The sequence below is a fragment of the Candidatus Merdisoma sp. JLR.KK006 genome, from assembly GCF_036941035.1.
Lineage (GTDB): Bacteria > Bacillota > Clostridia > Lachnospirales > Lachnospiraceae > Laedolimicola.
Genome location: NZ_JAYMNS010000031.1, coordinates 1 through 52734, shown reverse-complemented (window position 1 = coordinate 52734; position 52734 = coordinate 1). Strand labels below are relative to the sequence as shown.

Below are 52734 nucleotides of genomic sequence, written 5' to 3'. Positions count from 1 at the left end.
GAGAAGTATGGGGACATCAAAAGGCTATATTCCACCAAAAAATGAACAATGGCGTCAGGCTAAAGGGGCGGTTACTAGGATGATGAAGGGCTCAAGAAGTAGTGTTGGAATTAGCAAGGCAATTTCAAAATATGCAGATGCATATATGTCCACACATTTAAGTAAAAGTAATGTTTCGGTAGTAGCAGGCGGGCTTATGAATTTCATAAGTGCAGCCAATAAATATGGAGCAGAAAGTGTAGCTAAGAACATAGGTTTAGATTCATTGTTGGATAAAAAAGGCAATGAGTTGTATAAAGGACTTATTGATTATTTCACTAGAGATTTTTCTACGACAGATATGCAGATCATACGTGAAAGCTTGTCAGAAACATGGAAACGGCTTGAAATAGAAACTTTTAAAGATTTTGAACAAATCAATAGCGAGGAATTTTTAATAGAATTTATTATTCAATTCGCCATTAAAAATTTTGAAACTTGTTTTGCAGAAAAAATATTTACAAATTCAGAGTTATCTAAAGACTATGATAGGGTTATGGATGATGTGGGTTCGGCAATTGAAAATAGAATCGTGGCGGATATACAGTTAGAGAAAAAACTTGATTTAGATTATACAAGTAAGGAGGGGCAGGAATATATTTCCTCTGTATGTAAGGATTGCTATGCAGATTTAAAGAGAATGGAGGGACTGTATGAAAGTATGGATTAATAAGGCAGCAGAGGAAACTCCGAATAATGATTTTGAAGATGCAATTAGATTTGATATGTTGGATGAAGGCCCTAAGTCAAATTTAAAAGTAAATTTTGAAGAAATTTGGAGAAGATTTAATAGAGAGAATTTAGAAAATATTTACGAGGATTTGATAACAGTAGCAGCTAGCGTTTATGCAGCGGACAAAAGGGTACCGCGTGTTGGCGTATGGGCAGGAGAAGTAGAGGATAATTGGACAAGAGAAATACATATTTCGATTCCTGTTTTGGAACTTAAGAAATGGAGTGAAGTCAAAACTAAGTTAGAAGATATATTAAACTTTTTGAGTGGTGACATATGGACAGTAAATTTCAGAAAAACAAATCTGAAATTTAGAAATTATGTCACTAAAAAGAAGTATGATATCATAGCAGGAGAATTTGATGCTGTTTCGTTATTTTCTGGTGGTTTAGATTCTTATTCAGGAGCAATAAATTTATTGCGAAATGAAAAGAATATTTGTTTTGTTGGGTGTAGGGAATACAATGCATTGGGAAAAAGAATTTCTGAGTTATATAGAATCCTTAAGGAGAATTATATTGGTTGTAATGTGGATATAGTGCTTTTTAATACTGATCCACGTATTCCTTATAACATAGATGAAGATTTAAAAACAAAGTATATTGAAAATACAAGTAGAAGTAGATCATTTTTATTTCTTTCAGTTGCACTGGCAGTTGCATCACAAATAGGAGGAAAAGTTCCAGTTTATATTCCAGAGAATGGATTTATTGGATTAAATCTTCCATTGACTCCAAGCAGGAGAGGGAGTTGCAGTACAAGAACCACACATGTATATTTTATAAATGAATTGAACAATCTTTTGCAGATGCTGCAAATATCGCATAGGGTTGAAAATTTTTTTGCATATAAGACAAAAGGTGAAATAGTCCAAAGTGTCAAAATGACAAAAGCATTTAAACTAGGTGCAGGGAAAACAATATCTTGTTCACATCCTATGCGTGCGGATAAAGGAATTAAGGGACGGCCGAGAAATTGTGGCTATTGCTATCCGTGCTTAATTCGTAGAGCATCGCTGAATGGTATTGATATTTCAGAAGAATATCTGGAGGATTTTAAAGAAGATTATAAAATTGGCATGACATTTGTAAGAAATGAAAAATTTTCAAATCCTGATACGGGAAAAACAACGGATTTAAAGGCTGTGTTATTAGCAGTTCATAATTACCTAAAGCATGGCAGCAAGGGCTATTATACTGAAAAATTGATTTCGCTTGGGGGTATGGACATGCAGGAGATAGAAAAATTTGTGGATGTATATATGAAATCTATGGGAGAATTATATAATTTTATAAAAGAACAGGCACGATTTAATGGAAATGAATTACTTCAATTTATAGAGGGGGGAATTGATGAGTAAACTTATAGACATGCATTTTCATCTTGATTTTTATGCGAACCATCGGCAAGTGTATAACCGAATCAATCAGATGGAGCAACATACGCTTTGTGTTACGAATCAACCTGAAATTTTTGAATCATGTATAGAATTGTATAAACCAACGAAGTATGTTCAATTTGGAGTAGGTTTCCATCCGCAAAATGCAGGAAAAGTGAGTTTTGGGAAAGCATCATTCTTAAGAGGTTTATCATGTACAAAGTATGTTGGAGAAGTTGGATTAGATTTTTCTAAGGAATATCTGTGTTACAAGGACAGACAGATGGAAATTTTTAATTATATATGCCAAGTTTCTAGAGATAAAATCATGTCAATTCACTGCCGTATGGCAGAAGGAGATATATATAGGATTCTTAAAGAAAATAATAATAAAAAGGTAGTTATGCACTGGTATTCTGGAGATGAAAAGTGGATGGAGAAGTTTATTGAATTAGGATGCTTTTTTTCGATTAATTCAAATATGATAAGAAGTAATACTGGAAAACAAATTATAAACCAAATTCCAATAAATAGAATTTTTGTGGAAAGCGATGGTCCATTTACAAAAGTGTTAGGAAGAAAATATACAGTAGGAAAATTAAGTGCAATTTATGAAGAATTAGCTTGTGTGAAAAAAATTTATGAAGTAGATGTTTTAAAAAGGCAAGTTACACATAATTACTTAACCTTAATAAAGGAAGATTATTAAACTTTATAAAGAGATAATTTTTTATGACAAAATAGTCCTTATTTGAGTATAAAAGGCTTATTTTTTTATTTGTAATTCAGAGTGATTAATGGACTACTAAATTTGTTAAGAAAGAGTACAATACTTGATGTGGACTGGTACATAGTAGTAGATACGAGTGATATAGAAGATGAATTAGATAATAAAAGTGCAACGGGCGTTGCACAATTTAGAAGTGAGGTGTATGTGTGAATAACCGAGAAAATATGGAACAGAAATCGAACATCATCATTTATACAACAGAAGATGGTTTAACAAAAATCGAAACGACTTTTGATGAAGATACCGTATGGTTATCCATTGACCAGATGGCTGAATTATTCCAAAGAGACAAATCAACGATATCAAGGCATATAAAAAACGTCTTTTCTGAAGGAGAGCTAGTGAGAGAATCAGTTGTTGCAAATTTTGCAACAACTGCGGCAGATGGAAAAACATATCAGGTTGATTATTATAATTTGGACGTCATTATTTCTGTGGGTTATCGTGTGAAATCCAAGCGTGGTACGCAGTTCAGAATTTGGGCGCTCAATGTATTGAAAGAATATATGCGAAAAGGTTTTGCACTGGATGATGAACGGTTGAAAAATCTGGGGGGCGGTGGCTATTTTAAAGAATTACTTGAACGAATCAGAGACATACGTGCTTCTGAAAAAGTATTTTATAGACAAGTTTTGGAAATTTACGCTACCAGTATTGATTATGACCCAAAAGCAGAAATATCTATTTTATTCTTTAAAAAAGTGCAGAACAAAATTCATTATGCCATTCATGGACAAACGGTAGCTGAGGTTATTTATACACGGGCAGATGCTGAAAAAGATTTCATGGGGATTACAACATTTGTGGGAAATCAACCAACTTTGAAAGAAGCTGTTATAGCCAAGAATTATTTGAGTGAAAAGGAACTTCGGGCAATGGGGCAGCTTGTGTCTGGGTATTTGGATTTTGCAGAACGTCAGGCAGAACGTGAACAGGTAATGACTATGAGGGATTGGGCAGAACATCTGGACCGTATACTTATAATGAGTGGAGAACAGTTGTTACAGGGAAATGGAAATATTTCTCATAAGCAAGCTGTTGATAAGGCGACAGATGAATATAAAAAATATAAAGCAAGAACCATCAGTGATGTAGAAGAAGATTATTTGAACTCTATAAAACTATTGGAACAAAAGACAGATAAGAAATAAAAAGGTATGTGATTTGGTTTGGACAACGATAATCATGTTGAATGCTGTTGCCTTTTAAAAAAGGAGAATTAAGAGAAGCCACAGTTGTTCGATATTTCCGGATAACTGCTAAGATAATGTAGTCTAAGGTTTTATGAAGAATCTAAAGAGAAGTCCTGACACTGTAGATAATTGAGGAGGTGCGGCTTATCATCTATTTAAGCAGTTTTTTATTTTCGCAGGAAACAGTTAGCAGTCCCCATATTTATCCATATAACGTATTTTCTCGAAAGAGTGAGGGATTGCTCATATTTCAGCCAATCACCATTTTGTATGGAAATAATGCTTCGGGAAAATCCACAATGTTAAACATTTTAGCAAATAAGCTACAGTTAGAAGGGCAGGAATATGCTACCAATAATAAGTATGGAAATTAGAAGGGACTGAAATATGCAGATAGAAGATATTAAACGTATGGCTCGTACTATTCTTGAACAAAATCGTATTGAAACAGATTATATTGAATATAAGAAGTCTGTAAATTTCAAGGCCGGAATATTAAAAACAGCTTGCGCTTATGCGAATAATTACATGAATCGAGAATTAGGATTGATTTATATTGGAGTGGAGGAAGTAGATGATAAAAAGACTGGTGAAAAAGCAATACCAGTAAGGCCAATTAGTGGCTTAAAAGAATCCTTGATTGAAACAATAGAAAATACATTAAAAAACCTTTTAGCTAATATTCATCCCACAATTCGGTATCATTTAATTACGGATGAGATTGATGAGAGACGTTATATTGTAGTAGCTGTTGAACCAGGAAATGCCGGGCCGTATCAAACCAGTAATAAAGCTGAGCGAGATAAGACATTCGTTCTATGTCAAAATTGGATATGGCGAAGAGTATGGGACTGATTAGTGAAAGTGAATATGGCGGTTATCGTGCAAAAAACTTCGCTGTGTTGATGTTTTCTGATAGGCCTGAGGAATATATTTCAAATGCGCATGTAGAGGTAATTCGTGAAGTGAGTGGAACTGATCGAATGGAGGCGAAGGTGTTTGACGTACCAATCTGGATACAGGCTAGGCTTGTCAGCAAATACTTTGAGGAAACAATTCAGGCATCTTATACAATTCAGGACGCAGATAAAATAGAACATCGTATTGTATATAACTGGCCACTGGCAGCTTTTGAAGAGTTGGCCACGAATTGTATTTTGCATAAACGGTATGAGTCACCTAATTATATTGGAATCTATGTGTATAGTGATAGAATCACTTTTGTGAATCATAATCGTCCAATGCCACCGGTTACTATTGAATCAATGAATCGTCAAAGTAGTTTTGATGATAGGAAATACTTGAATCCTGAATTGAAAGATATGTTTTTTGCATTGAATTTAATTGAGTCATATGGTTCTGGAATTCGAAGAGCAAAAGATGCACTGAAGGTAAATGGGTCACCCAAATTGGAGTTTTTACCAAATAATGATTATGACGATTATACAATGGCAGTAATTTATATAAATGAGGAGTTTGCAAAAATAGCAAAAGAAGAAAAAGGGGTTGGAAAAGCCGATAAAAGCCGAGAGGTTCATTTCAAAGGTTCATTTCAAAGAAAAAATTAGTTGACACTGTCTGCCAGTTGTGCTAGAATATTTTAACGACAGCAAGTAGAGTATCCACTCTCACCTTAGCGCAGACAGGCGACTTGGGTTCATATCTGATAGAAAAAGGCGTTATTATGTCTTGGAATCTGATATTTTAAGTGGATAGTTTGACTATCCACTTTTTTGAGCTGGATATTTCTTTCTTTAAGGAGGGTATTACTATTAGCGATTTAATGATTAACGAACAGATCCGAGACAAGGAGGTCCGCTTGATCGGATCAAATGGAGAACAGCTGGGGATCATGTCCGCGAGGGATGCTATGAAGATTGCCAGAGAAGCAGAGCTTGATCTGGTAAAGGTTGCGCCGACTGCCAAGCCGCCGGTATGTAAGATTATCGACTATGGCAAGTACAAGTACGAGATGGCGCGCAAGGAGAAGGAAGCAAAAAAGAGGCAGAAGATTATTGAGATCAAAGAGGTTCGCCTGTCACCGAACATTGACGATAATGATCTCAATACAAAAATCAGTGCAGCACGGAAGTTTATTCAGAAGGGTGACAAGGTTAAGGTATCCCTTCGGTTCAGAGGAAGAGAGATGGCTCATATTCAGCATGGCCGTCACATTTTGGACGTGTTTGCAGAGAAGATGTCTGATATTGCAGTGGTTGAAAAGGCTCCCAAGTTAGAGGGCCGTCAAATGTTGATGTTTTTAGCGGAAAAACGTCAGTAAGATTTGGGAATCACCTGGAAGCAGGAATGATTTTATAGAGTTTAACAAAGAAACTATGACAGGAGGAGTATATAAAATGCCAAAAATGAAGACAAGCAGAGCGGCTGCAAAGCGTTTCCAAAAGACAGGAACCGGCAAGTTAAAGAGAATGAAAGCGTATAAGAGCCATATCTTAACCAAGAAATCTCAGAAGAGAAAGAGAAACCTGAGGAAGTCAACTATTACGGATGCAACCAATGTTAAGAACATGAAGAAGATCTTACCGTATCTGTAAGCAGGAAAATTTCAAGGAGGAGAGAAAAAATGGCAAGAATTAAAGGCGGCTTAGGCGCTAAGAAAAGACATAACAGAGTATTAAAGCTGGCAAAGGGCTATAGAGGAGCCAGAAGCAAGCAGTACAGAGTAGCAAAGCAGTCTGTCATGAGAGCACTTACCAGTTCTTATGCAGGAAGAAAGCAGAGGAAGCGTCAGTTCAGACAGCTTTGGATCGCACGTATCAATGCGGCGGCCAGAATGAACGGCTTATCCTACAGCAAGTTCATGCACGGCTTAAAGCTGGCAGAGGTTCAGTTGGATCGTAAGATTCTGGCTGACATGGCAGTAAATGATGCGGCAGGCTTTGCAACCTTAGTAGAGTTGGCAAAAGGTAAGCTGGCATAAAAGGGAAATCAAAAGAGAAAGAGCCATTGCAAAACGGAAGAGAGCTCCCGGTGTGCAGTGGCCTTTTTATTTGACAAATAGAAGGATCGTGCTATAATTAGCAGTGTGTTAATGAGAGTGCTAATTATAAAGAGGCATAGATCCGGATAATAGAGACAGCAATATTCTGACAGTGTGAAAACAAGCTATGACACAAGCTTTTGCAACTTAGAATTGCTTTGATCAATGTATGGTGGAAGAAATATTGCGGAACTTAGTTAAGGAGGAATAAACCATGACAGAGATTACCATTATTTCCGGTTTTTTGGGAGCCGGAAAGACAACCCTTATCAAGAAGCTTCTTGAGGAAGCCTTTCAGGGGGAAAAGATTGTTTTGATTGAAAATGAATTCGGCGAGATTGGCATTGACGGCGGCTTTTTAAAGGATGCCGGAATCCAGGTAAATGAGATGAACTCCGGCTGCATCTGCTGCTCTCTGGTAGGAGATTTCGGCACAGCCTTGAAAGAGGTTCTGGATACCTATGGACCGGATCGGATCCTCATTGAGCCCTCCGGCGTGGGCAAGCTTTCCGATGTGGTAAAGGCTGTGGAAAATGTGGCAGGCTCCATGGATGTTCACATTGACAGCTCCATTGTTGTAGTTGATGGAAAAAAATGCAAGATGTATATGAAGAATTTTGGTGAATTCTTCAATAATCAGGTGGAGCATGCGGGAACAATTGTTTTAAGCAGAACCCAGAGCATAACGGATGAGAAGCTGGAGGAGTGTGCAGCCCTTCTCCGGGAGCATAACGGACATGCGACTATGATTACCACACCATGGGATGAACTGGACGGCAAGCAGATTTTGGCCGCCATGCATCATGCGGAGCTGGAGATGGAGGAGCACAAACATCACCATGGAGAAGCATGTGAACATGGGCATCATCATGGAGAAGCGTGTGAACACGAGCACCATCATGGAGAGGCATGTGAACATGAGCATCATCATGGAGAAGCATGTGAGCACGAACATCACCATGGAGAAGCGTGTGAGCATAAGCATCATCACCATGGAGAAGAATGCGGCCATAAGCATCACCATCACGGAGAAGAATGTGGTCATGAACATCACCATGAGCATGATGAGCACTGCACCTGCGGCTGCCATGATCATCACCATCACCACCATGATCACGAGGGTCATCATCATGCGGACGAGGTTTTCACAAGCTGGGGTGTAGAGACAGCTCACAAATACACGGCAGAAGAGCTGCAGCAGATTCTGGAGGAACTGGGCGGCTCCGAAAAATATGGTGTTATACTCCGTGCCAAGGGAATAATCCCCGGAACAGAGGGCGGCTGGATGCAGTTCGACTTTGTTCCGGAGGAATACGAGGTTCGAGGCGGAAGTCCTGATTATACGGGACGTCTCTGTGTAATTGGTTCTGAGCTTAATGAAGAGGCATTAAAGGAACTCTTTCATGTCGTATAAAGATAAAGGAAGATTAGCAGGAGACAGTTAACATATTGTTAGTATTCTGCGGACATTAGTCCTGCGGAACCGGAATAGGAGCAGCCATGAGTTTTTTAAATAAAGTACCTGTTTATGTAGTAAACGGATTTCTGGAAAGCGGCAAGACCTCCTTTATCCAGGAGACACTTTCCGATCCCTATTTTTCCGATGGCGGCAAGACACTTCTGATTGCCTGTGAGGAAGGGGAAGAAGAGTACGACGATCATATTCTGGAATCCTATGATACGGTAATGATTGTTGTGGAGGGAAAAGCGGAATTTACTCCCGAATTTTTGGAGACATGCCGGAAAGAATATAAGCCTACACAGGTTATGATTGAATACAATGGTATGTGGGGCATGCAGATGCTTCGGGAAATGCAGCTTCCCAGAGGCTGGTTTTTGGCTCAGGGTATCACTTTGGTAGATGCCGCAACCTTTGACTTGTACATGCAGAATATGAAGTCTCTTTTCATGGATATGGTACAGGATTCCGATCTGGTGATCTTCAATCGCTGTAAGGAGGGCACCAAAGCCGCCTCCTATAAGCGGAATATCCGGGCAGCCAATCCCAGAGCCCAGGTGGAATTTGAGCAGGAGGGCGGAGAGCTTTTTGAATATGAAGAAGAACTTCCCTTTGATCTGAATGCGGACATTATTGATATCGGAGACATTGACTATGGCATCTGGTATCTGGATGCCATGGATCATCCCGAACATTACGACGGCAAGACAATCCGCTTCAAGGCCATGGTGATGCGCCCGAAGGAACTGGAGGCAGGCTATTTTGTACCCGGACGCCGGGCTATGACCTGCTGTGCGGACGATACCGTATTTTTAGGCTTCCTGTGCAAGTCTCAGAATATAGATAAGCTCCGCAACCGCCAGTGGCTTACCGTTACTGCCAAGGTAAAGGTGGAGACCCGGAAGGAGTATTCCGGGGAGGAAGGCCCGGTTCTCTATACAAAGGCTTTGAAGTCCGTGGAGAAGCCGGAGGAAGAAATGGTATATTTTTAAACGCTTTGTCTGCAGAGGATATGGAAAAAGGGCCTCTCATTTTGAAAAGGGATTATGGTACATTTACTAGGAGGCAGAAATGACAAGACTTTTGCAGGTATGGCTGGGATTTCGTTTATATGTAATGTGCAATCGATTATATGATACGGTAAGTCATGCGATGAACCGGCAGATTTTCTGGAAATCACCTTTAAGCATAAGCCTGTTTATTGCGATTGCCATAGATATAATCGGAATGGCTGTTCTCTTTGAAAAGCATAAAAAAGCAGGCTTTTATATGATGTGTGCAGCAAACATATGGGGATTTATTCTTGCATTCTGCACAGGAGTTCCCTCAGTGGATGTTCTATGGCCGATAGCAATCACATATTTGCTGATGGCAAAAAGATGGAATGAATTTTCCTAATCATCAAACCTCCGGTCTCCGATACTGCAGCAGCAGATTTTTTAAATGAAGCATAGAATCCGTAAGAATCTTATCCTTATGGTAAACCAGATTAAAGGTGCGGTTCCAGGCATGCTCCGGATGGGGCAGCATGTGGATCGTGCCTTTTTGCAATTCTTCTTCAATAAGGCGCACGGAAATCACAGCCATACAATGATTGTAAACAATGGCATGCTTCATAGCCTCCGGAAACGGAGCTTCTATCCGGCAGCGAATGTGAATATGGTTGGCGTGCAGGTACTCTTCAAACAGCGCCCTTGTACCGCTGCCCTTCTCACGCATAACAAAATCCAAACCCTCCAAATCCGAGGGCTGAAAGGAGGTAAGCGCAGCAAAGGGATGGTCTTTGCTGCAGGCCAGAACCAGAAAATCCTCCACCATGGGAATGCTGATCAGATCCGGACTTTTGATCACGCCCTCCACGATTCCCACATCCAGCTCCGACTTTAAAAGCTTGTCTTCAATCACAGCCGTATTTCCAATAAAAGAAAAGGTATCCACTAACGGCCTGCCCTGCCGGAAATTCTCCAGAAGCGTAGGGAGAAGGCAGGAGCCAACCGTGACCGTGGCACCGATTCGAAAATGCTCCGTTCGGTTGCAGTTTTCCATCCGAAGCTCCAGATCGTCAAAGGCACGTACCGCATTCCGGGCCAGAGTAAGAAGCTCCTGGCCTGTCTCCGTAATATAAAGACGCTTGGACAGACGGTCGAACAGCGGAGTGTGATAGTGCTCCTCAAGCTCATGGATGGCCTGACTGATGGTAGGCTGAGCCAGATAAAGCTTCTTTGCCGCAAGGCTCATTTTCCCTGTTTCCGCTACTGCAATAAATATTTTTAAATGCCGGATGGTCATTCGCATATCTCCTGTTCCAATTTCTCAATAAAATAGTACCATTTCTGTGAAGCATTGACAAGTGACATGGATCTAAGAAAATGTGTTGGCATAATGAGGTTGAAAGAAAAGATGATGCAATTATGATGTAAATTTGATTCTGTTTTGATGTAGCTTTCCATTAAAATAACTATAAATAAGATGTGGATAGAGGGAAGCGGACTATGAAAAAATGGATGAAAAAAATCAGCAGAAGCATTTTAGTCTTAATGTGTGTAGGGACAGCCTCACTCTGTACGTCCGGTAAAAATGTTCAGGCATCACAGGAAGAAGCGGGAGCAGTACAGAGCCTGTTTCAGAAAGCCGGAAATGAGACGGCGCCGGATGCGGAGGAAGAAAAGAATTACCTTAAGAAACAGATGGAGGAAAACAGGGAAAGATTTTTTGAGGAAGCACAAAGGCAGGGAATCGGGTCAGAACAGGCAGAGAAGCTTTTCGGGCGGCTTTTGGAGGATAAGATTTTTCAAAATGGCGCCCTGGCGCTTACAGGGCTTCGTTTGGATGACATAGACGGAAACGGGCAGATGGACATGCTGCTTATGGTGCAGGATGCGGAGCAGATCGTCTTTTACGGGTCAGGGGGCTTGTGGTTTTATATGAATGAGGACACGCCCTATTGCTTTGATGAGGAAGAATGCTCCTATTACGGCATATTCGATGTATTCTGGGCCGATGTGGACAATGATGAAAATGTGGAGATCGTGTTCAGTGCTGAGGGCTTTGGATGCGGTGCGGTGGGGGATTCCTACAAAGCTGTTTTCAAATATAAAAATCATACTATGGAGCGAATGGAGCTTCCCTCAGATCTAGAAATCGATCATGACTGCGGACTTGTGGTGGATGTGATACAAGAGCCGGAGGCAGACAGCTACAGCGCATACTGCCCTTACTTAGATGAGCTTATTCCTTTTGGCAGGGAAAACGAATGTCCGCCGCCGGAGATGGCAGAGGCTGTAGGCGGCAATGCACGTGGATTTTATGATCTGTCCATGGTGGAATATGAGGGAAAAAATGTGCTGCAGGCTTCCGAGTATCTCTACGGGGAGGGCGGAGTGGCAGACTGCGCCGCCATAGCACAATTCTTAATCACATGGGAGGAGGACGGCACTCCGGTAGTACTTAAATGGTGGATTGAAGAAGCTTTCTAAATAAATGAATGTGTTGGCAAAGCAATGTCGTTTCGTTAAGTCCAAAAACTTGTGAAGGCACATCTAAATGACATTGCTTGGTCAATTGGCAGCCGGAACTAAGATGAAAGACGCAATTTCATGCAGGCCCCATGAGGCGGCAAGCAGATTGCGTCTTTTTTGATTTAATAGGTTTTACCTATGTTATTCATAAAATAATATCATTTTAATTATTAATTAGCAAGTGCTATAATAAATCTAAAAGAGACAACCGGGGAATTTTGACACAGGATTGTTAAAAATATCACGAAAAAGAAAGGGGATTCTACCGATGAAAGTACTGATTATCGGGGGCGTTGCGGCCGGAACAAAGGCGGCAGCGAAAATCAAACGGGAAGACCGCAGCTGTGAAGTTACCATACTCACAAAGGGAAAAGACATTTCTTATGCAGGCTGCGGGCTTCCCTATTATGTGGGAGGCGTGATTCCCACAAGAGAGCAGTTGATCGTGAACACGCCGGATTCATTTTCCAAGCTTACCGGCGCAGAGATTCTCACAGAGACCGAGGTTACTGCAGTAGACACAGAGGCAAAGACGGTTACGGCCGTACATAACGGAGAGACTGCCGCCTACGGCTATGACAAGCTTATTATTGCTTCCGGCGCATCACCTTTCCGTCCCCAGATTGAGGGCCTTGATCTGGAAAATGTATTCTTTATGCGTACTCCGGACGATGCCATTGCCCTTCGGGAAGCGGTTGAGGCCGGAAAGATCAAGCGTGCGGTAGTTGCAGGCGGCGGTTTTATCGGCCTTGAGGTGGCGGAGAATCTGGCGGAAAAGGGCGTTCGTGTCAACGTTATTGACTTTGCGCCCCATGTACTGCCCAATTTCCTGGACCCGGAGCTTTCCGAGTATGTGGAAAATAAGATGGCTGACGCAGGCATCAATCCCATGACAGGCGTTGCCCTGGAGGGTGTGATTGGTGACGGCAAGGTGGAGAAGGTGCAGACCAGCAAGCGGGCGGTAAAGGCGGACGCTCTGGTTCTGGCAATTGGAATCCGGCCCAATACCGCATTTCTGGAGGGAAGCGGCATTGAGATGTTCAAGGGAACCATTCTCACCGATAAAAATCTGCGCACCAATGTGGAGGATGTGTATGCGGTAGGCGACTGTGCTATGGTAACCAACCGTGAGACCGGTGAGCCGGCATGGTCACCCATGGGCTCTACGGCAAATATTGCCGGCCGTGTTCTGGCAAAGAATCTCTGCGGCGGTGAGTTTGAATATGCGGGTGTACTTGGAACCGGTGTAGCAAAGCTTCCGGGCGGCATCAATACAGGACGTACAGGACTTACGGAGACTGCGGCAAAGGCGGCAGGCCATGATGTAATCACTGCACTTTGCATTGTGGATGACAAGGCTCATTATTATCCGGGGGCGGGCTCTTTCATTATTAAGATGGTGGCAGATAAGACAACCCGGAAGTTCCTGGGCCTGCAGGTGCTGGGAAGCGGCGCAGTTGATAAGGTAACGGACATTGCCGTGACAGCCATCTCTTTGGGAGCAACGGTAGATCAGCTGGAGAATCTGGACTTTGCTTATGCACCGCCTTTCTCCACGGCGATTCATCCCTTTGCTCATGCACTGAATGTACTGCTGAACAAGATGAGCGGCGCTTTTGAGACCTTTACTCCGGTAGAATTTGCGGAAGGGAAGGCAGAGGGCTACCGTATGGTGGATGCTTCCATTCAGCCGTCCATTCACTCCGCACCGTATCTGGATCTGACTAAGATCAATGGGGAGGTAGAGGGCTTTGGCAAGGATGAGAAGCTTCTCATTGTCTGTGCCAAAGGAAAACGTGCCTATATGGTGCAGAACCGCCTGAAATACTACGGCTACACCAATACAAAAGTGCTGGAAGGCGGCACCACCTTTAATACCGTAGAGGAAGAGGATTAAATTAATTACTTAAAATAGGAGGATACATATTATGGCAACATTAACTATCAGCGCCGAGGACGAGAAGAAGGTAAAAGCAAGAGGATTTTTGAGCAACAAGGGAACGGACAATTTTTCCGGACGTATCATCACCATCAACGGAAAAATCACAGCAGAGCAGCAGAAGGTTATCGGTGAGGCCGCAGAGAAGTTCGGCAACGGGATTGTAACCTTTACCACACGTCTGACCATTGAGGTACAGGGCATTCCTTATGACAAGATTGACGACTTCTGCGAGTACATCGCAAAGGCCGGCCTGGTAACAGGCGGAACCGGCTCCAAGGTGCGTCCGGTAGTGGCATGTAAAGGAACTACCTGCCAGTACGGTCTTCTGGATTCCTTCGAGCTTTCCGAGGAGATCCATCACAGATTCTACGAGGGCTACCGTCAGGTACTGCTTCCCCACAAGTTTAAAATCGCCGTGGGCGGATGTCCCAACAACTGTGTAAAGCCGGATTTGAATGACCTTGGCATCATCGGACAGCGGATTCCAAACTACGAGGAGGACGACTGCAACGGCTGCAAGAAGTGCGGCGTGGAGAAGGCCTGTCCCGTAAATGCTGCAAAGATGGTGGACGGCGTAATGGAGATTGACAAGGATATCTGCAACAACTGCGGACGCTGTATCGGGAAATGTCCTTTCGACTGTATTGAGGACGGAACCTACGGCTATAAAATCTACATCGGTGGACGCTGGGGCAAGAAAGTGGCTCAGGGTCAGGCTCTTTCTAAGGTATTTACCGATAAAGAAGAGGCCCTTTCCGTAATCGAGAAAGCGATTCTTCTGTTCCGTGAGCAGGGACAGACCGGGGAGCGCTTTGCAAAGACCATTGAGCGTCTGGGCTTTGAGAATGTGGAGAAGCAGCTTCTCTCCAATGACATTCTCGATAGAAAGCAGGAGATCCTGGATGCGAAGCTTCATCTGACAGGCGGAGCAACCTGTTAATTGGGGAACAAAAACTATTTACGAAAGAAATAGAGGGAGAGAAATACTAATGAATAAAAAGAAAACAGGTGCCGTCATCCTCTGTCTTGTCATTGGATGGCTGGCAACTCTTTCTACGGACTGGCAGTCCGCATGGTTTCACCGCACGGTTATGGGTGGTCCCATGGTAGCGCTTCTGGTATCCATGATTGCCTGCAACCTGCTCCCAAGTCTTCATAAGGATTTTAAGGCGGGAACTACCTTTGCAAGCAAGAAGTTTTTGAATTGGGGAATTATTCTTACCGGTGCTACCTTGAGCTTTGCGGATATCCTGGGAACAGGTGTAAAAGCATTGCCGCTGATTTTGTTCAATATCTGTCTTTCTTTTACCATCGCTCTGTTGGTGGGAAAGAAGATTGGTGTAAGCAAGAATACCTCTGTACTGGTAGGCGGCGGAACCTGCATCTGCGGCGGAACGGCTATTGCCACCCTGTCACGGATCATCAAGGCACTGGAGGAGGAGATCGCCTTTGCCATGGCAGCCATCTTTCTGTTTGATACCCTGGCGGCGTTCAGCTATCCCTATTTGAGCGGGGCTTTGGGACTGACGGACAATCAGTTCGCATTTCTGGCCGGAACTGCCATCAATGACACTTCCTCCGTGGCCGGAGCACAGGCGACCTATGTGGCCATGAACGGCCTGGGAGACTGGAGCGGCGCTTTGAATGTAAAGCTTGTCCGGACCACCATGCTGATTTTTGTGGCGCTGGTATGGACGATTATTATGGCGAAAGAAGCAAAGCAGAACGGTGAGAGTGGGCAGAATGATTCCCTGCTGAACGTTGTAAAGAAGACATTTCCTATGTTCATTCTCTGGTTTGTAGTGATGGCCGGACTGAACACCTTCGGGGTATTTGGCTTTGATGTGCCGGGGCTTGGCATGTCGGCAACGGGCCTTCTCGGAAAGCTTGCGAAATTCCTCTTTGCATCGGCACTGGCAGGTGTGGGCTTCAAGATTAAGTTCAAGGATGTATTTTCCAAGGGCATCAAGCCCATCACATTAGGCGGCATAACCTGGGCGTGTGTGGCGGCCTGTTCACTTGCCTTTGTATTCCTGTTTTCGGGATACATCGGATAAAAATGCTTCTGGACAGTGGGAAATTTTTTTGATATGATACGTGTATGATACAAAAGCAGTTTGCGAAAGCAGGCTGCTTTTGCTATATATTACGGAACTGGAACAGAGGGACAGGATATGGATCGCATGGACAAAAGGATACTAAGACATTTGAAGGAAAATTCCAGGCAGACAGCTTCACGAATCAGTCAGAACATACATTTGTCCGTATCGGCGGTGATTGAGCGGATACGAAAGCTGGAGCGTACTGGGATCATTCAAAAATATACGGTGATTCTGGATGAAAGGCAATTGGGGAATACCCTTACGGCCTTTGTGGTCCTTAGGCTTTCTCATTTCAAATATCACGAACCCTTTGAAAGGGAGGTTCTTGCCTATGAGGATATCTGCGAATGCCACGCCATTGCCGGAGATATGGATTATCTGATGAAAATTGTGACAAATTCCACCTCAAGCCTGGAATTGATTCACCAGGATTTGCGCAGGATGCCGGGGGTATCCGGAATAAAGACATTGTATGTGCTGTCTACCATTAAGAATGAATATTCTGTATTACCCTCTTAAGAGAAGTCCGAGAAAATGGCAGTACTTTATAAAAAAATTATAAAATATTTTCTTGTGCTTGACAGAAATGGTTCGGGGGCTTATGCTCCTTAATAATAGATTTATTCCTGGCTTACAGGGGAACAAAAGAAGGAGAACACGCATGAATCTGAATCGAGAGACCATGAAGAAGCTGATGCTTCTGATTGCTTTTACCATATTGCTGCTGGTGGGTGTCCAGAGACTGGACGCAGTCTTCGGGGCGCTGCGGTTTTTGTGGGGAATCGGCTTCCCCTTTGCGCTGGGAGGAGCCATTGCTTTTATCTTAAATGTGCCTATGACGGCTTTGGAAAACTGGCTGTTTCCGGAAAAAAGGACCAGGAAGAGCAGCCTGCAAAGGAAGCTTGCCCGTCCTTTGAGCATGGTTATTGCCATACTGCTGGTCCTTGGCGTTATTTCACTGGTGATCTTTGTGGTGGTTCCGGAACTTGGCACTACGGTGGTTGGACTGGGGGCCAGTGTGGAGGCATTTCTTCCGAGAGCACAGGAGTGGCTTGAAGAGATCTTCCGGAATAACGATCAGGTTGTGACCTGGATTGAGGGTCTGGAGATGAATTGGGAGAAGGCCGTGGAGACTGCCTGGAATTTCTTCCGCAGCGGCGCAGGCAGTGTGCTGTCCTCCACAATGACGGTGGCAAGGACCATTATCAGTGCAGTGACCAATTTCTTCATCGGCTTTGTGTTTGCCTGCTATGTGCTGCTTCAGAAGGAGAAGCTGGGGGAGCAGTGCCGGAAACTTCTGAAGGCGGTTTTTCCGAAAAAGCAAGTGGATTATATTCTTCATGTGTGCTTCTTAAGCCACCGCACCTTTTCCAGCTTTATCACCGGACAGTGTATGGAGGCGGTGATTCTGGGGGCTATGTTTTTTGTGGCTATGAGCCTTTTGCGCTTCCCCTATGCCTTACTGGTGGGGGTTCTGGTGGCATTTACGGCGCTGATTCCTATTTTCGGCGCATTCATCGGCTGTGTGGTGGGAGCTTTCTTGATTTTGATGGTGAATCCGGCCCAGGCACTGGGATTTATTGTGCTGTTCCAGGTGCTTCAGCAGATTGAGGGAAATCTTATCTATCCCCGTGTGGTGGGGAACTCCGTGGGGCTGCCGGCTATCTGGGTATTGGTTGCCGTGACCGTAGGCGGTAATCTGATGGGAATCTTAGGCATGCTGATTTTTATTCCCATTGTTTCCGTGGTCTATGCGCTTCTTCGGGAGTGGATGTATGGGCGGTTGGAGAAAAAGAAGGAATTATCCTCATAGAGAAAGAAAGCTTTATCCGGAACTTCTGTTTTGATGGGGTTTTCTTTTTTGCATAAGTGTGCTACACTAGCAGTTATCAGGTCAAATGCTTGAGTGAACATCCATTTCTCTGGTCAGCGGACCATGGGATGTGCAGCCGCAGCATTTGGCTTCTTGTTCGCAGAAGCAGACGAATATAGAGAAAGAAGGAATTTTGTGAGAGAGATTAGGATTGGTGCCTATTATCGGCATTTTAAGGATGGACTGTACCAGGTGACGGCCATTGCCACCCACTCGGAGACAGGGGAGCAGATGGTGGTATACCAGGACCAGTACGGAGACGAGAAGGTCTGGGTCCGGCCTTATGAGATGTTTGTAAGTGAAGTGGATCACGAAAAGTATCCGGACGTGACACAGAAGTACCGATTTGAGGAGGTGGAGGAGCCTACGGAGGTGAATCCGATGCTGCTGCGCTTTCTGGATACGGAGACCTACCGGGATAAGCTGGAGCTTTTTCAGTCCTGGGCAGGCTATGAGGACGACAATCTGTTTGAAAGCATTGCCGCTTCCCTGGACATTGGCCTTGCGGCCGGCAGCGTCCAGGATAAATACCGTCAGATTTTAAACTGTCTGAAAACGATGGAGCATTTTGAGACGGATCGGTTTCGTTAAAATCGGCAAAACCGGAATAAAAAAACAGCAGTACCCGGCAATGCCCGGAGGAATTTGCGAGCACATGCCCTTGTGGCTGGAAATCCTTCCTGATGGCAGTGTGCCGTATAGCGCTGTTGAATTTAAATGGAGAGAGTACGAATGAATATTGTGATAATTGGGGACGGCAAGGTGGGACATAAGCTTGCCACACAGCTTACGGTCGAACGTTATGATGTAACCCTGATTGATGTGAGGGAAAGGCGTCTGAAGGATACAATCAATGAACTGGATGTTTCCTGTATTGTGGGCGATGGGGCCAGCGCAGAGATTCAGATGGAGGCGGACGTGCAGGGAGCGGATCTGGTAATTGCCTGTGCATCCACCGATGAAATGAATATGCTCTGCTGCTTATTGGCCAAAAGATTAGGAGCCAAGCAGACCATTGCCCGGGTACGCAATCCTGTCTATTATCAGCAGATTCATTTATTTAAGGATGAACTGAAGCTGAGCATGGCAGTTAACCCGGAGCTTGTTCTTGCCGGGGAGATTTCCAGAGTCCTGATCTTCCCATCGGCAGCCAAGGTGGAGACCTTTGCGAAGGGCCGCGTGGAGCTGGTGGAGGCGTCCGTCAATGAGAGGAATCCCATGGCTGGGTTGTCTTTCCGTGAATTTTATGAGAAATATCAGATCAAGATGCTGGTCTGTGCTGTCCAGCGGGGCGGAGAAGTTTATATTCCGGACGGAAGCTTTGTTCCAAGGCAGGGAGATAAGATCAATATTGCGGCTTCCCATAAAGAGATCGAAAAATTCTTCAAATTCGTAGGCGGTCTGCGGGGCCGTGTGAAAAATGTCCTTATCTGCGGCGGAGGAAAGACGGCTTATTATCTGTCTTTGAAGCTGCTGTCTTTAGGAATGAATGTAAAGATTATTGAACGGGACGGGGCTCGCTGCGGAGAACTGTGTGAGCTTCTGCCCAAGGCGACCATCATCCATGGCAATGCGACGGATCATGAGCTTCTGGAAGAGGAAGGCATCGATCATGTAGACGGATTTGTGGCCCTCACCGGCATGGACGAGGAAAATATCATTATGTCCATGTACGCTAAGACGAAGAATGTGTCCAAGATTATCACCAAGGTGAATGATGAGGCACTGCAGCATATGGTGGATGAGCTTGGCATGGAGAGCGTAGTTTCGGCAAAAAATGTAACGGCTAATTTGATTATGAGCTATGTGCGGGCTATGAAGAACTCCATGGGCAGCGCCAATATTGAGACTGTATATCAGCTCATCAACGGCAGAGTGGAGGCTCTGGAGTTCCAGATTCGGGAGGCGGCCAAATATACGGGGATTCCGCTAAAGGATTTGACCTTAAAGGAGAATCATTTGGTGGCATGTATTGTACGAAAGCGGCAGATCATTATTCCGGGCGGCAATGACACACTGGAAGTAGGCGACAGCGTCGTGGTTGTAACCATGAGCCAGGGCCTGGAGGATCTGGAGGAGATTCTGAAGCGATGAATTACAGTATGATTCGATTTATTCTGGGAAGAATGCTGAGAATTGAAGGTTTGGTGCTGATGATTCCGGCTTTTGTGTCCCTGCTCTATCAGGAGCACAGCGGCCTTACTTTTGTGCTTACGGCGGCTTTTTTGATGGCTCTGTCCCTTCTCCTTGGGAAAAGGCCGAAAAATATGGTGTTTTATGCAAAGGAAGGCTTTATTATCGTGGCTTTGGCCTGGATTTTATGGTCTGCTTTTGGAGCATTGCCCTTTGTGCTGTCCGGAGCGATTCCTCATTTTGTGGATGCATTTTTTGAAACGGTTTCGGGATTTACGACTACAGGTTCCACCATCCTGCAGGATATTGAGGCGCTTCCAAAGGGAATTAACTTTTGGCGCTGCTTAACGCACTGGATCGGCGGCATGGGTGTGCTGGTTTTTGTTATGGCAGTGATTCCTCTGGGAAATAAGGGAGCTATGTTCCTGATGCGTGCGGAGATGCCGGGACCCACCTGTGATAAGCTGGTGCCCAAAAGCAGAGGTACGGCAAAGATTCTCTACGGCATGTATATTTTTCTTTCCTGCGTGGAGATTGTGCTGCTTCTGGCAGGGGGGATGAATCTGTACAATGCGGTGATTCATACCTTCAGTACGGCAGGAACCGGCGGCTTTTCCAGTATGAACGCAAGTATTGCGGCTTTTGACAGTGCATACATTGACGGTGTGATTACCGTATTTATGCTGCTGTTCGGCGTGAATTTTAACTTATATTATCTGCTTCTTTTGAAGAACGTGAAGGCAGTAATGAAGAGTGAGGAGCTGCGTGCTTATCTGGGAGTGGTGGTGGCGGCTACGGCAGTGATTACCATCAATATTTTGAACCTCTATGAGACGCCCCTTCGGGCTTTGCGCTTTGCAGCTTTTCAGGTGGCATCGGTGATTACCACAACCGGTTTTGTGACGGCTAATTTTGAGCTTTGGCCGGAGCTTTCCAAGATGGTAATTCTGCTTTTGATGATTATCGGCGCCTGCGCCGGCTCTACGGACGGCGGTATGAAGGTGTCCCGAATTTTGATTTTGGCAAAGACCATCAATAAGGAGATTCGCCAGATTCTGCATCCAAAGTCCGTGAATGTGGTGAAGATGGATGGAAAGAGGGTGCCGGGAGAGAGTATTCATGGCGTATATGTGTATCTCATCTGCTATCTGGTGATTTTGGCAGGTTCTATTTTGCTGGTAGCCTTTGATAATTTTGATTTTACAACGAATTTTACAGCGGTGCTCACAACCCTGAATAATGTGGGACCCGGTCTTGCAAATGTGGGGCCTATTGAGAATTTTTCGCAGTTTTCTTATTTTTCCAAGGTGGTTTTGAGCGTGGATATGCTGGTGGGACGTCTTGAGATCCTGCCGATCCTGATGCTGTTTGCGCCGCAGGTATGGAGAAAGAAGTTTTAAGGAGCAAGTATAGAAAGTATATGAAAGAACATAATAGATTAACGGCAGAGGAAAACCGTGCCTTTTATCGAATGGCGATTGCCCTTGTAATTCCCATGGCTTTGCAGAATCTGATTAATGTAGGCGTGACGACTGCCGATGTGGTGATGTTGGGGAAAGTAGGAGAGACTGCGCTTTCCGGAGCTTCTCTGGCTGGTCAGGTTCAGTTTATTATGAACCTGATCTTTTTCGGACTGACATCCGGCGCTTCGGTTTTGACGGCCCAGTATTGGGGAAAGCAGGATGTTCGTACCATTGAGAAGGTATTTGGGATATCTCTGTGTGCTGCAATGGGGATAGGCATTGTGTTTTTTGGGGCGGCCCAGGCATTTCCCAGGGAGCTTATGTACGCTTTTACTACGGAAGAGCCGGTGATACAAGAAGGAATTTCTTATCTGCGTATTGTGTCCTGGTCTTATCTTCCGGTGGCCTTTACCATGATTTATCTGAATCTGATGCGCAGTGTTGAGCGGGTGGTAGTTGCCACCTGGACGTATTTCATTTCTCTGATTATCAATATCATTGGCAATGGAATTTTGATCTTCGGCATGTTTGGAGTTCCTGCAATGGGCGTCTGCGGTGCGGCCTATGCAACCTTGTTTGCCAGAATTATGGAGCTGGTGATTGTGGTGCTGTACATAAACTGGAAGGGCAATCCTATCTCTCTCCATCTGCGGGATTTTGTAAAATTTGACCGATATTTATTAAAGGATTTTGTGGTATTTTCCTCCCCGGTAGTGGCCAATGAGCTTATGTGGGGACTGGGCATGTCTGTCAATGCGGCTATTATCGGTCATTTGGGAAGTGCGGCCGTGGCTGCCAATTCCGTAGCCCAGGTATCCCGGCAGCTGATTATGGTGATAGGATTCGGCCTGTCTGCCGCCACCTCCATTATGATTGGAAAAGTAATTGGGGAACAGAAGCTTAGGCTGGCGGAGGCTTATGCCCGAAAGTTTATATGGCTCAGTGTAGGAATTACACTGGCTGCGTCCTTGAGCTTGTTTTTCTTAAGAGGATGGATAGCCGGAAGCATGACAATCTCAGATCAGGCAAAGGATTATCTGCTGTTTATGCTTTTTGTGGTGTGCTATTATGCTGTCTTCCAGTCTTACAACACTACGATGATTGTAGGCGTGTTCCGGGCCGGGGGAGATACACGGATTGGATTTTTCGTGGATGTAATTGGCATGTGGTGCTTTTCCATTTTCCTGGGGGCTATTGCTGCATTTTGGCTGCACTGGGGCGTGAAGGCGGTATTTGTGGTGCTGCTGTCGGATGAGATTGTAAAGATTCCTATTACCACATGGCGGTACCGGAAGAAGCTGTGGCTTCGAAATATAACGAGGGAATTGGAAAATTAAAAGTTAAATATGTTAAATAGGAGGACGATAAATATGTCAGAAAAAGGATGCAATAACAGCAGCTGTGATAAGTCAAGCTGTGAGGGATGCCCCAGTAAACAGGGGCCTGCAAGCTTTCAGGTGGATGCCAACGAGTATAGCTGTATTCGCCGGGTGATCGGTGTGGTCAGCGGCAAGGGCGGCGTGGGAAAGTCTATGGTAACGGCTTCCCTGGCAAACCGGCTTGCGGCAAAGGGCTATAAGGTGGGAATCCTGGATGCGGATATTACAGGGCCTTCCATTCCGAAGATGTATGGTGTTCATGGTCCGGCAGAAGCAACGGAGGATGGCAAAATCACACCCTGCTATACGGAGAACGGAATTGCGCTTATGTCCATCAACCTTCTGCTTCCCGATGAGACAGCACCGGTTATCTGGAGAGGTCCCATCATTGCCAATGTGGTGAAGCAGTTCTGGACAGATGTAATCTGGGGCGATCTGGATTTTCTGCTGGTTGACATGCCGCCGGGAACGGGAGATGTGCCCCTGACCGTATTCCAGTCGCTTCCGGTGAATGAGATTGTTATGGTAACCTCACCTCAGGATCTGGTTCAGCTGATAGTAAGAAAAGCCCTGAGCATGGCGGAGCAGATGAATATTCCAGTAAAGGGAATCATTGAAAATTATTCCTATTTTAAATGTCCGGACTGCGGTAAGGAGATTCAGCTGTTTGGCAAGAGTCATATTGATGAAGAGGCGGCAAAGCTGGACTTAAAGGTACTCGGCAAAATGCCTGTGGAGCCGGCTTTTGCGGAGGCTGCGGACAGGGGAGAGTTCCATAGGGTGGAAAATCCATATCTGGATGTGGATTTTGAGTAAATTCGGGCCAATCGCTTTGCTGATTGATTGAGAGCCAATATGGAATCAATGTGATTAACTCTTAAGCTTTGGAGCCTTATGGATTTTTTAGGCTTAAGTGGATGATACGGATATAGGCACGAAAGGGAAATTATTTCTAAGGGGGATACGAAAGTGAAGAGGATTTTGGCAGCGGCAACGGCAGTTTGCCTGATGCTGGGATGCCTGGCAGGATACATTTTTCTATTCTTCTCTTGCGCCCTATCAAATCAGGGAAGCGAATCTGGAAGATGCCCTGACTTACTTGGACTATTTGAAAAATACTGTGATTCCTGCGGTAGAGGGGAAGTTTGGTGAAGATTCTTTCAAAAATACTTCACAGTTAACCCAGGAGGACTACTATGCATCAAACCTAACGGTTACTGTAGATGAGGAATTGACATTACAGGATGAAGCTTCTTCCCAGGAGACAGAGGAGGGTGAACCCGAGGCTATTGAGATAGAGGGGAAGAAAGTCATTGCTTTATATCGGAATCTTCAAGGAGAGGAGTTTGATGACTCACCTCCCTCCCTGCGGTTGATAGGCGATTTTATGCTGGAACTTCCTGAGGAGGAATACCCTGCAACGGCAGAGGAGGCCGACTATTATCTGGTTTTAACTGCAAATTATGAGGAGGGCGGATTCTATCAGAACTCAGATGGAAGTGAAACTGCTATTCGGGAGATTAACTCCAGTACCTCTGTAGACTTATATGAGGCAGGGGCAGATGTTCTGAGTTATATATACCACCATATCAACGAGCCGGAAAGCTATGTGTCTCTGATGGATCATTTGTCCGGAAAGAGTGAAATTGCGATTGATGAGCCGGTGACTCTGGCAGGATGGGAGATTACCTGCCATTCGGCTGAGATTGTAAAAGAATTTGAGGATAATTGGTATGTTTATACGGCAAATGACGGCTGTCAGTTTGTCAAGGGGAAATTTACAATCACCAACAAAGGCATGGAAAAGGATATATTCCTGCCAATGGTTTATTACGTTGGAGAAGATCCCCTTGTGCAGGTGACAGATGAGGGACATGAGAATTTTTATGACTGTGTCAATGCCATGACCTACAGCCCGTGTCTGAATAATACATCGCTGGAACCGGGAGAATCGAAGGATGGGGAGCTGTTCTTTGAGATACCGGATGAACTGGCACAGGGAGAAGCACCTCTTTACATAGCGGTTTCATTGGGGAACAGAATGGGATATTATCCGTTGAGCTGATAGAGAAATTTTATATTTTAATAAAAGGGCCGTATGCAGGCCCTTTTTTGGGCTTGCCATTTACCAAAAAAAGAAGTTATTAAGAAAAAAATGGAAAAATATGAGCGTAATTTTTTTGCTCTTGCCATTGCCAAATTTCCGGATCTATTGTATAGTTAGATAGAAAAATTTTACAAGGGGGAATGTGTTATATGGAAAAGACCGCAGGTCAAAAACTGATACTTGGAATTCAGCATGTTCTGGCAATGTTTGGAGCCACGGTGCTCGTACCGGCGTTGACAGGACTGAATACTTCGATCACATTATTTTGCGCAGGGCTTGGAACTCTTTTATTCCATTGGATTACAAAGAGGAAAGTACCTGTTTTTTTAGGCTCCAGTTTTGCTTTTATCGGTGGTATTTGTGCGATTCTGGGAGATTCCCGTATGGGAGATGCTGATTATTTGGATAAACTGGCATCTGTTAAGGGAGCGCTGATCGTGGCAGGATTGGTGTATGCCGTGTTTGCGGGTCTGATTAAGCTGGTGGGGTATGAAAAGGTAAATAAGCTTTTGCCGCCTATTGTGACCGGGCCGATTATTATTGTTATTGGCCTGCGCCTTTCCGGTTCCGCTATTAATTCCGCATTTTACTGGAATGGGGAATTTAGTATGAAAGCAGTTCTGGTGACTGTGGTGGTATTGGCTGCCGTTATCTGTATATCGGTGTTTGCCAAAGGGATTTATAATCTGATGCCCATCCTTTTTGCAATTATTGTGGGCTATCTGGTATGCATTCCTATGGGATTTATTGATATGACACCCATGAAGGAGGCACATGCCCTTTCTTTTCTGGATCGGAACATCATGGATCAGGTTTTGTGTATGCCGGCTTTTAAGGCAGATGCAATTCTGGCGATAGCGCCTATTGCCCTGGTAACATTGATTGAGCATGTGGGGGACATTACCACCAACAGTGCGGTGGTAGGAAAGAACTTTATGATAGATCCAGGGATCCACCGGACTATCTTAGGCGATGGTGTTGCAACGGCTGTGGCGGGTCTTTTGGGCGGACCGGCAAATACTACATATGGAGAGAATACGGGAGTGCTGGCCGTAACAAAGAATTACGATCCGCTGGTAATCCGGATTGCGGCGGTATTCGCCATTATTCTGGGACTTTTCGGAAAGATAGGGGGAATTATTACCAGTATTCCGGGACCGGTGACAGGGGGAATCAGCATTGTACTTTATGGCATGATTTCTTCCGTAGGTGTGCGGATTCTTATTAATTCCCGTTTGAACTTTGGTAACAGCCGGAATCTGATGATTGCAGCTTTGATCTTCGTGCTGGGAATAGGCTGTGACAGTATTCCTGTAGCGGGAACGGTTACTATCTCCGGACTGGCGCTGGCGGCAGTGGTTGGAATGGTTTTGGCTGCGATTCTGCCGGTTGGGAAGGATGATGTGATTGAAGTACCATAGGGTGGGGGATGAGAAGCCCTTTTCCATGTACCGGAGTCTTCCGTAAGCGGATAAAAATTTGTTAAAAAGTAAAGCCGATTGGTATACATATAAGGGACTGGAATATGGCGGATAAAGTTTTTCTGTATATTCCCAGTCCTTTAAATTGCTATAAAATAATAAAATTTTCTCTGTTTTCTACTTGTAACAAGTCTCCTTGTGTGATACAATAATAAAACAAATGTTCGGAACAAATGTTTGAAAATAAGGGGAGAGATGGATGCAGATTCGAGTGCCAGAGAAGCTTACACTGATGGAGAAGCTGAATATTTTGTCGGATGCGGCCAAATATGATGTAGCCTGTACCTCCAGCGGTACAGAACGGGGAAATACGGGAAAAGGTGTGGGAAATTGCACGGAAGCAGGGATTTGCCATAGCTTTTCTGCAGATGGCAGGTGCATTTCCCTTTTGAAGATACTTTTTACCAATGAATGCATTTACAATTGCCGTTACTGCCTGAACCGGGCTTCCAATGATGTTCCCAGGGCAGCGTTTACTCCTCAGGAGGTCTGTGATCTGGTAATGGGATTTTATCGGCGGAATTATATCGAAGGGCTGTTTTTGAGCTCCGGTATTTTGAAAAGCCCAAGCTATACTATGGAGCTGCTGTATCGGACCTTGTATAAGCTGCGCCATGAATATGGCTTTGGAGGTTATATCCATGTGAAAGCCATTCCGGGATCAGATTCCCGGCTCATTGAGCAGACCGGTTATCTGGCAGATCGCATGAGTGTGAATCTGGAGCTTCCTACAGCGGAGGGCCTGCGGCTCCTTGCCCCCAATAAGTCACGGGCACGAATTCTCACCCCCATGCGCCAGGTTCAGAACCGTATGGAAGAGAATCGGAATGAGCTGGCCCTTTATCGCAATGCGCCAAGGTTTGTTCCTGCCGGACAGTCTACCCAGATGATTATCGGCGCTACGCCGGAGAATGACTTTCAGATTGTATCTGTGGCAGAATCTTTGTATCAGAAGTTTGAACTAAAAAGGGTATTTTATTCTGCCTTTGTACGGGTGAATGAGGACAGTATGCTTCCGGCGCTGCCCGGCGGCCCGCCCCTTCTAAGGGAGCATCGTTTGTATCAGGCAGACTGGCTGCTGCGATATTATGGATTTCACGCTTCAGAGTTGCTTTCAGAGGATAAGCCTAACTTTAATGTGCTGTTAGATCCCAAGTGTGACTGGGCCCTGGGCCATTTGGAACAATTTCCGGTAGAGGTTAACAGAGCCGATTATATGACTCTTCTTAGAGTACCGGGAATTGGCGTGCGTTCCGCACAGAGGATAGTGAAAGCAAGACGGCTGGAAAGTTTGGATTTTCCGGATTTGAAGCGGATGGGTGTAGTGTTAAAGCGTGCGCTCTATTTTATAACCTGCCAGGGTCGGACCATGTATCCGATTCGGATAGAGGAAGACTTTATTACACGCAATCTGCTGGATGTAAAGGAGCGACTGCCATTAGGAATTGGGGAACAGGTGACTTATCGGCAATTATCCCTGTTTGATGATCAGAATTTTTCCTGCCAATCAGGTACAGGGTTTGAGAGTAAATCCCCAAATTTATCAGCATAACACAATCATAATGGAGGAGAAAGCGGATGACTACGATATTTTGGTGTGAGGACAGCCTGGACGGAATACTGACAGGTATCTATGATGCTTGGGACAGCCGCCTGGGACATAAGAATGTGCGTCTGAAAACAGATGCCGCAGACAGCCTGGAGCTGTTCTGTGAATATCGTCAGGTGAAGACAGGTGCCCTTAAGGCAGAAAAGGTACTGCGCACAATTCGTCAGAAGCTTGGGGAGGAAGCATTTGAGGCAGTCTGCTATGCAGCAGCCTGTACGGACAGCAAAAGGGCGGATGCCATCTATCGAATGGTAGTACTGGGGCTTCATATGATGAACGGGCATCAGGTAGTCAACTGTCTTCAGGATCCTGACGTTTCCTTAGTGATGAGACTTCGTACCAAGGCATGGCACGAGGCTCACCGTTATATGGGATTTGTACGCTTTGAGGAGCTGGAAAATGGGGTGCTTTACAGCACGATTGAACCGGCATATGCAGTTCTGCCCCTTTTGGCCCCTCATTTTTCGGACCGGTTTCAGCAGGAAAATTGGGTGATTCATGATAAAAAGCGCAGCGTCATGGCAGTGCATCCCAAAGGCTCCCTTTGGGTGCTGGCAGATGCCAAGGAGCTTAATCCGGATTATCTGATGTGCCGCTCCGGGCAGGAAAAGGAGTTTCAGGAGCTGTGGAAGCTCTTTTGCAAAACCATTGCCATTGAAGAACGGAGGAATCCAAGATGTCAGCAGGGCCTTCTGCCGCTGCGGTTCCGATCCTGCATGACAGAGTTTCGGCAGGAACGGGATGAGCTTGGAGGAAAACAGGGGGAGAAATAAGCAGAGAGGATAAAGTCAGATGATTTCTTATGAAGTAATACGCAGCAGACGCCGGACATTGGCGCTTCAAGTGACCAGAGAGGGGAAAGTGCTTGTACGGGCGCCTCTTCGCTATCCTGTGCAGGAAATTGCGGCATTTGTACAGCGCCATGAGACGTGGCTTGAAAAAAAGCTTTTGGAGGTGAATAATCATCAAAGCCTTCTGCCCACACCTTCTTTGGAAGAGGAGCAGGCTTACCGGGAACAGGCACGAAGAGTGCTGGCAGAAAAGACAGCCTATTATGCGGACAGGATGGGTGTTACTTATGGGCGCATCTCTATCCGGGGGCAGAAGACCAGATGGGGAAGCTGCAGTGCCAGAGGAAATTTGAATTATAATTGGAGATTGATGCTTTGTCCGGACGAGGTTCAGGACTATGTGGTGGTGCATGAACTGGCCCACCGGAAGGAAATGAATCATTCCAAAGCATTTTACCGAATTGTGGAGCAGATACTTCCGGACTATCGGGAATGTATGCAATGGCTGAAAGCGCATTCCTGAGAGCTTCTTCACTTTGTCTGAAGGATTCCTTAATTTTACAAAATAGACATAGTTTTTTATAAAAGTTCTTTTGACATGTCTTTGAAATCATAGTACACTTATATCTATGGTCAACAGTATAGGTTTGCTGTGGCTCATTATATGAATAACATCCATGAAAGGGTGCAGGGAAAGAGTTTCAGACAGGAGAAAGAAAATGGGAGATATTCCGGTAATAAAAGCTGCGCTTTTAGGCGCAGGTACAGTGGGCGGGGGAGTCTATGAGATTCTGAAGCGCCAGAAAGAAGAAATGCCCAAAAAGCTGGGAGTCTTTGTGGAGATTACAAAGATCCTGGTGCGTGATAAAGGGAAAAAGCGGGAGGGATTGGATTCTGCCCTGTTGACGGAGGATTGGAAAGAGATTTCGGAAGATCCAAAGATTCAAATTGTGATTGAGTTAATGGGTGGTATCGAGCCGGCTCGGACTTATATTTTAGAAGCTCTGCAGGCAGGAAAGCATGTGGTGACAGCCAATAAGGACCTGCTGGCAGACTATGGCCGGGAGCTTTTGGATACGGCCCGGGAGCATGGCTGCGATTTGATGTTTGAGGCAGCAGTGGCAGGAGGGATTCCCATTATACGTCCTCTGAAGCAATGTCTGGCAGCCAATTATATCACTGAGGTTATGGGGATTGTAAACGGAACAACCAATTACATACTAACACGAATGACTCAGGACAAGATGGAATTCTCAGATGCGCTGGCGCTGGCTGCGGAGCTGGGCTATGCGGAGGCTGACCCGACGGCGGATGTGGAAGGATATGATGCAGGGCGGAAGGTAGCGATTATGGCTTCCATTGCTTTCAATTCCCGGGTGACCTTTGCGGATGTATTTACAGAGGGGATTACGAAGATTACAGCGGCGGACATTGCCTATGCAGATGAACTGAACATGGTGATTAAGCTTCTGGGAGTGGCAAAAAACGGTGAGGACGGCATAGAAGCAGGGGTCTATCCTATGCTGATTCCCAAGGAACATCCGCTGGCATCGGTTCAGGATGCGTTTAATGCTGTTTTTGTACACGGGGATGCGGTGGATGACGCAATGTTTTTAGGACGCGGCGCCGGCAGATTCCCAACGGGCAGTGCAGTGGCAGGCGATATCTTTGAGATTGTCCGGAATATTCAGGCAGGAAGTACAGGAAGACTCGGCTGCACCTGTTATAAGAATCTGTGTGTGAAGTCGGCGGATGAGACAAGTCATCGGTATTTTCTGCGCCTGCAGGTAGAAGATCGTCCAGGCGTTCTAGCCGGGATTGCTTCGGTGTTTGGCAATAATAATGTGAGTATTGCTCAAGTGATTCAAAAAAATAAACGTGGTGAACTGGCTGAGCTTGCTGTCATTACGGAACAAGTATTGGAGCGCCATTTCAAAGATTCGCTTCTGGTGCTTGGTGAGATGTCTATGATCAAAGAAATTTCCACGATTTTGCGTGTATATGCATAGAGAGAAGGAACGAAGTATCCGGTTCTGCTTATGGGGAAAGCAGAATTGGATGCTTTCGCCCCATGGAGAGGAAAAGAATATGGAGAAGGTATTGACACTATTGGATTCTGCAATCATTTTTGCAACAAAGGCCCATTCGGGAATGATGCGCAAGGGAACGAATGTACCCTATATTGTCCATCCCATTGAGGTGGCAGCGATTGTGTCTACGATGACAGATGACGAAGAAGTGATTGCAGCGGCAGTTCTGCATGATGTTCTGGAGGATACTGAGGCTACGGAACAGGATCTCCTTGCGCACTTTGGACGCAGAATAACAGAGCTGGTTATGGGGGAAAGTGAGAATAAACGAAGAAATTTTCCGGCGTCTCTTACATGGAAAATACGCAAACAGGAGACGATTACATTTCTGGAGACAGAGGCGGATACGGATGCAAAGATGCTGGCGCTGGCAGACAAGCTTTCCAATCTACGGGCAATTCACCGGGATGTGTGCATTATCGGAGATACGGTATGGGAGCGCTTTAATGTGAAGAATAAAAAGATGCATGAGTGGATGTACCGCTCAATTGCGGAAGCTTTAAGAGAGCTGGAAGAGTATCCGACATGGCAGGAATATAACTATTTGGTACAGGCTGTCTTTGGATGAATGTGAAAAACGGCTTGACAAATTTGTGAAAAAAGGATAATCTGCTACAGGAAATATAGTTGACAGTAAATTATGCATAAGTGCTGCATAAAGCTAAAAGCTGGATGGCAGCGAAAGAGGAGGAGCAAAATGAAATCTTACCGGGAAATGAGCAGGGAAGAGCTTCTGGATCTAAAGGAGGAGCTGGAGACAAGATACCAGGAGGTACAGGCGCAGAATCTGCATCTGGATATGTCCAGAGGAAAACCCAGTGCGGAGCAGTTGGATATTTCCATGGGAATGATGGATGTCCTGCACAGTGGTGTGGATTTGAAGGATTCGGAGGGGGTAGACTGCCGGAATTATGGTGTGCTGGATGGCGTGAAAGAGGCAAAGGAGCTTCTTGGCCAGATGTCGGAGGTATCTCCGGATAAAATGATTATCTATGGCAATTCCAGCCTGAACGTAATGTACGATACGGTAGCCCGTGCTATGACTCACGGTATCATGGGACATGCACCTTGGTGCAAGCAGGAGCAAGTAAAGTTCTTATGCCCGGTTCCCGGATATGATCGTCATTTTGCTATCACGGAATATTTTGGTATAGAGATGATAAATGTTCCCATGACACCGGAAGGGCCGGACATGGATCTGGTGGAGAAGCTGGTAAGCAGTGATCCGGCAATCAAGGGAATCTGGTGTGTGCCTAAGTATTCCAATCCTCAGGGAATTACCTATTCGGATGAAACGGTCCGCCGTTTTGCCAATCTGAAGCCGGCTGCGGAGGATTTCCGTATCTTTTGGGACAATGCTTATTGCGTGCATCATTTATATGATGATCACCAGGATTTTTTGCTGGAGATTCTGGACGAGTGTGAGAAGGCGGGGAATCCGGACATTGTTTACAAATTCTGCTCCACTTCAAAAATCAGCTTTCCGGGATCCGGTGTGGCCTGCATAGCCACATCGCCCAACAACCTGAAAGACATTAAGAAGCAGCTTACCATTCAGACCATCGGTCATGATAAGGTAAATCAGCTTCGGCATGTGAGATTTTTCAAAGATATAGACGGCATCCATGAGCATATGCGCAAGCATGCGGCAATTATGCGTCCGAAGTTTGAGGCTGTCCTTAATACTCTGGAACGTGAGCTTTCCGGTTTGGAGATTGGAAGCTGGATACGTCCGAGAGGCGGCTACTTTATCTCTTTTGATGCTATGGAGGGCTGTGCTAAGGCTATTGTTGCAAAATGCAAAGAAGCTGGCGTAGTAATGACCGGAGCAGGAGCGACCTATCCCTATGGGAAAGACCCCATGGACAGCAATATTCGTATCGCCCCGTCCTTCCCGACCAAGGAAGAACTGGCGGTGGCAACGGATCTGTTTGTACTCTGTGTGAAGCTGGCTAGTGTGGAGAAGCTTTTGGAAGTATAGAGATTGGCATACTGCCATAAATCAAAGACGATAGTGGTGAATGGGCATTGAATAGTGAAAGGACATGACGGAATAAGCGATGGTTTACATTCTGTCATGTCCTTTATTTTTATATGCAAGAATCTAATGCCGGCACATGGGCAATTTACTAGCCGAGAAGCAGAAAATAAGCAAGAACCAGGATGCCTAAGACAATTCGATAATAACCAAAGGCTTTAAAATCATTCTTCCGAATATATCCCATCAAAAATCGAATGGCAAGTATAGATACCACAAAAGCAGTAACCATGCCAACTGCTAAAATCCCAATCTCTGTGCCTGTAAAATCGAAGCCGAATTTTACCAGTTTCAGAAGACTTGCGCCAAACATAACCGGAATTCCCAAAAAGAAGCTGAACTCCGCAGCTATGGGCCGCGCAAGCCCCAGGAGCATAGCACCTAAAATTGTAGCTCCGGATCGGGAAGTGCCGGGTATCAGCGCCAATACCTGAAAAGCTCCAATAAAGAAAGCCATAGAAAAGCTTAACTGACGGAAGTTCTGCACCACAGGTTTTCTGCCCCGGTTCCGATTCTCAATCACAATAAATAAAACTCCATACACAATCAGAGTAATTGCCACTGTCTGATAATTATAGAACAGGGCATCAATCTTATCATCAAAAGGAATTCCAATAATCGCTGCCGGAAGAACTGCAGCCAAAACCTTGAACCACAGTGACCAGGTTTCCTTTTTGATCCAGCCGTTCTTCGGCGTCGTAAAGGGCCACAGCTTTCCAAAATAGAGCACAACCACAGCCAGAATCGCTCCAAGCTGAATGACAACACGGAACATCTCCATAAAATCCGCACTCACATTTAAATGAACCAGTTCCTCAATCAAAATCATATGCCCGGTACTGCTGATAGGAAGCCACTCTGTAATTCCCTCCACAATACCCAGAAGAAGCACCTTTAACCATTCAAAAACATTCATACTAAAAACCTCATTTCTTTTTTATAACCCATATGCAAAAAACTGCATACGTTTTTTTCTGCGATGTTAAAATACACTAGACTATCCGTCTTAGTATACCACACCCAAATATAAAGTCAACGAACAACCCGAGAAATAAAAGTCCTAATACAGCAGCAAAAACATGCAAAACCAACCACAGGAGGGAAATAGGTACTCCACAGGCGTGTTAGCGAAGCGGAGCAGGGGGAGTACCTATTTCCCTCCTGCGGCGTCCGCATTTCTCATACTTTAATTCACATCCTGCCCAAAGCCGTCCCATCTGTAAATATAAGACGAAAATTTATGCATGAAATGTTCAAATTTATACATTTTTTCTCTTGTAATTTATAAAAATAATGTTAAAATGGTTTAATAGGCTATCAACCCATAGCCTTATCTATATGTGTGAAAGCAGATTGCTTTCATAATAACTTATTATAAAGTTTGGGAGGAAAGAACATGAAAAAATTAATCGCACTTTTATTAGCGGGAGCTATGTGTGCATCCATGGCAGCATGCGGCTCCAAGACAGAAGAGCCGGCAGCACCCGCTGAGGCAGAGGCGCCTGCAGAAGACGCAGAAGCTCCGGCAGAGGATGCGGATGCACCGGATGGGACAGAGGCTCCGGCAGAAATCGGAGAATTTACCACAGTAACAGAGGGCATCCTGACCATGGGAACAAATGCAGCATTCCCGCCCTATGAGTTCTATGACGGAGACGACATCGTGGGAATCGATGCGGAGATCGCAGGACTTCTGGCAGAGAAGCTGGGGCTGACTCTGGAGATTATGGATATGGATTTTTCAACTATCGTAACTTCCGTACAGACCGGCGGAGTTGATATTGGACTGGCAGGCATGACGGTTACGGAAGAGCGTCTTGAGAACGTGAACTTTACCGATTCCTACGCAACCGGCGTTCAGGTCATTATTGTAAAAGAGGATTCCGAAATCGCATCTGCGGATGATCTGGAGGGCAAGCTGATTGGCGTTCAGGAGGGAACTACAGGATATGAGTATTGCTCAGAGGATTATGGCGAGGAGAATGTACTGGCTTACACCAACGGTGCAACGGCAGTACAGAACCTGGTACAGGGAGCTGTGGACTGTGTGGTTATTGACGAGCAGCCTGCTCTTAGTTTTGTAGAAGCCAATGAGGGATTGAAGATCCTGGATACAGAGTATGTAATCGAGGACTATGCGGCCGCCGTATCAAAAGAGAATACGGCATTATTGGATGCGCTGAACGCAGCGCTGAAAGAGTTGCAGGAAGACGGCTCTATTCAGGAAATCCTGGATAAGTACATCAAAGCTGAATAAGAAGAGCATCAGGGGGATGTCTCAGAGAAGACATCCCCTTTTTCCGTTGTTTTACCAAAAGGAGAAAGGGGGCCGGGGGACGCATGGAAGCATGGTGGCAAGGCGTACAGAAGGGCTTTTATCAGACATTTATATTGAAAGATAATTATATGTATTTTGTAAAGGGGATCCGGATCACGCTTCTGGTGACTGTGCTTGCCCTGGTTTTAGGCTTGGTGCTTGGCGTGCTGGTGGCGGTTATCCGTTCCGCACACGATCAGCAGCCGGAGAACCGGAGAGGGATTCTTCTGCGGATTTTCAATGGAATCTGTAAGCTTTACCTGACAGTAGTCCGGGGGACGCCTATGATGGTACAGCTATTGATCATGTGGTTCGTTATTTGGCCGGTTCTGTTTCCGGGCGCTACACGGGCCACGGACGGAAACCTGATTCGCTGCGCAGTGCTGGCTTTCGGAGTAAATTCCGGCGCTTATGTGGCGGAAATTGTCCGCTCCGGCATTATGTCCATTGACAAGGGCCAGATGGAAGCCGGTCGTTCTCTTGGATTGACTTATGTGAGTACCATGCGTCATGTCATTATTCCCCAAGCCTTTAAAAACGTACTTCCGGCTCTGGGAAATGAGCTGATTACGCTGCTTAAGGAGACCTCGATTGTAACGGTAATCGGGTTAAAGGATTTGACCAAGGGTGCCATGATTATACAGGCCAATACCTATCAGGCATTGGTTCCCTTTATCGCCATAGCTGTCATGTATCTGGTGATGGTCCTGTTCCTGAGCTGGCTTTTGGGTAAGATGGAGAGGAGGCTGAGAAAAAGTGATATACGTTAAGGATTTATCAAAAACCTTTGGGGATAACAAGGTAATTTCCCATATCGATGCTCATATTGAGCAGGGAGAAAAGGTTGTAATCGTTGGACCCTCAGGCTCCGGAAAATCCACTTTTCTCCGCTGCCTCAATCTTCTGGAGCAGCCCACCGGCGGAACCATTACTTTTGACGGGGAAGAGATTACCTCCCCTCATGTGGACATCAATAAGGTGCGCCGCCATATGGGTATGGTGTTTCAGCATTTTAATTTATTTGCCAATCTGACTGTTAAGAAAAATATTATGCTGGCGCCTGTGCAGCAGAAGCTTATGACAAAAGCACAGGCAGAGGAAGAAGCTATGCGTCTTCTTAAGCTGGTGAATCTGGAGGATAAAGCAGATGTTTATCCTATCCAGCTTTCCGGCGGACAGAAGCAGCGAATTGCTATTGTGCGTTCCCTTGCTATGAAACCCAAGGTCATGCTTTTTGACGAGCCAACCTCCGCCCTGGATCCGGAGATGGTGGGAGAGGTTCTGGAGTTGATGAAGCAGCTTGCCAGGGACGGTATGACTATGGTGGTTGTAACCCATGAGATGGGCTTTGCCAGAGAGGTGGGCACTCGAGTGGTGTTCATGGACGAGGGGGTTATTAAGGAAGAAAATACACCCCAGGAATTTTTCGAGCATCCCAAGGATCCCAGGCTTCAGGACTTTTTATCAAAAATTTTGTAATTTTTAATATTTATGAGCGTCTGTGTGGACAGGCGCTTTTTTTTTTATTATACTGGGAATATAAATGCTCTTTGATTCTTGTGGTATTTTGATATATGGGAGTCTTGAAGAGCTGCGGATAATAAACATTTCAGGAGAGCGGAGGATTTTTTAGAATGAAAAATCAAGTGTTAAAGAAATTTGCGGAGCTGTACGGGGGAGAGGGCGATATTCGCACCTACTTTGCACCGGGGCGGGTGAATCTGATTGGCGAGCATACGGATTACAATGGGGGACATGTATTTCCCTGTGCGCTCACTATGGGAACCTATGGGGCAGCCAGAAAACGGGATGATGAAAAGCTTCGGTTTTATTCAATGAACTTTGAAAAGGCAGGAGTGATTGAGACCAGCTTGAATGATTTGGTATGCAGGGATGAGGCGGGCTGGACCAATTATCCCAAGGGAGTCATCTGGGCTTTTGGAGAAAAGGGCCATAGGGTTCCTGCGGGTATGGATGTTGTAATTGCGGGAGATATCCCCAATGGTTCCGGATTATCCTCTTCCGCATCCTTGGAGGTGCTGACCGGCGTTATACTTCGGGATCTTTTTGAGATAGAGGTCAGCCAGGTGGAAATTGCCCTGATTGGCCAGTATTCTGAGAACAATTTTAATGGTATGAACTGCGGTATTATGGATCAGTTTGCCAGTGCCATGGGTAAAAAGGATCATGCGATTTTCCTGAATACGGCAGATCTGTCTTATGAATATGCATCCGTAAAGCTTGACCATGCCCGCATTGTTATAGCCAACAGTAATGTAAAGCATAATTTGGTAGGCTCTGAGTACAATGTTCGCCGTCAGCAGTGTGAATCGGCGCTGAAGCAGCTCCAAAGTGTGGTGTCTATTGAAGCTTTGGGAGATTTGGATATTGAAGCATTTGAAGCACACAAGGCGGCAATTGTAGATCCGGTGGAGCAAAAACGTGCTAAGCATGCGGTGTATGAGAATCAGAGAACGCTGGATGCGGTGAAAGCCCTGAAAGAGAATGATATTGCAGCTTTTGGCAAGCTGATGAATGCATCTCATGTGTCTCTCCGGGATGATTATGAGGTATCCTGTCCGGAGATGGATATTTTGGCAGAGGAGGCATGGAAGCTTTCCGGCGTGCTGGGGTCCCGCATGACGGGCGGCGGCTTTGGGGGCTGTACGGTCAGCATTGTTGAAAACGAGCAGGTGGAGGCTTTCATTGAAACCGTGGGCTCTGCTTATGAGAAACGAACAGGAATTAAGGCGGATTTCTATGTTGTAGATATCGGACAGGGAGCAGGGGTACTGTAGAAATGCTGTGGCCTGACTGCTGAATGTGGGGCAAAAACAGGCTTTTGAAGTGGTTTTGACTTTCTTTCGGCTTTCGTAAGAATTTCTTAATTTACTTTATTCTTTTTTTAGAAGCTGGACATAGATTGGTCACAATTCTTTGTTATATTAAGAATGTAGCAAGAACACATATCAGTATTTCATTCATAACACTCGGGGGTACCCGAAAGGGTGCCCCCACTCCCTCGAAATTCAAGGTTTCTGCGAAGAGCAGGAGCCTTTCTTTTTTGCGTTTTACCACAGATTTATCACATTTCAGAGAGATTATTTCGGTGGGCGGTTTTTTTACGACGGACACCGCCCTGAAAGCGGCCAGATATATATTAGTTTTATTTAGTCTCATTAAGGCCATTTGCAGCCAAAGTAAAAGGAGAATTTTTTTGACGAAGTTTTCAAATAAATTCGAATTTCGTCTTAAATGGACGATATATCGACGACTTATAATATTTAGATTCTGTAAAATACTGTTTAAGTACCTACCTATAGTTTATGGAGGAAGTCGGCGGTATGCAGATCCTAGAGGCAGTAAAAAAGCGAATCCTGGAGCTCTGCGAAGAGCGAGAGATCACAGTGAACCACTTATATGATTTATCCGGCATGCCTGCGTCTACGGTGAAAAGCATCCTGAACGGGAAGAGCAGGGATCCGCAGATTTCCACGATTGTTAAATTATGTGATGGTCTGGATATTACAATAGCCGATTTTTTTAATACGGAAACGTTCCGCTCCTTGGAGCAGGAGATAAAATAGGTCAGCAATTGTTTTCATTATGAAAAGAATGAATCGCATTTTGTTTACGAAACAGATGTATTTTTATATAGATTGGTTATTATTGGAGGAACGACGGGATAAGGATTTAACGGAAGTGAATGTTCTTTGGCGATATGTCATTTGTGATGATCGGATGAGACCATTGGGACAGAGGGTGGTTTAGTGGGTTATTAAAGGGGCCAAAAGTCAGGCAATCATGCGGACTTTATGGGCCCTTTTAGTATATTGGGAGGATATGTAATATGCGCTTTCTGCCAAATACGGCCTCATAAAAGATTAAGGGGCTACGGTATTTGGATAATGCTTCTATATTATATGCCGTTTCTATAATTACATCACTTTACAGTTTCCCCTAAGAATTCACTGTAAATTCAAAATGGACGATATACCGACGACTTATGAACCTCATATTGGATAGAATATTGATGCATAAAATTTTTCGTGGAAGCTTTCCAAAAATTTGAACAGGAAACCAAATAAATTTTGTAAGGATTGAGGAAAGATGACAAAAGAAGAAAAGAACGGGCTTATATCAGAACTATATCACGAGATGTACATAGAGATTTTTCAGTTTGTCATCGGATACTGCAAGGACAAACATTTAACGGAAGAGGTAGTCCAGGAAGTATTCTATGAGGCGTGGCGCCATGCGGAAAAGCTGCAGGCGCATGAAAACCGGCGTGGATGGGTTTATAATACGGCAAAATATAAGATGAAGCAGTCTCTCGCAAAAAGAGCCAGGCTTCGGGCAAACGAAGAACCCATAGGAGGTTTGGTGGATACGTTCAGCGTAGAAGACACTTATGAGTTTCTTGTGCTGGATGAGTTCAGCCATATGGTGAGCAAGGAACAGATGAAGCTTTTGAAAAGCCGCTATCAAGAGAAAAATTCGTATGTGGAGATGGCCGAGGATTTTGGAAGCAGTGAAGGGGCGTGTAAAATGGCGGTCTCAAGAATACGCAGACGGATCCGGGAATTTATGAAGATATCCGAAAACAGGGAGAATGAGAATGACGGAAAAGAAAAATGAAAATCTGATTCGGGAGCTGTATAAGGAAATGGAAGAGGAATTGGAAAAAGCCCCGGAAGTCATGGATACATATAAGATTAAATATATCAACTTATTGATTGCCAAATTAGAAGGAAGAGAGGAGCTTCCCCCCGATATGGAACCGGAACGGTTTCTTGAACGTTTCAATGAAAGGTTTGGCCTTGATTTGTCTCTTGAGCCTTCCGATTCAGAAACGGCCGTTAAAAGAGCGAAAAAAGCCAGTCGAATATCCTGGAAAGGCCGGATTGCCGTGACCGCAGCAATTATAGTGGTCATGGCTGGTATTGGAAATACGGCTTCTGTTATGGCAGTGGATAAGTCTTTGTGGCAGATAATCAGGGAAACGACACATGGTGTTTATTTTCATACAATGGGATCGAGAGAGAATGTGATGGAAGAAGGTGTAAGTGAGTATTACAAGATATATTCAGATTGGGAATCCCTGAAAGAATCACTTGAGAGACGGGTTTTGGTTCCGGAATATATTCCGGACGGATTGGTATTGGAACTGATTGAAAAAAATATTTTTGAAAATAGCGAAGAAATCATGGCATATTATCAAAATGGCGATATTCAGCTAAACATTTCGTGTGAATACTACATCATAAACGGCGATATTTTTAAAAACAAAGGGGGAAATGAAGTTCTAGGTCAACAGAGACAGATAGGGGATCGAAATGTATATATAAGTACAGAAGATGATATCAATATTATTTTTGCGGAAGATGATATTATTTATACGATTGACACAAACCTTGATTTAAGTGAAGCTGAAAAAATCGTAGAGAATCTGAAATAAATTTTTAATGGACATACGACTGATAATTGCTATAGATATTATAAGAGAATCCTTACAATGCTTGTATTTACGGCGGAGTAAGGATTTTTATTGCAAAAAAATAAAAAAATTTTTATTTTAGTGTTACCTTTTTGGGAAGCATAGGGATGTTATGGATGTAGGGGCAAATATTATGCTTAGAAAGAGAGGAAAAGAAAATGAGAAAAAAATGTTTTAAACGAATTACAGTGTTACTAATGGTGATAATGCTACTGCCGTTAAATGTATGGGCGGCCGGCACATCGGGGGAGGCAGATATAACCGAGATGACGCCCGAGGAAGCGGAGTACTATATCCAGCTTTCCGGGACAGAGACGATACAGCCTAGAAGCGGAGTGTTTTTTGATTTAACGTTAGGTGTGTTAAAAGAAGATGATCGGCTAATGGTAGTATATTCAACAAACACAAGGGAAACGGCCAGCGAGCTTGGGACAAAGGAAATCATGCTGGAGGTCAAAAGCGGTATTTTCTGGATTCCGGTGGCATCTTTAGAAAAAGCTTGCCGCTCAAATGCACGTATGCATTCCGGCGGATTTTATTATAACAATCCGGTTAAAGGAAGCACATACCGAGCGGCGGCAATTCACTATGCCATTATAGACGGCAAGGAGTACACATCCTATGCCAGTACAAACGGAACCACTTTTTAAGTACAAAGGCAAAGGCCGGCAGAAAGAGAAGAGCCTGGCTTTTGCTTAATGTAAAACCAATATAGACGGGTATTGAAAGGAGACCCGTAAAAGAACAAAATTTTTACAAGGGAGGAAATGTAATGAGGAAAATGAAACTCAGATGTAAACGAATGCTTGCAGGATTTTTGGCAGCGGTAACCATGGCAGCTTCCATTCCGCCATCAACTGTATTCGCAGCACCAGAAGAAACGGAATCAAATGCGGAGTATGATTATGCACGGATGGTTTCTCTAGAAGAACGGTATAAAAATGAAATTGCAATCTATTATCCAGATACCGGGATGGAAGAACAGATAGACGAAATGATGTATGGTGAATTTACCGCAGTAGAATTTGCTTTCCCATACAATACAAATTTAAAGGCTGAGTTATACCTTGTTGGTAGTGAAACACCATTGGGATATCTATATGGAATCTCGAATCGAGATCATGTTTCAAAGACGGGAGCGGGGACCATGCTTAAATATGTATCAAATAACTGGTCTGAAGATACCATCTTTAAAAATCTGGATAATGGAATATTAAAATCTGCAGAGTATCAGACTTTAAGTTCCTTTGAGGGTATTGCCTTGGATGGTATTACAAATTCATATACCTCGTTGAAGGGATATTACGCATTTTACGGCCTGGAAGATCCGGAGCTTATGGAGGATGAACCTGGGATAGAAGCTTCCGCTGTGCCCGAAGAGAAGTCCGGGGAGCCTGATGTGGTAGATTCCGAAAAAGAAGCGGAGAAAGAGGTAGAACCGGAGGAAAATCCAGAAGAAAAAGCTTCCCTCGTGGAGCCGGAAGTGCCGATTGTTCAAAGCGCTTTGGATGAGGAAGAAGCTACGGACGATTCTCAGGGGATAGAATCTCCTGACGGGACAGATACTGAAAAAGGCGAGGAGGGCGGACAGCCGGAAGAAACGAACCCTCCAGCAGAACAGACACCGGAAGAGGAGCAAAAGCCTCCTGAGGAACAGGAACCCATAGAAGGGCAGGAACCGGCAAAAGAACAGGAGCCGACGGAGGAACCGGCAGAAGAGCAGGAGCCCGTGGAGGACTTGACAACAGAAGATGACTGGATGGAGAATCTTCCAGATGATTACTGGCTTCCATATCCGGATTACAGCATTTCTACATACGGTGCCAGAGAACTGCCAACCAATATCTTCCATAATTATATTATCTGGAAAGGACAGTATGTGGATCTGGCGGGGGGACTTCCCATGTATGCGCCTCCGGGATATTATGAGATCCGGATTTCACCGGCTCTTTCCACGGATGGAGCAGCGCAGTTATCCAAGAGCCTGTTTTTCCAAATCAAAGGAAGTGGTGCCAGTGGGGAAGTTACGGAAGAGGACATCCTGAAATTATTGACACGTGAACGTGAAAATTTCCCAAATGAGTTTTCAGGCTTTCCGTCACTGGTAAGCATCATGCCAGGGGATCCGGTGGACTTATTGAGCGGGGCCTTAAACTGGAGTTACCGGGATCTGAACGTTGAAGGCAAGGAGCCCTTAGACTTTACACGGACCTACGTTTCAAGCATAAGAGAGAGGGACATTTCCGGTTTGGGAAATGGATGGGGTCACACCTATTCCTATTCTGCGGAAATATACCGGAATGACGTAAAAATCTTCCTGCCCCAGGGAGGAGTCATAAGTTTTCACAGGGAGTATGGAAAAGGGCTTCAGACAACGGAGGGAAGCGAGTATTCTCTTATAAAAGATGGAGACGGCTATATACTTTCCAGCGACCGGGGAAAAAGCATTACGTTCAATGGAGAGGGGCAGGCCGTCCGTATTGAGGAAAGCGATGGCATTGTAACAACAATGGAGTATTCCGGAGGCCATTTATCCAGGGTTTCCACGAAGACAGGTAGCTTATCATTTTCCTATGACGGGGATCGCCTGGCTTCCGTTGCAGATGGCTCAGGCAGAAAGGTAACCTTCGGCTATTCCGGTACGGATTTAACATCCGTGACCAATCCGGACGGTGATACGGTCAATTATACCTATGACGAGAACCATAACCTTTTAACCGTGTCAGACTTTAACGGAAATCAGGTATTGGAGAATACTTATGATGATTTCTGGCGTGTTTCTACTCAGAAGATGCCGGGCAGAGGTCTGATGACGTTTACCTATGACAAGGATGCCCGCACCAACGGCTACACCGAGGAAGGCGGAAAGACAATTTCCATCACTTATGATGACAAGGACCGCATCACTTCCATGACTGATAATGCCGGAACCGAGTATTATGAGTATGATGGAAGGAGCCGCCGGATTTCCGAAACAAATAAAAACGGCGGTACCACCACCTATACGTATGTAGGCGACACCACCAATATAGAGAGCATCACCTATCCCAACGGAACCACGGAGCATTACTCCTACAACGAACGGATGCAGCTTGCCTCCATGACCCAGAAGGACGGCACCACCGTATCTTTCTCCTATGACGGAAACGGCGACCTGGTTAAGAGCGTGGATTCCAGAAAGGGCGAGAGAACCTACACCTACGATGACAGGGGATACCTTGCCTCCAGCACGGATGCTTTAGGCAATACCACCACCTACACCTGTGATTCCATGGGAAACATCCTTACGGAAACCGATCCCAAGGGAAACACGACCACCTACGAATACAATTCCAAGGGATACCTCACAAAGCAGACAAGCCCATTAGGTAACAGCTACTCTTATGAGTACTCCGAAGCCGGAAAGCTTGTAACCGAGACCGATCCCCTGGGAAATAAGAAAACCACCGATTACAACGGCAACGGCTTTGAAACGGCTGTTTCCGACTGGCAGGGCAACAAGACCCTGTATACTTATAATGCGGTAAACGATCTGACCAGTATGACAGATCCCACGGGAGCCAAGACCACTTACACCTATGACGGCCAGGGTAACCGTACCTCCGAGACGGATGCGGACGGCCATACGATCACTTATACCTATGACGCACTGGGACGCATGACCAGCCGGACGGACGGCAACGGCAACACCACGAGCTTTTCTTATGATGCCAACGGCAACCTTACCGCCAAGACCAATCCCTACGGCCACGCCTCTGCCACGGGCTACAATTCCATGGACCTGTTCGTCAGCGAGACCAACGAGAGAGGGCTTACCACCTCTTACGAGCGTGACGCCATGGGCCGCATCACGAAGGAAACGGACGCAAAGGGCCAGTCCATATCCTACGGCTACGATGCCAACGGCAACCTTATTTCCGTTACCGATGCAAGAGGCAATATCACCTCTTACAGCTACGATGCGGAAAATAAGCTGACCAGGATCGTGGATCCGGAAGGCGGCAACACGGTATTTGCTTACAATGCCCTGGGCCAGCTTGTCACCGTCACGGATGCCAATGGAGCAAAGGGAAACATCACTTATGATGCGGACGGCAATCCCGTGAGCGCAGTGGACGGGCTTGGAGAGACCACCGGCTATGAGTATGACGGTCTGGGCCGGGTAATAAAGCAGAACAATCCGGACAAGACCAGCCGGAGCTATACCTACGATGCCAACGGCAACGTGCTTTCCGTCACGGACGAGCGTGGAAACGCCACGGCTTATGCCTATGACAAGATGAACCGCCTTACCTCCATCACGGATCCGGAGGGCGGCGTAATCGCCTATACCTACACCGCAGGCGGCCAGCTGGCAACGGAAACCAACCAGAGGGGAAGCGTGACCGCTTATACCTATGACGGGAATAACAATGTCACTTCCATTACTGACGGCAGAAAGAACACCGTAACCCTCAGCTACGATAAGCTTGATCGTCTTTCCTCCGTAACGGATGCGGAGGGCGGCGTGACATCCTACGCATATGACGAAGTGGGCAACATCACTGGCATCACCCGTCCCACCGGCGGCACTTATACCAGTACTTATGATGAGGCGGACAACCGGACGACATTAACAGATGCTTTAGGACACAGCGAGGCTTACACCTACGATGAAAACGGCAACTGCACCAGCGTCACGGACCGCAGGGGCAACACCACCAGCTACACCTACGACAAGAACAACCGCCTTACAAAGATCACGGACGCTTTAGGCGGAACCACCGTATACACCTATGACGCATTGGGACAGGTAATTTCCATCACCAATGCCATGAACGGAGTCATCTCCGCCATTTATGATGCCAACGGTCAGATTACCACGGCGGCGAACGAGCTGGCAGGAGAGGGAACCATCCACAAGGTACGCTATGAGTACGATTCCATGGGCCGTGTCATCAAGCGCTACAATGAGGACAACTCCTATGTAAAATACGCTTATGACAAAAACGGGAACCTAATCCGGATGACCAACGAGAGGGGCAACGTCTATACTTACACCTATGACAAGAACAACCTGCCTCTGACGGAAACGGATCCCATGGGCGGCACTACTACGGTGACTTATACACCCAATGGCCTTACCGAGAGCGTGACCGATGCCTTGGGCGGCGTCATCCGATACACCTATGATAAAAACGACAACCTCATTAAGATGGTGGATGCGGAGGGCTATACCCTTACCTACACCTACGATAAAAACAACCGCCCGGTATCCGCAGTGGATGCCAACGGCAACAAGACAAAGTTCACTTATGATGCCAACGGCAACCTTACCGTCGTAGAGAATCCGGACGGCGGCGTGGAGCAGTATGTATACGATTTTAACGATCAGCTTACCTCCTACACGGACGGCGAGGGCTATACTACCCTTTACGCCTACGATGAAAACGGCAACTTAGTAAAGGTAACGGATCCCAGGGGCAACAGCCGCACCGCAGAATATGATGCGCTGAACCGCCAGACCGCCACCGTCAATGAGGAGGGCGGAAGAGTAGAACTCTCCTATGATGCTTTAGGACGCATTACAAAGGTCATCAATGAGGACGGAGCCGTAACAGAATACGAGTACGATGCCAAGGGAAGAGTAACGGGAATCAAGGACGCTTACGGCAACTATAAGTATTTCACTTACGATCCCATGGACCGTGTGGCATCCGTAACCGATGAAAACGGCGTGGAGCGTAAATACGCCTATGACTTCAAGGGCAATCTGACCAAATACACGGACGGCCTGGGTAACAGCGAGACCTATGCTTACGATGCTAACGACAACCGGATCAGCGTCACCAACCGGAACGGCGAGACCTACACCTATACCTATGACGCATTGAACCGTGTCACCAGCGAGACGGATCCCAAGGGCAATACCAAGTCCTTTACCTATGACAAGGACAGCCGGATCACGGCGGTCAAGGACCGGAACGGCAACACCACAAAGTACGTCCTGGACGGAAATGGAAACATCGTGGAAACCATAGACGCAGCCGGAACCAGCAGCGCCTTTACCTACGATTCCATGGATCGTTTAACCAAGATCCGTGTCCACAGGGTAGATAAGACCCACAAGGTGGATGAATACCAGGAGACCCTTTATACCTACGACCACAGGGGCCTTGTGAAAACTGAGGTCAACGCAAAGGGCGACGGAAAGGTATTCGTCTATGACGGAAATGGAAACTTAATCCAAAAGACCGACGAGGACGGCTATGTCACCGAGTACGAGTACAGCCCCGTCAACTTAGTAAGCAATATCAATTACAACGATGCCAAATCCGCATCCTACGCCTACAACGGCACGGGCGAATTGATTGAGATGGATGATTGGAATGGTAAAACCTCCATTGGAAGAGATCTTCTGAACCGTGTGGTAAAGGTAACGGATCACAATGGCCAAGAAGTGGAATACGGATGGGACAACGTAGGAAACAAAACGGTCCAGGGCTATCCGGACGGAACCCAGGTGGACTACTACTACGATGCGGAAAACCAGATCGTGGAGATGAAGGACTTTGACGGCGGCATCACCAAGTTTGAATATGACGCCAACGGAAACAAGACCTTCAAGGAATATCCCAACTACGAGACCGCTTATTATTTCTACGATGAATGCGATCAGATCATCGAGATGGACGAGTACAACTTAGGCGGCAAGAAGCTGTTCAAGACCACCTACAGCTGGGACGCAGAAGGCAACCGCTTAAGCGAGATGCAGTACAACCACGGCCAGAGCGATACAAGCGGTAATAACGGAAACAACGGCAATAATGGAAACGGGAATGGTAATAACGGCAGCAATTCCGTGGTATTAGGAGCAGCCACTGCGATTCTGGATGCCATGGGCGGCATGTTTGAGAACGGCGGCACGGGCACGTCAAGCATCATCAGCACGCCGGAAGCGCCTGTCGTGGAGATTCCATCCGTGGACATTGACCGTTTAAGCACGGAGACGTCCATTGTCAACAGCGTGGCACTTCCGGATCCCACGGCTGGCACAGCCGCAGGAATCGTTCTTCAAAACCAGGCGGATATGGCAGAAGAGCTGAACGAACAGCTTCGAAGTGCTGCAGCGGAAGCAGAAACACTGGAACCCGAAGCAGAGACGCCGGAGCTTCCGGAAAGCAGCAAGCCGGAGACCGGAAAAGAGGATGCCACCATAGAGGGCAACGGCGACGGAAACGGCCAGGTTCCTCCGGGACAAACCGAGGACGGGGACGGCAGCATCGTGAATCCGGGCGGCCACATGCCCCCGGGACTGAACCGTGGAGAAAAAGGCGAGAAGCCGGATAATCCCAACAAGCCGGAGAAGCCGGACAATCCGGGAACGGAAGACAATACGGATAAGCAGGCGAACAAGGCCAACAAGGGAACCCATAAGTATACCTATGATGAGCTGAACCGCATGATTACCAGCAACATCGCAGGCACCACGACCACTTATACCTACGACACGTTAGGCAGCCTGGTGCTTGAAAAGAGTAAGAACCATGTGGTAGACTATCAGTATAACGAGCTGAATCAGTTAGTACAGAAAAAGGACGGCAACGAGAGTTACACTTACACCTACGATAAGCGGGGCAACCGTACGGTGGAAATCGGCAAGAAAGCCAGCCGTTCCTACGTATACGATGAAACCAACCGCATGGTGGAAGGTACTAACTGGAAGGGAGACAAGTCAGCCTACACTTATAACGGATTGGGCCTCCGGATCAACAACACCCAGACCACCCATGCCGAAAAGGTCTATACTTGTGACTACGTGATAGACTATACCAGCTTCGAGAACGACGATCTGATGGTATTTGCCGAGGGCAACGGCCAGCTTGAATACGAGCAGAAGCACGTGTATGCCGGAAGCGAGCGAATCGAACAGTTCACGGACAAGGGCAACTGGGAACGGACCCTGTACGTCCATGAGGACGTGATGGGTAACACCCGGTATTATACCAAGGCTAACGGCCAGAGCTTCGCAGAATTAACCTACGACGCCTGGGAAATGCCGGAAAGCCCGAACAAGCTTCTGAACAACGACCACGGCAACTATGTATTTGCGACCTTTACGGGACACATCTATGACACGACCCTTGACATCTACTTTGCGGAGGCGAGGTTCTACGATGCCGACAACCGCATATGGCTTGCAATGGACCCAATTAAGGATGGGCTGAATTGGTATCAGTACTGCTATAGCAATCCGACAACTTATTATGATCCATTGGGGTTATGGGGAACAGAACCTGGAGCTATAACTGGCGGTGGAACAGGAGCAGTAAACAATTCAGCAAGGGAAGTATTAAATAATTTTAATAAATTCCATTGTCAAGAACAAAAAAATAGTGGAATTGGGATGACGATAATACCAGAAATGAGAATGTTGGAACTGTTGATAAGTGTAGGCGTTTCTTCAGAAAATAGAAAGAATATGTCAAAAATCAGTTTAATGCTTGACAAGTTTGGTATTAATTCAGAAGATTTTAGGATAGGTGTTTATAATATAACGGATTTCTTCTATTTGAGAAATTTGGATATCTTAAGAACAATTTCTTCTATGGATTCCTCCTTTGATGCTGAAGTTGAGCAATTTAGTATTTTATATAACAAATATAGAAGCAGGTATGAAATGCTTTCACAACAGACAGGTGTTCCGGCTCAAGTAATTGCAGTTATACATTATCATGAAGCAGGTAATAAAGATTTTGATTTTAAAACGGGAAAAATATACTTTTCATCATATCTTCATAATGGAGATCCATTGGGAGCAAATACCATAAATGTTCCCAAAGGAATTTTCTTTAGAACAGATCAATTTGACGAGGCGGCAATTGATGCTCTTGAGGCAAAGTATTCAAATGCATTAAATAGCTCTAATGAAGCATTTAAATCAAATAATATGTCTGCCTATAATGCTACAGCACTAAAGGATGGTAATGATAGTATAGTGGCTATGCTTACTTTTATGGAGTACTATAATGGTAAAAGTTCTAGTAAAATAAGTACTTATTTATTTAATGGAGCTTTAGATGCAAGTGGGCAAGGTATTGTAGGAGTAGGCAAATATACAAGTGATGGAAATTACGATCCAAACGCAGTAAATAAACAGCCTGGAGCATATTTGCTTCTAGAAAGTATTTTGTAACAATGTACCGTCTGAAAGGGGCATTTGTTCTTATATATGCCCCTTTTACAAGGAGATGATAGCGTTTGAGAGGGACTAAAAAATCTAAACTTATAATAGAGATTATATTTTTAGGAATATGTATATTTTTATTATCTCATCAGCCAAGAGAAGAGGAATACAATGGAAAAATAAAAGATAATGCTCTTACTATTTTTATTGATACTATTGTAAAAAGAGCAGAGGAAGAAAATAAAAGCACAGAAGAGTTAGAAGAAACTGAAAAAGAGTCCACATTACAAGCAGAACATAAGGAAGCCCTTGCACTAGTGCAGGAATACGCCTCCAAAATTTCGGAGGATTCATTTATACCAACACATAAGAATTCCTTTTGGTTTCCTATGGATAAGACAGAAAAAAGAATAAAAGTTTTTTGTGAATTAAATTATTCTGATGGACCGTTTCAGGGAATCGGGACTTTGGTGGTGAGAGGTCTTCCAGAAATAAAGCTAGGAAATTGTTATGAGATTTTTTTAACAGATTTGGATGGAAAATGTTCAGTACATGGTGATATTACATGGGAATGTAATTATGTCTGGAACTTTTTTCCCCTTGGGTACTATTATGTAACAAATGACAAGATTTATGAATTTGTTTATTCAGACGAAACAGTAGAAATGCTGAATCAGTGGGATACATTTCCTCCCGATATAGAATATATAAAAAAAGGAATAATGGACAAGGAGGAATATCCATTTTCAAGTTGGCGAGAGGTATGTTCAGATATGGGATTTGAGGATACTTTTTATGAAACCCATAAAGAAAGTGAGATTGAGGCTTTGCATGAAGGAAGAATTGTAGATGAGAGATATCATAATCATATAACTGTGGATGGAGATGAAAGGCGCTACAATCTATGGCCGGAAACCTCTGGAACACAGGAACATACTTTTATAACCTGGAAGAATGGAGTAGGTATGACAAGGTACATGACATATACAGGTTACTTTAATAACTGTTTATCTTTTTACATATCTGGATGCGAAGGATATGGCATGCCAGATGGACTATAGAATAATTTTAGCAGTAACAATTGTACTATCGCTATACTTTCAATAAACGGGGCAACCGTACGGCGGAAATCGGCAAGAAAGCCAGCCGTTCCTACGTATACGATGAAACCAACCGCATGGTGGAAGGAACCAACTGGAAAGGAGACAAGTCAGCCTACACTTATAATGGATTGGGCCTTAGGATCAACAACACCCAGACCACTCATGCCGGAAAGGTCTATACTCGTGATTACGTGATAGATTATACCAGCTTCGAGAACGACGATCTGATGGTATATGCCGAAGGCAACGGCCAGCTTGAATACGAGCAGAAGCACGTGTACGCTGGAAGCGAGAGGATCGAGCAGTTCACGGACAAGGGCAACTGGGAGCGGACTTTGTATGTCCATGAGGACGTGATGGGGAACACCCGGTATTACACCAAGGCCAACGGCCAGAGCTTCGCAGAATTAACCTACGATGCCTGGGGGATGCCGGAAAGCCCCAACAAGCTTTTGAGCAACGATCACGGCAACTATGTATTTGCGACCTTTACGGGCCACATCTATGATACGACCCTTGACATCTACTTTGCGGAGGCGAGGTTCTACGATGCCAACAACCGTACCTGGCTTGCGATGGACCCGGTTAAGGATGGATTGAATTGGTATCAGTATTGCTACAGCAATCCAACTACTTATTGGGATCTCCTTGGATTAAAAGGTGCTGCAGTTACAGGAGGTGGATTGACAGCAGCTGAAACTATAGCAAGAAGAGGTGCTCAGTCTGCATTTAATAGGATGGAATGCACGAAAGGTAAGTCGAATGAGATTTTGTCTCCCACAATAGTCCGTGAGTTAAAGATTTTATCATCACTATCTATATGGGATCCTTATGCAGAAGGAATAGGGAGAGTCCTTTCATTGTTTTTCGGACAGGGGGGGAATCTAGAAGATGTTTATGCCGATATTCTTGAAGAAAGGCTTAAAGAACTGAGAGAAAAATTAATTATATCAAATAAATATTTATCTCTTACTCAAATGGAACCAAATGCAATATATATACGTGAAAGGTTAAAAATTGCTGGATGGACTGATAATGCGATCTATGCTCTTTTTGGAAATATTCAAACAGAGAGTAATTTTAATCCAGGCTTATGGCAAAGTGAATATGAAGATCCAGGCAGGACACATGGAGTAGGTTTAACTCAGTGGAGTCCTGGAGGGAAAAAAATTATTGATTGGGCTAACCAGCAAGGACTTGATCCATATGATATTGATGTCCAATTATATCGACTTCAGCTAGAAGTGCTATCAGAAGAAAAGGTTTATGCAGAACAATGGAATGCACGTGATGAATTTAACAATATGTCTTTTCAAGAATTTACTGAATCTGAAGAAAGTGTAACTAAATTGGCAGAAATTTTCTTTAAATGTTATGAAAAAAACGGTAGAGATAAAGAGACACCTACTCGTCAGGAGCAAGCAATTTATTGGAGAGATTTTTTTGAAGGAAAGAATTAAATTGTAGGTTTAGAGGTGATATAGGCAAAGTACAATTGCTTTGCCTATATCATACTTTTGGAGATTTTGACA

Annotated in this window: 44 protein-coding genes; 42 read left to right on the top strand and 2 right to left on the bottom strand. The window is 45.1% G+C overall.

From position 1 onward, the window contains the following. The 12 genes from VSQ61_RS18740 to VSQ61_RS18685 form a co-directional block, all read left to right on the top strand. On the top strand, positions 1-709 hold a 709-nt coding region (locus VSQ61_RS18740), incomplete at its 5' end, for a Qat anti-phage system associated protein QatB (protein WP_334345914.1). Continuing rightward, complete coding sequence (gene qatC / locus VSQ61_RS18735) at positions 693-2132, top strand: Qat anti-phage system QueC-like protein QatC (RefSeq protein WP_334345913.1); 1440 nt, start codon at positions 693-695, stop codon at positions 2130-2132. The genes VSQ61_RS18740 and qatC, both read left to right, overlap by 17 nt. Beyond that, entirely contained in the window at positions 2125-2859 is a 735-nt protein-coding gene (locus tag VSQ61_RS18730) for a TatD family hydrolase (RefSeq protein WP_334345912.1), read from the top strand. Before qatC ends, VSQ61_RS18730 begins: the two co-directional genes overlap by 8 nt. Positions 2860-3104: 245 nt before the next feature. Beyond that, the gene (locus VSQ61_RS18725) at positions 3105-4091 is read left to right on the top strand and encodes a virulence RhuM family protein (protein ID WP_334345916.1); all 987 of its coding nucleotides are present in this window, start codon (positions 3105-3107) and stop codon (positions 4089-4091) included. A gap of 429 nt (positions 4092-4520) precedes the next feature. Beyond that, positions 4521-4988: an AlbA family DNA-binding domain-containing protein gene (locus VSQ61_RS18720; RefSeq protein WP_334345911.1), complete on the top strand. Its 468-nt coding sequence runs from the start codon at positions 4521-4523 to the stop codon at positions 4986-4988. Further along, positions 4952-5701, top strand: coding sequence for an ATP-binding protein (locus VSQ61_RS18715; RefSeq protein ID WP_334345910.1), 750 nt, complete (start codon positions 4952-4954; stop codon positions 5699-5701). Before VSQ61_RS18720 ends, VSQ61_RS18715 begins: the two co-directional genes overlap by 37 nt. Positions 5702-5916: 215 nt before the next feature. Beyond that, entirely contained in the window at positions 5917-6414 is a 498-nt protein-coding gene (infC, locus tag VSQ61_RS18710) for a translation initiation factor IF-3 (RefSeq protein ID WP_334345915.1), read from the top strand. A 76-nt stretch (positions 6415-6490) separates the two neighbouring features. Further along, positions 6491-6688 (top strand): 50S ribosomal protein L35, encoded by a 198-nt coding sequence (gene rpmI / locus VSQ61_RS18705; protein WP_334345909.1) that lies wholly within the window; start codon positions 6491-6493, stop codon positions 6686-6688. A 29-nt stretch (positions 6689-6717) separates the two neighbouring features. Beyond that, positions 6718-7074, top strand: coding sequence for a 50S ribosomal protein L20 (gene rplT, locus VSQ61_RS18700; RefSeq protein WP_334345908.1), 357 nt, complete (start codon positions 6718-6720; stop codon positions 7072-7074). 274 nt (positions 7075-7348) lie between these two features. Further along, positions 7349-8548, top strand: a complete 1200-nt coding sequence (locus VSQ61_RS18695; protein WP_334345907.1) for a GTP-binding protein — start codon at positions 7349-7351, stop codon at positions 8546-8548. Between the two features lie 86 nt (positions 8549-8634). After that, complete coding sequence (locus VSQ61_RS18690) at positions 8635-9585, top strand: TIGR03943 family putative permease subunit (RefSeq protein WP_334345906.1); 951 nt, start codon at positions 8635-8637, stop codon at positions 9583-9585. Positions 9586-9664: 79 nt separating this feature from the next. After that, the gene (locus tag VSQ61_RS18685) at positions 9665-9991 is read left to right on the top strand and encodes a hypothetical protein (protein ID WP_334345905.1); all 327 of its coding nucleotides are present in this window, start codon (positions 9665-9667) and stop codon (positions 9989-9991) included. A gap of 3 nt (positions 9992-9994) precedes the next feature. On the opposite strand, the gene VSQ61_RS18680 is transcribed toward VSQ61_RS18685, so the two are convergent. Next, positions 9995-10882 carry a LysR family transcriptional regulator gene (locus VSQ61_RS18680; RefSeq protein WP_334345904.1) on the bottom strand — a complete coding sequence of 296 codons (888 nt, stop codon included), beginning with the start codon at positions 10880-10882 and terminating at the stop codon, positions 9995-9997. Positions 10883-11085: 203 nt separating this feature from the next. Here VSQ61_RS18680 and VSQ61_RS18675 point away from each other — a divergent pair, with 203 nt between their 5' ends. The 19 genes from VSQ61_RS18675 (at position 11086) to VSQ61_RS18585 (ending at position 33062) form a co-directional block, all read left to right on the top strand. Further along, positions 11086-12069, top strand: coding sequence for an FG-GAP repeat domain-containing protein (locus tag VSQ61_RS18675; protein ID WP_334345903.1), 984 nt, complete (start codon positions 11086-11088; stop codon positions 12067-12069). Positions 12070-12379: 310 nt separating this feature from the next. Continuing rightward, positions 12380-14008, top strand: coding sequence for an FAD-dependent oxidoreductase (locus VSQ61_RS18670; RefSeq protein ID WP_334345902.1), 1629 nt, complete (start codon positions 12380-12382; stop codon positions 14006-14008). 31 nt (positions 14009-14039) lie between these two features. Next, entirely contained in the window at positions 14040-14993 is a 954-nt protein-coding gene (locus VSQ61_RS18665; protein ID WP_334345901.1) for a ferredoxin-like domain-containing protein, read from the top strand. Positions 14994-15042: 49 nt separating this feature from the next. Beyond that, positions 15043-16110, top strand: coding sequence for a YeiH family protein (locus VSQ61_RS18660; RefSeq protein ID WP_334345900.1), 1068 nt, complete (start codon positions 15043-15045; stop codon positions 16108-16110). A 126-nt stretch (positions 16111-16236) separates the two neighbouring features. Beyond that, the gene (locus VSQ61_RS18655; protein ID WP_334345899.1) at positions 16237-16674 is read left to right on the top strand and encodes an Lrp/AsnC family transcriptional regulator; all 438 of its coding nucleotides are present in this window, start codon (positions 16237-16239) and stop codon (positions 16672-16674) included. Positions 16675-16816: 142 nt separating this feature from the next. Further along, positions 16817-17968, top strand: a complete 1152-nt coding sequence (locus tag VSQ61_RS18650; protein WP_334345898.1) for an AI-2E family transporter — start codon at positions 16817-16819, stop codon at positions 17966-17968. 195 nt (positions 17969-18163) lie between these two features. Next, entirely contained in the window at positions 18164-18619 is a 456-nt protein-coding gene (locus tag VSQ61_RS18645; protein WP_334345897.1) for a DUF1653 domain-containing protein, read from the top strand. A gap of 141 nt (positions 18620-18760) precedes the next feature. Further along, positions 18761-20122 (top strand): Trk system potassium transporter TrkA, encoded by a 1362-nt coding sequence (gene trkA / locus VSQ61_RS18640; protein ID WP_334345896.1) that lies wholly within the window; start codon positions 18761-18763, stop codon positions 20120-20122. Then, complete coding sequence (locus VSQ61_RS18635; protein ID WP_334345895.1) at positions 20119-21561, top strand: TrkH family potassium uptake protein; 1443 nt, start codon at positions 20119-20121, stop codon at positions 21559-21561. The genes trkA and VSQ61_RS18635 overlap by 4 nt, the downstream gene beginning before the upstream one ends. 20 nt (positions 21562-21581) lie before the next feature. Then, positions 21582-22961, top strand: a complete 1380-nt coding sequence (locus tag VSQ61_RS18630) for an MATE family efflux transporter (RefSeq protein ID WP_334345894.1) — start codon at positions 21582-21584, stop codon at positions 22959-22961. Between the two features lie 33 nt (positions 22962-22994). After that, positions 22995-23819: a P-loop NTPase gene (locus VSQ61_RS18625; protein ID WP_334345893.1), complete on the top strand. Its 825-nt coding sequence runs from the start codon at positions 22995-22997 to the stop codon at positions 23817-23819. A 283-nt stretch (positions 23820-24102) separates the two neighbouring features. Beyond that, positions 24103-25068, top strand: coding sequence for a hypothetical protein (locus tag VSQ61_RS18620; protein ID WP_334345892.1), 966 nt, complete (start codon positions 24103-24105; stop codon positions 25066-25068). Positions 25069-25259: 191 nt separating this feature from the next. Continuing rightward, positions 25260-26531, top strand: a complete 1272-nt coding sequence (locus VSQ61_RS18615; protein ID WP_334345891.1) for a uracil-xanthine permease family protein — start codon at positions 25260-25262, stop codon at positions 26529-26531. Between the two features lie 259 nt (positions 26532-26790). Then, on the top strand, positions 26791-28143 hold the full coding sequence (locus VSQ61_RS18610; protein ID WP_334345890.1) for a putative DNA modification/repair radical SAM protein: 1353 nt from the start codon (positions 26791-26793) through the stop codon (positions 28141-28143). Between the two features lie 26 nt (positions 28144-28169). After that, on the top strand, positions 28170-28973 hold the full coding sequence (locus tag VSQ61_RS18605) for a TIGR03915 family putative DNA repair protein (RefSeq protein WP_334345889.1): 804 nt from the start codon (positions 28170-28172) through the stop codon (positions 28971-28973). A gap of 19 nt (positions 28974-28992) precedes the next feature. Then, entirely contained in the window at positions 28993-29514 is a 522-nt protein-coding gene (locus tag VSQ61_RS18600; RefSeq protein ID WP_334345888.1) for a M48 family metallopeptidase, read from the top strand. A 196-nt stretch (positions 29515-29710) separates the two neighbouring features. Beyond that, entirely contained in the window at positions 29711-31000 is a 1290-nt protein-coding gene (locus tag VSQ61_RS18595; RefSeq protein ID WP_334345887.1) for a homoserine dehydrogenase, read from the top strand. A 79-nt stretch (positions 31001-31079) separates the two neighbouring features. Then, on the top strand, positions 31080-31649 hold the full coding sequence (locus VSQ61_RS18590) for an HD domain-containing protein (RefSeq protein WP_334345886.1): 570 nt from the start codon (positions 31080-31082) through the stop codon (positions 31647-31649). A gap of 129 nt (positions 31650-31778) precedes the next feature. Then, a complete protein-coding gene (locus VSQ61_RS18585) occupies positions 31779-33062 on the top strand; it encodes an aspartate aminotransferase type Ic (RefSeq protein ID WP_334345885.1) in 1284 nt (427 codons plus the stop codon). Positions 33063-33210: 148 nt separating this feature from the next. On the opposite strand, the gene VSQ61_RS18580 is transcribed toward VSQ61_RS18585, so the two are convergent. Then, positions 33211-34035, bottom strand: coding sequence for an undecaprenyl-diphosphate phosphatase (locus tag VSQ61_RS18580; RefSeq protein WP_334345884.1), 825 nt, complete (start codon positions 34033-34035; stop codon positions 33211-33213). A gap of 480 nt (positions 34036-34515) precedes the next feature. Here VSQ61_RS18580 and VSQ61_RS18575 point away from each other — a divergent pair, with 480 nt between their 5' ends. The 11 genes from VSQ61_RS18575 to VSQ61_RS18525 all read left to right on the top strand — a co-directional run bounded on the left by VSQ61_RS18575 (position 34516) and on the right by VSQ61_RS18525 (position 52662). Continuing rightward, entirely contained in the window at positions 34516-35376 is an 861-nt protein-coding gene (locus VSQ61_RS18575; protein ID WP_334345883.1) for an ABC transporter substrate-binding protein, read from the top strand. A gap of 83 nt (positions 35377-35459) precedes the next feature. Next, positions 35460-36206, top strand: a complete 747-nt coding sequence (locus VSQ61_RS18570; RefSeq protein ID WP_334345882.1) for an amino acid ABC transporter permease — start codon at positions 35460-35462, stop codon at positions 36204-36206. Continuing rightward, positions 36193-36915, top strand: a complete 723-nt coding sequence (locus tag VSQ61_RS18565; RefSeq protein ID WP_334345881.1) for an amino acid ABC transporter ATP-binding protein — start codon at positions 36193-36195, stop codon at positions 36913-36915. Before VSQ61_RS18570 ends, VSQ61_RS18565 begins: the two co-directional genes overlap by 14 nt. Before the next feature lie 155 nt (positions 36916-37070). After that, on the top strand, positions 37071-38234 hold the full coding sequence (locus VSQ61_RS18560) for a galactokinase (RefSeq protein ID WP_334345880.1): 1164 nt from the start codon (positions 37071-37073) through the stop codon (positions 38232-38234). A gap of 546 nt (positions 38235-38780) precedes the next feature. Next, a complete protein-coding gene (locus VSQ61_RS18555; RefSeq protein WP_334345879.1) occupies positions 38781-39023 on the top strand; it encodes a helix-turn-helix domain-containing protein in 243 nt (80 codons plus the stop codon). Between the two features lie 523 nt (positions 39024-39546). Then, complete coding sequence (locus tag VSQ61_RS18550; RefSeq protein ID WP_334345878.1) at positions 39547-40074, top strand: RNA polymerase sigma factor; 528 nt, start codon at positions 39547-39549, stop codon at positions 40072-40074. Beyond that, complete coding sequence (locus tag VSQ61_RS18545; protein ID WP_334345877.1) at positions 40055-40894, top strand: DUF4367 domain-containing protein; 840 nt, start codon at positions 40055-40057, stop codon at positions 40892-40894. Before VSQ61_RS18550 ends, VSQ61_RS18545 begins: the two co-directional genes overlap by 20 nt. Positions 40895-41091: 197 nt before the next feature. After that, complete coding sequence (locus VSQ61_RS18540; RefSeq protein ID WP_334345876.1) at positions 41092-41583, top strand: hypothetical protein; 492 nt, start codon at positions 41092-41094, stop codon at positions 41581-41583. 122 nt (positions 41584-41705) lie between these two features. Further along, a complete protein-coding gene (locus tag VSQ61_RS18535; RefSeq protein ID WP_334345875.1) occupies positions 41706-50108 on the top strand; it encodes a DUF6531 domain-containing protein in 8403 nt (2800 codons plus the stop codon). 65 nt (positions 50109-50173) lie between these two features. Further along, on the top strand, positions 50174-51160 hold the full coding sequence (locus VSQ61_RS18530) for a hypothetical protein (RefSeq protein WP_334345874.1): 987 nt from the start codon (positions 50174-50176) through the stop codon (positions 51158-51160). Between the two features lie 116 nt (positions 51161-51276). Then, positions 51277-52662: a phage tail tip lysozyme gene (locus tag VSQ61_RS18525; protein ID WP_334345873.1), complete on the top strand. Its 1386-nt coding sequence runs from the start codon at positions 51277-51279 to the stop codon at positions 52660-52662. Positions 52663-52734: the final 72 nt, after the last annotated feature.

Coding starts and splice junctions, on each gene's coding strand:
- qatC (WP_334345913.1), top strand. CDS start 693: ATGAAAGTATGGATTAATAAGGCAGCAGAGGAAACTCCGAATAATGAT.
- VSQ61_RS18680 (WP_334345904.1), bottom strand. CDS start 10,882: ATGACCATCCGGCATTTAAAAATATTTATTGCAGTAGCGGAAACAGGG.
- trkA (WP_334345896.1), top strand. CDS start 18,761: ATGAATATTGTGATAATTGGGGACGGCAAGGTGGGACATAAGCTTGCC.
- VSQ61_RS18525 (WP_334345873.1), top strand. CDS start 51,277: ATGGTGGAAGGAACCAACTGGAAAGGAGACAAGTCAGCCTACACTTAT.
- VSQ61_RS18730 (WP_334345912.1), top strand. CDS start 2,125: ATGAGTAAACTTATAGACATGCATTTTCATCTTGATTTTTATGCGAAC.
- VSQ61_RS18540 (WP_334345876.1), top strand. CDS start 41,092: ATGAGAAAAAAATGTTTTAAACGAATTACAGTGTTACTAATGGTGATA.
- VSQ61_RS18690 (WP_334345906.1), top strand. CDS start 8,635: ATGAGTTTTTTAAATAAAGTACCTGTTTATGTAGTAAACGGATTTCTG.
- VSQ61_RS18655 (WP_334345899.1), top strand. CDS start 16,237: ATGGACAAAAGGATACTAAGACATTTGAAGGAAAATTCCAGGCAGACA.
- VSQ61_RS18575 (WP_334345883.1), top strand. CDS start 34,516: ATGAAAAAATTAATCGCACTTTTATTAGCGGGAGCTATGTGTGCATCC.
- VSQ61_RS18595 (WP_334345887.1), top strand. CDS start 29,711: ATGGGAGATATTCCGGTAATAAAAGCTGCGCTTTTAGGCGCAGGTACA.
- VSQ61_RS18580 (WP_334345884.1), bottom strand. CDS start 34,035: ATGAATGTTTTTGAATGGTTAAAGGTGCTTCTTCTGGGTATTGTGGAG.
- VSQ61_RS18720 (WP_334345911.1), top strand. CDS start 4,521: ATGCAGATAGAAGATATTAAACGTATGGCTCGTACTATTCTTGAACAA.
- VSQ61_RS18570 (WP_334345882.1), top strand. CDS start 35,460: ATGGAAGCATGGTGGCAAGGCGTACAGAAGGGCTTTTATCAGACATTT.
- VSQ61_RS18605 (WP_334345889.1), top strand. CDS start 28,170: ATGACTACGATATTTTGGTGTGAGGACAGCCTGGACGGAATACTGACA.
- VSQ61_RS18660 (WP_334345900.1), top strand. CDS start 15,043: ATGAATAAAAAGAAAACAGGTGCCGTCATCCTCTGTCTTGTCATTGGA.
- VSQ61_RS18695 (WP_334345907.1), top strand. CDS start 7,349: ATGACAGAGATTACCATTATTTCCGGTTTTTTGGGAGCCGGAAAGACA.
- VSQ61_RS18635 (WP_334345895.1), top strand. CDS start 20,119: ATGAATTACAGTATGATTCGATTTATTCTGGGAAGAATGCTGAGAATT.
- VSQ61_RS18650 (WP_334345898.1), top strand. CDS start 16,817: ATGAATCTGAATCGAGAGACCATGAAGAAGCTGATGCTTCTGATTGCT.
- VSQ61_RS18670 (WP_334345902.1), top strand. CDS start 12,380: ATGAAAGTACTGATTATCGGGGGCGTTGCGGCCGGAACAAAGGCGGCA.
- VSQ61_RS18725 (WP_334345916.1), top strand. CDS start 3,105: ATGGAACAGAAATCGAACATCATCATTTATACAACAGAAGATGGTTTA.
- VSQ61_RS18600 (WP_334345888.1), top strand. CDS start 28,993: ATGATTTCTTATGAAGTAATACGCAGCAGACGCCGGACATTGGCGCTT.
- rplT (WP_334345908.1), top strand. CDS start 6,718: ATGGCAAGAATTAAAGGCGGCTTAGGCGCTAAGAAAAGACATAACAGA.
- VSQ61_RS18535 (WP_334345875.1), top strand. CDS start 41,706: ATGAGGAAAATGAAACTCAGATGTAAACGAATGCTTGCAGGATTTTTG.
- VSQ61_RS18560 (WP_334345880.1), top strand. CDS start 37,071: ATGAAAAATCAAGTGTTAAAGAAATTTGCGGAGCTGTACGGGGGAGAG.
- VSQ61_RS18550 (WP_334345878.1), top strand. CDS start 39,547: ATGACAAAAGAAGAAAAGAACGGGCTTATATCAGAACTATATCACGAG.
- VSQ61_RS18555 (WP_334345879.1), top strand. CDS start 38,781: ATGCAGATCCTAGAGGCAGTAAAAAAGCGAATCCTGGAGCTCTGCGAA.
- rpmI (WP_334345909.1), top strand. CDS start 6,491: ATGCCAAAAATGAAGACAAGCAGAGCGGCTGCAAAGCGTTTCCAAAAG.
- VSQ61_RS18585 (WP_334345885.1), top strand. CDS start 31,779: ATGAAATCTTACCGGGAAATGAGCAGGGAAGAGCTTCTGGATCTAAAG.
- infC (WP_334345915.1), top strand. CDS start 5,917: ATGATTAACGAACAGATCCGAGACAAGGAGGTCCGCTTGATCGGATCA.
- VSQ61_RS18665 (WP_334345901.1), top strand. CDS start 14,040: ATGGCAACATTAACTATCAGCGCCGAGGACGAGAAGAAGGTAAAAGCA.
- VSQ61_RS18610 (WP_334345890.1), top strand. CDS start 26,791: ATGCAGATTCGAGTGCCAGAGAAGCTTACACTGATGGAGAAGCTGAAT.
- VSQ61_RS18545 (WP_334345877.1), top strand. CDS start 40,055: ATGACGGAAAAGAAAAATGAAAATCTGATTCGGGAGCTGTATAAGGAA.
- VSQ61_RS18630 (WP_334345894.1), top strand. CDS start 21,582: ATGAAAGAACATAATAGATTAACGGCAGAGGAAAACCGTGCCTTTTAT.
- VSQ61_RS18615 (WP_334345891.1), top strand. CDS start 25,260: ATGGAAAAGACCGCAGGTCAAAAACTGATACTTGGAATTCAGCATGTT.
- VSQ61_RS18590 (WP_334345886.1), top strand. CDS start 31,080: ATGGAGAAGGTATTGACACTATTGGATTCTGCAATCATTTTTGCAACA.
- VSQ61_RS18625 (WP_334345893.1), top strand. CDS start 22,995: ATGTCAGAAAAAGGATGCAATAACAGCAGCTGTGATAAGTCAAGCTGT.
- VSQ61_RS18685 (WP_334345905.1), top strand. CDS start 9,665: ATGACAAGACTTTTGCAGGTATGGCTGGGATTTCGTTTATATGTAATG.
- VSQ61_RS18675 (WP_334345903.1), top strand. CDS start 11,086: ATGAAAAAATGGATGAAAAAAATCAGCAGAAGCATTTTAGTCTTAATG.
- VSQ61_RS18715 (WP_334345910.1), top strand. CDS start 4,952: ATGTCAAAATTGGATATGGCGAAGAGTATGGGACTGATTAGTGAAAGT.